The sequence below is a fragment of the Leeuwenhoekiella marinoflava DSM 3653 genome, from assembly GCF_900129005.1.
In the GTDB taxonomy this organism is placed as follows: domain Bacteria; phylum Bacteroidota; class Bacteroidia; order Flavobacteriales; family Flavobacteriaceae; genus Leeuwenhoekiella; species Leeuwenhoekiella marinoflava.
On record NZ_FQUN01000015.1, the window covers coordinates 1 to 57671 of the forward strand.

General features: G+C 36.1%; 52 protein-coding genes and 1 pseudogene (1 of these 53 running past the window's edge). 17 read left to right on the forward strand and 36 right to left on the reverse strand.

Going from position 1 to position 57671, the window contains the following annotated elements; genetic code table 11:
• Positions 1-254: pseudogene (locus BUB91_RS21570) on the reverse strand (IS5/IS1182 family transposase); the annotation flags it as partial.
• Between the two features lie 380 nt (positions 255-634).
• Here BUB91_RS21570 and BUB91_RS13835 point away from each other — a divergent pair.
• Positions 635-2110 carry an SLC13 family permease gene (locus BUB91_RS13835; RefSeq protein ID WP_073099887.1) on the forward strand — a complete coding sequence of 492 codons (1476 nt, stop codon included), beginning with the start codon at positions 635-637 and terminating at the stop codon, positions 2108-2110.
• Between the two features lie 251 nt (positions 2111-2361).
• On the opposite strand, the gene rpe is transcribed toward BUB91_RS13835, so the two are convergent.
• From rpe to tamL, 12 genes are all read right to left on the reverse strand, one after another.
• Positions 2362-3021 carry a ribulose-phosphate 3-epimerase gene (gene rpe / locus BUB91_RS13840; protein ID WP_073099888.1) on the reverse strand — a complete coding sequence of 220 codons (660 nt, stop codon included), beginning with the start codon at positions 3019-3021 and terminating at the stop codon, positions 2362-2364.
• 42 nt (positions 3022-3063) lie between these two features.
• Complete coding sequence (locus tag BUB91_RS13845) at positions 3064-3471, reverse strand: BLUF domain-containing protein (RefSeq protein ID WP_164917865.1); 408 nt, start codon at positions 3469-3471, stop codon at positions 3064-3066.
• Positions 3472-3663: 192 nt separating this feature from the next.
• Complete coding sequence (locus BUB91_RS13850; protein WP_073099890.1) at positions 3664-4527, reverse strand: sigma-70 family RNA polymerase sigma factor; 864 nt, start codon at positions 4525-4527, stop codon at positions 3664-3666.
• Positions 4528-4760: 233 nt separating this feature from the next.
• Positions 4761-7484, reverse strand: coding sequence for a response regulator (locus BUB91_RS13855; protein WP_073099891.1), 2724 nt, complete (start codon positions 7482-7484; stop codon positions 4761-4763).
• A 224-nt stretch (positions 7485-7708) separates the two neighbouring features.
• Positions 7709-8908: a glutamate-5-semialdehyde dehydrogenase gene (locus BUB91_RS13860; protein WP_073099892.1), complete on the reverse strand. Its 1200-nt coding sequence runs from the start codon at positions 8906-8908 to the stop codon at positions 7709-7711.
• Positions 8909-8984: 76 nt separating this feature from the next.
• Positions 8985-9755, reverse strand: coding sequence for a glutamate 5-kinase (gene proB / locus BUB91_RS13865; protein WP_073100002.1), 771 nt, complete (start codon positions 9753-9755; stop codon positions 8985-8987).
• Between the two features lie 4 nt (positions 9756-9759).
• Positions 9760-10566, reverse strand: a complete 807-nt coding sequence (gene proC, locus BUB91_RS13870) for a pyrroline-5-carboxylate reductase (protein ID WP_073099893.1) — start codon at positions 10564-10566, stop codon at positions 9760-9762.
• Between the two features lie 372 nt (positions 10567-10938).
• Entirely contained in the window at positions 10939-13161 is a 2223-nt protein-coding gene (locus BUB91_RS13875; RefSeq protein WP_073100003.1) for a polyribonucleotide nucleotidyltransferase, read from the reverse strand.
• Positions 13162-13415: 254 nt separating this feature from the next.
• Entirely contained in the window at positions 13416-13685 is a 270-nt protein-coding gene (gene rpsO / locus BUB91_RS13880) for a 30S ribosomal protein S15 (RefSeq protein WP_073099894.1), read from the reverse strand.
• A gap of 96 nt (positions 13686-13781) precedes the next feature.
• A complete protein-coding gene (gene accD, locus BUB91_RS13885) occupies positions 13782-14639 on the reverse strand; it encodes an acetyl-CoA carboxylase, carboxyltransferase subunit beta (RefSeq protein ID WP_073099895.1) in 858 nt (285 codons plus the stop codon).
• 182 nt (positions 14640-14821) lie between these two features.
• Positions 14822-15889, reverse strand: coding sequence for a class II fructose-bisphosphate aldolase (gene fbaA / locus BUB91_RS13890; RefSeq protein WP_073099896.1), 1068 nt, complete (start codon positions 15887-15889; stop codon positions 14822-14824).
• 69 nt (positions 15890-15958) lie between these two features.
• Complete coding sequence (tamL, locus tag BUB91_RS13895) at positions 15959-18553, reverse strand: translocation and assembly module lipoprotein TamL (RefSeq protein WP_073099897.1); 2595 nt, start codon at positions 18551-18553, stop codon at positions 15959-15961.
• Between the two features lie 5 nt (positions 18554-18558).
• On the opposite strand from tamL, the gene BUB91_RS13900 reads away from it, so the two are divergent.
• Positions 18559-19272, forward strand: coding sequence for a TrmH family RNA methyltransferase (locus BUB91_RS13900; RefSeq protein ID WP_073099898.1), 714 nt, complete (start codon positions 18559-18561; stop codon positions 19270-19272).
• A 98-nt stretch (positions 19273-19370) separates the two neighbouring features.
• Here BUB91_RS13900 and BUB91_RS13905 read toward each other — a convergent pair whose 3' ends face one another.
• From BUB91_RS13905 to ubiE, 3 genes are read right to left on the reverse strand one after another with little or no spacing between them, the layout of a single operon-like run.
• Positions 19371-20120: a class I SAM-dependent methyltransferase gene (locus tag BUB91_RS13905; RefSeq protein ID WP_073099899.1), complete on the reverse strand. Its 750-nt coding sequence runs from the start codon at positions 20118-20120 to the stop codon at positions 19371-19373.
• Complete coding sequence (gene porT, locus BUB91_RS13910; RefSeq protein ID WP_073099900.1) at positions 20120-20821, reverse strand: type IX secretion/gliding motility protein PorT/SprT; 702 nt, start codon at positions 20819-20821, stop codon at positions 20120-20122. The genes BUB91_RS13905 and porT overlap by 1 nt, the downstream gene beginning before the upstream one ends.
• Before the next feature lie 4 nt (positions 20822-20825).
• A complete protein-coding gene (gene ubiE, locus BUB91_RS13915) occupies positions 20826-21554 on the reverse strand; it encodes a bifunctional demethylmenaquinone methyltransferase/2-methoxy-6-polyprenyl-1,4-benzoquinol methylase UbiE (protein WP_073099901.1) in 729 nt (242 codons plus the stop codon).
• Between the two features lie 219 nt (positions 21555-21773).
• Here ubiE and trkA point away from each other — a divergent pair, with 219 nt between their 5' ends.
• The 4 genes from trkA (at position 21774) to BUB91_RS13935 (ending at position 26347) form a co-directional block, all read left to right on the forward strand.
• Positions 21774-23123 carry a Trk system potassium transporter TrkA gene (trkA, locus tag BUB91_RS13920; protein ID WP_073099902.1) on the forward strand — a complete coding sequence of 450 codons (1350 nt, stop codon included), beginning with the start codon at positions 21774-21776 and terminating at the stop codon, positions 23121-23123.
• A gap of 4 nt (positions 23124-23127) precedes the next feature.
• Entirely contained in the window at positions 23128-24636 is a 1509-nt protein-coding gene (locus tag BUB91_RS13925) for a TrkH family potassium uptake protein (protein WP_073099903.1), read from the forward strand.
• An 81-nt stretch (positions 24637-24717) separates the two neighbouring features.
• The gene (locus tag BUB91_RS13930) at positions 24718-25695 is read left to right on the forward strand and encodes a YpdA family putative bacillithiol disulfide reductase (RefSeq protein ID WP_073099904.1); all 978 of its coding nucleotides are present in this window, start codon (positions 24718-24720) and stop codon (positions 25693-25695) included.
• A gap of 91 nt (positions 25696-25786) precedes the next feature.
• Entirely contained in the window at positions 25787-26347 is a 561-nt protein-coding gene (locus tag BUB91_RS13935; protein ID WP_073099905.1) for a fasciclin domain-containing protein, read from the forward strand.
• Between the two features lie 52 nt (positions 26348-26399).
• Here BUB91_RS13935 and BUB91_RS13940 read toward each other — a convergent pair whose 3' ends face one another.
• The 4 genes from BUB91_RS13940 to BUB91_RS13955 form a co-directional block, all read right to left on the reverse strand.
• Positions 26400-27614 (reverse strand): DUF5018 domain-containing protein, encoded by a 1215-nt coding sequence (locus tag BUB91_RS13940; RefSeq protein WP_073099906.1) that lies wholly within the window; start codon positions 27612-27614, stop codon positions 26400-26402.
• A gap of 13 nt (positions 27615-27627) precedes the next feature.
• Entirely contained in the window at positions 27628-29001 is a 1374-nt protein-coding gene (locus BUB91_RS13945) for an outer membrane protein assembly factor BamB family protein (protein WP_164917864.1), read from the reverse strand.
• 134 nt (positions 29002-29135) lie between these two features.
• Entirely contained in the window at positions 29136-30332 is a 1197-nt protein-coding gene (locus BUB91_RS13950; RefSeq protein ID WP_073099908.1) for a pyridoxal phosphate-dependent aminotransferase, read from the reverse strand.
• A 15-nt stretch (positions 30333-30347) separates the two neighbouring features.
• Positions 30348-31454 (reverse strand): fatty acid desaturase family protein, encoded by a 1107-nt coding sequence (locus BUB91_RS13955; protein WP_073099909.1) that lies wholly within the window; start codon positions 31452-31454, stop codon positions 30348-30350.
• 140 nt (positions 31455-31594) lie between these two features.
• Here BUB91_RS13955 and rsmG point away from each other — a divergent pair, with 140 nt between their 5' ends.
• On the forward strand, positions 31595-32224 hold the full coding sequence (gene rsmG, locus BUB91_RS13960) for a 16S rRNA (guanine(527)-N(7))-methyltransferase RsmG (protein WP_073099910.1): 630 nt from the start codon (positions 31595-31597) through the stop codon (positions 32222-32224).
• A gap of 54 nt (positions 32225-32278) precedes the next feature.
• Here the strand turns inward: rsmG and BUB91_RS13965 are convergent, their stop codons facing one another.
• From BUB91_RS13965 to BUB91_RS13985, 5 genes are all read right to left on the reverse strand, one after another.
• Positions 32279-32554, reverse strand: a complete 276-nt coding sequence (locus tag BUB91_RS13965; protein WP_073099911.1) for a hypothetical protein — start codon at positions 32552-32554, stop codon at positions 32279-32281.
• 152 nt (positions 32555-32706) lie between these two features.
• Complete coding sequence (pruA, locus tag BUB91_RS13970; RefSeq protein WP_073099912.1) at positions 32707-34332, reverse strand: L-glutamate gamma-semialdehyde dehydrogenase; 1626 nt, start codon at positions 34330-34332, stop codon at positions 32707-32709.
• A 129-nt stretch (positions 34333-34461) separates the two neighbouring features.
• On the reverse strand, positions 34462-34848 hold the full coding sequence (gene apaG / locus BUB91_RS13975) for a Co2+/Mg2+ efflux protein ApaG (protein ID WP_073099913.1): 387 nt from the start codon (positions 34846-34848) through the stop codon (positions 34462-34464).
• 3 nt (positions 34849-34851) lie between these two features.
• Positions 34852-36090, reverse strand: coding sequence for a DUF3667 domain-containing protein (locus BUB91_RS13980; RefSeq protein WP_164917863.1), 1239 nt, complete (start codon positions 36088-36090; stop codon positions 34852-34854).
• A 78-nt stretch (positions 36091-36168) separates the two neighbouring features.
• The gene (locus BUB91_RS13985; protein ID WP_073099915.1) at positions 36169-37428 is read right to left on the reverse strand and encodes a type IX secretion system plug protein; all 1260 of its coding nucleotides are present in this window, start codon (positions 37426-37428) and stop codon (positions 36169-36171) included.
• Between the two features lie 243 nt (positions 37429-37671).
• On the opposite strand from BUB91_RS13985, the gene BUB91_RS13990 reads away from it, so the two are divergent.
• From BUB91_RS13990 to BUB91_RS14025, 8 genes are all read left to right on the forward strand, one after another.
• The gene (locus BUB91_RS13990; protein ID WP_073099916.1) at positions 37672-39024 is read left to right on the forward strand and encodes a Na(+)-translocating NADH-quinone reductase subunit A; all 1353 of its coding nucleotides are present in this window, start codon (positions 37672-37674) and stop codon (positions 39022-39024) included.
• A gap of 5 nt (positions 39025-39029) precedes the next feature.
• Positions 39030-40241 carry an NADH:ubiquinone reductase (Na(+)-transporting) subunit B gene (locus tag BUB91_RS13995; RefSeq protein WP_073099917.1) on the forward strand — a complete coding sequence of 404 codons (1212 nt, stop codon included), beginning with the start codon at positions 39030-39032 and terminating at the stop codon, positions 40239-40241.
• 2 nt (positions 40242-40243) lie between these two features.
• On the forward strand, positions 40244-40978 hold the full coding sequence (locus BUB91_RS14000; protein WP_073099918.1) for a Na(+)-translocating NADH-quinone reductase subunit C: 735 nt from the start codon (positions 40244-40246) through the stop codon (positions 40976-40978).
• A 2-nt stretch (positions 40979-40980) separates the two neighbouring features.
• Complete coding sequence (locus BUB91_RS14005) at positions 40981-41628, forward strand: NADH:ubiquinone reductase (Na(+)-transporting) subunit D (RefSeq protein ID WP_073099919.1); 648 nt, start codon at positions 40981-40983, stop codon at positions 41626-41628.
• A gap of 52 nt (positions 41629-41680) precedes the next feature.
• Positions 41681-42412: an NADH:ubiquinone reductase (Na(+)-transporting) subunit E gene (gene nqrE / locus BUB91_RS14010; protein WP_073099920.1), complete on the forward strand. Its 732-nt coding sequence runs from the start codon at positions 41681-41683 to the stop codon at positions 42410-42412.
• Position 42413: 1 nt separating this feature from the next.
• Complete coding sequence (nqrF, locus tag BUB91_RS14015; protein WP_073099921.1) at positions 42414-43721, forward strand: NADH:ubiquinone reductase (Na(+)-transporting) subunit F; 1308 nt, start codon at positions 42414-42416, stop codon at positions 43719-43721.
• An 85-nt stretch (positions 43722-43806) separates the two neighbouring features.
• The gene (locus BUB91_RS14020) at positions 43807-44166 is read left to right on the forward strand and encodes a Na(+)-translocating NADH-quinone reductase subunit F (protein WP_073099922.1); all 360 of its coding nucleotides are present in this window, start codon (positions 43807-43809) and stop codon (positions 44164-44166) included.
• Between the two features lie 3 nt (positions 44167-44169).
• The gene (locus BUB91_RS14025; RefSeq protein ID WP_073099923.1) at positions 44170-45183 is read left to right on the forward strand and encodes an FAD:protein FMN transferase; all 1014 of its coding nucleotides are present in this window, start codon (positions 44170-44172) and stop codon (positions 45181-45183) included.
• Here BUB91_RS14025 and BUB91_RS14030 read toward each other — a convergent pair.
• From BUB91_RS14030 to BUB91_RS14075, 10 genes are all read right to left on the reverse strand, one after another.
• Positions 45176-45985 carry a T9SS type B sorting domain-containing protein gene (locus BUB91_RS14030; RefSeq protein ID WP_073099924.1) on the reverse strand — a complete coding sequence of 270 codons (810 nt, stop codon included), beginning with the start codon at positions 45983-45985 and terminating at the stop codon, positions 45176-45178. The genes BUB91_RS14025 and BUB91_RS14030 overlap by 8 nt on opposite strands.
• Positions 45963-47261, reverse strand: a complete 1299-nt coding sequence (locus tag BUB91_RS14035) for a hypothetical protein (RefSeq protein WP_073099925.1) — start codon at positions 47259-47261, stop codon at positions 45963-45965. The genes BUB91_RS14030 and BUB91_RS14035 overlap by 23 nt, the downstream gene beginning before the upstream one ends.
• A gap of 5 nt (positions 47262-47266) precedes the next feature.
• Entirely contained in the window at positions 47267-48031 is a 765-nt protein-coding gene (locus tag BUB91_RS14040; RefSeq protein ID WP_128759367.1) for a class I SAM-dependent methyltransferase, read from the reverse strand.
• Positions 48031-48570 (reverse strand): HNH endonuclease, encoded by a 540-nt coding sequence (locus BUB91_RS14045; RefSeq protein WP_073099927.1) that lies wholly within the window; start codon positions 48568-48570, stop codon positions 48031-48033. The genes BUB91_RS14040 and BUB91_RS14045 overlap by 1 nt, the downstream gene beginning before the upstream one ends.
• A gap of 21 nt (positions 48571-48591) precedes the next feature.
• Complete coding sequence (gene map / locus BUB91_RS14050) at positions 48592-49410, reverse strand: type I methionyl aminopeptidase (protein WP_073099928.1); 819 nt, start codon at positions 49408-49410, stop codon at positions 48592-48594.
• A gap of 86 nt (positions 49411-49496) precedes the next feature.
• Positions 49497-50903: a TolC family protein gene (locus tag BUB91_RS14055; protein ID WP_073099929.1), complete on the reverse strand. Its 1407-nt coding sequence runs from the start codon at positions 50901-50903 to the stop codon at positions 49497-49499.
• The gene (locus BUB91_RS14060) at positions 50900-52249 is read right to left on the reverse strand and encodes an HlyD family secretion protein (protein WP_073099930.1); all 1350 of its coding nucleotides are present in this window, start codon (positions 52247-52249) and stop codon (positions 50900-50902) included. The genes BUB91_RS14055 and BUB91_RS14060 overlap by 4 nt, the downstream gene beginning before the upstream one ends.
• 6 nt (positions 52250-52255) lie before the next feature.
• A complete protein-coding gene (locus BUB91_RS14065) occupies positions 52256-53923 on the reverse strand; it encodes a peptidase domain-containing ABC transporter (protein ID WP_073099931.1) in 1668 nt (555 codons plus the stop codon).
• A gap of 6 nt (positions 53924-53929) precedes the next feature.
• Positions 53930-54604, reverse strand: coding sequence for a TetR/AcrR family transcriptional regulator (locus tag BUB91_RS14070; RefSeq protein ID WP_073099932.1), 675 nt, complete (start codon positions 54602-54604; stop codon positions 53930-53932).
• Between the two features lie 138 nt (positions 54605-54742).
• Positions 54743-55603: a ChaN family lipoprotein gene (locus BUB91_RS14075; protein ID WP_073099933.1), complete on the reverse strand. Its 861-nt coding sequence runs from the start codon at positions 55601-55603 to the stop codon at positions 54743-54745.
• Between the two features lie 214 nt (positions 55604-55817).
• On the opposite strand from BUB91_RS14075, the gene BUB91_RS14080 reads away from it, so the two are divergent.
• Positions 55818-56936, forward strand: coding sequence for a DEAD/DEAH box helicase (locus BUB91_RS14080; RefSeq protein ID WP_073099934.1), 1119 nt, complete (start codon positions 55818-55820; stop codon positions 56934-56936).
• 5 nt (positions 56937-56941) lie between these two features.
• On the opposite strand, the gene trxA is transcribed toward BUB91_RS14080, so the two are convergent.
• Positions 56942-57238: a thioredoxin gene (gene trxA, locus BUB91_RS14085; RefSeq protein ID WP_073099935.1), complete on the reverse strand. Its 297-nt coding sequence runs from the start codon at positions 57236-57238 to the stop codon at positions 56942-56944.
• A 172-nt stretch (positions 57239-57410) separates the two neighbouring features.
• On the opposite strand from trxA, the gene BUB91_RS14090 reads away from it, so the two are divergent.
• Positions 57411-57671, forward strand: the 5' portion of a protein-coding gene (locus BUB91_RS14090) for an SDR family oxidoreductase (protein ID WP_073099936.1). The gene runs 390 nt beyond the window's last position; the window shows 261 of its 651 coding nt (coding positions 1-261); its start codon is at positions 57411-57413; its stop codon lies beyond the right edge, outside the window.

The window sequence follows — 57671 nt, forward strand, 5'->3', positions numbered from 1 at the left end:
GAGGAATACAGGTTGCGAAGGTAAGCATAGATCAGTATCTTAAGCAGTGCACGGGGATGATAGCTTGATGTACCACCGCCTTTATAAGTGACCTCAATGGAACTTATATCGATCCGGTTGACAATCGCATTTACTATACGTACAGGATGGTTCTGCGGTACAAAATCATCATAACTAGGCGGAAGCAGGCTCAACTGAGACTGATGGTCGGTCTTCCAAACAGGTTTTGCTTTCATACCATGAAAGTAAAACATATTCAGAATAAATCCATAAAAAAAAGAGGCTGTCTTGACTTTTTAGACAGCCTCTTAGTTTTTATAAACTGTTGCTTTTATTAATAGGTTAGGGATATACTTGTTTTTTTGTTAAAAACATGCTTCAGGAAACATGAGTTAGTATCTTTAATAATAATTTATAAGCAGACTTATCTATACTTGTGTGCACCAGCTGTAGGGGGCTGATGCTTGTTTTAAAGTAAGATGGTCTGCTTTTTGTTCAATTCTATTGCTGTTCTTATCTAAAAAGCAAACTAAAATTACTTCTCGTTCTATCAGCGATACATTTAAATAAATGCTGTATTTTGATGCAAAATAGAGTCCTATTCAATCTCAAAATATTTAGTAAACTTTAATTAATGAAGGTAAATAAGATTGTCTTTCTAATAATAGCTCCATTACTATTTGTTATTTTTCAACAGTTTGACCCGCCGGCCGGGATGTCAGATTCTGCATATGATATTTTAACAGCTACCTTATGGATTGCTATCTGGTGGGTTACCGAAGCAGTACCAATAGCTGTAACGGCATTGCTTCCTATTGTTTTATTTCCGTTAACTGGAGCACTTGATATTTCAACAACTACCGCTTCTTACGGTCATAAATATGTTTTTCTCTATATGGGTGGTTTTATATTGGCAATTGCGATAGAAAAATGGGGATTGCATAAGAGGATAGCCTTACATATTATAAAATTTATAGGTACTAATGTTAAGCGCATAATCTTAGGTTTTATGGTAGCCACTGCCTTCTTATCAATGTGGATATCTAATACAGCGACTTCAGTAATGATGCTTCCTATTGGGATGTCTATAGTAGCGCAATTAAGAGACAATCCCAATACACTTGAAAATGAAAATAAGCTTTTTGGTAAAGCTCTGATGCTGGGTATAGCATACAGTGCATCAATAGGAGGAATGGCAACTCTGATAGGTACGCCTCCTAATTTAGTATTTGCAGGATATATTCAAGAGGTATATAATATAGATATTAGTTTTTTTCAGTGGTTTAAATTCGGTTTACCTATATCTATTTTACTATTGGGGATTTGTTGGTTTTATTTAACAAATATTGCATTTCAATTTAAGCAGAAAGAATTTCCTGGCGGAAAGCAAGAAATCAATAGATTAATAAAAGAACTAGGACCTGTAAAAAAGGAGGAAAAAATTGTTACGGCAGTATTTATAGGTACAGCTATATGCTGGATCACCCGTTCTTTTTTATTAGAAAAAATATTCCCGGGAATAGACGATACCATAATAGCTATAGCCGCAGGGATTTTATTATTTACACTAACACTGGGCAGTTCAGAAAAGAGAATTCTCAATTGGGAAGAAGCCGTTAAGATGCCATGGGGAATTATTCTACTTTTTGGTGGTGGAATGGCTTTAGCTTCTGGTTTTGAAGAGACTGGCTTAGCAAAATGGTTTGGTTTACAAATGACACTTTTAGAAAGTCTGCCTTTATTTTTGTTAGTCTTAATCGTAATATTCAGTGTTAACTTTATTACTGAATTGACCTCTAACTTGGCAACAACAGCGATGCTATTGCCCATTTTAGCTCCTATTGCATTAGAACTTAATTTGAACCCTTATATGCTTTTAGTAGCGACAACTGTTGCGGCTTCTTGTGCATTTATGCTTCCGGTAGCAACGCCACCTAATGCAGTGGTATTTGGTTCTGGTTATTTACGCATCCCGGATATGGTAAAAGCCGGGGTTTGGATGAATATATTTTCGATACTAATCCTTACCATTTTGGTTTATTTTATGCTGCCTTTTGTATGGGATTTTGATCCTTTTGGTTTTAGCTTAAAATTTCAAATAACATCATAATTTTGGTAACTTAAAAAAGAAAAAATCTTTCAGTTTTTAAAAAAACGTATTTTAAATGTTAAATATTAGGGGCAGTAAGGAATTCCGTAAAGTATTACAAAACCTATTTAGTTTCTTTGAAGAGAATTTAAAAATGCAGTTTTGCATTCTTAAAAACAAGCAGATTTGGTGACTAGATAGAAACAAGATTCGTATGCTGTAGGGGGCGTAGCGAATATGGTTAGATTTAGAATCCGGTCTGCTTTTTTTTATTAAGATATAATCGCTTTCAGATTAGAAATAGTCTCAGTAGGATCTTCAGATTTAAAAATATAACTGCCAGCAACTAATATATCTGCTCCACAATCTATTAATTCTTTAGCGTTTTTATTAGTGACACCACCATCTATTTCAATAAGCGTGTTTGCATTGTGTGTCATAATAATTTCTTTAAGCTCTCTGATTTTTTTGTAAGTATTATCTATAAAAGACTGTCCGCCAAAACCGGGGTTTACACTCATAATAAGAACCTGATCAATATCATTTATTACGTCTTTTAATAAACTAACTGGTGTGTGCGGATTGAGAGCAACTCCTGCTTTTATGCCGGCAGCTTTTATAGCCTGAAGCGTGCGATGTAAATGGGTGCAAGCTTCGTAATGTACGGTAAGGTGATTACTGCCAAGCTTTGCAAAAGTATCTATATAGCGATCTGGATCTACAATCATTAAGTGAACATCTATGGTCTTTTTTGCATGCTTAGTTATCGCTTCTAGAACTGGCATTCCAAAAGAAATATTAGGAACAAAAAGTCCATCCATTATATCTATATGAAACCAGTCTGCCTTACTGTTGTTAACCATTTTAATATCGCGTTCTAGATTTGCAAAATCTGCAGCAAGAACTGAAGGGGCTATGTAGGTAGGTTTCATAAATATGTTTTTCTTCGATTTTTTAATACGTTAAAAATACCATTACATTTTAGAAATGACAGATCCAAGTATAGAAATTGTACAATCAATTTCGTTATTTTCTAACAGTTTTAAGTAATTGAGGTAATTGTTTAGCTTTTGATATTGGTTTTTATCCTTCGGCACCAAAAAACCAGACTCATAATCGTTAAAAATAGCATGGTCTATTTTATTTTCTAGAAGCACTGTCACATTTTTATGTCTAGGGTCTTTGACAATTTTATAAAATAGAGCATTAACTTTTTCAAATTCGCCTTCAAGCAGTTGTAAATAGGTACCGTCTTTATAAAATAAAAACCCAGATATATCTTGTTTTTTATTTCTTTCAGCAATTTTATTAATAACACCATTAAGTATTTCAGCATCCGCAGGATTATTTGCGGTGCCAACATAAACTAATAAGTAAGTCATGTACATAAGATATAAAATCTTATAAAATAAAAATCCCCGGTAATCAGCCGGGGATTCATTCATCAATCAAAAAACGAACAGTTATGATGAACTGTTGTTACGTTAAATACTTTTATTTGGGGTTTAATTCTAGTGCAATTTATAAAAAAACAACCTTAAACCCCCATTTTTAACGAATTCTTGTAAAAAAAACTAACCTAAATAGGTTTTTAAAATTTTACTGCGAGACGTATGTTTTAATCTTCTAATTGCTTTTTCCTTAATTTGTCTAACACGCTCACGGGTAAGATCAAAGGTTTCACCTATTTCTTCTAAGGTCATAGGATGCTGATTGCCTAAGCCAAAATATAATCTAATAACATCTGCTTCACGAGGAGTAAGCGTGTCAAGAGCGCGCTCTATTTCAGTACTTAAGGACTCATTAAGAAGCTCACGGTCAGGGTTAGGAGACTCTCCAAAACGCAATACATCATAAAGATTAGAATCTTCACCTTGAATAAGAGGCGCATCCATACTTACGTGGCGTCCGGCATTTTTTAGAGATTCCTTCACATCATTAACAGTCATGTCTAGCTCTTTTGCTATTTCATCTGGACTGGGTGGACGCTCGTTTGCTTGCTCTAAAAATGCAAAAGCTTTATTAATTTTATTGATGCTACCTATCTTATTAAGCGGAAGACGTACAATACGTGATTGTTCAGCAAGTGCCTGAAGTATAGATTGTCTAATCCACCACACGGCATAAGAAATAAATTTAAAACCACGGGTTTCATCAAAGCGTTGTGCCGCTTTTATAAGTCCTAGGTTTCCTTCATTAATAAGATCAGGAAGTGTTAAACCTTGATTTTGGTATTGTTTAGCAACAGACACCACAAACCTTAAGTTAGCCTTAGTTAGTTTTTCTAAAGCAATCTGGTCACCGGCTTTTATGCGCTGAGCCAGTTCTACTTCTTCATCTGCTGTTATAAGATCTACTTTACCTATCTCTTGAAGATATTTGTCAAGAGAAGCGGTTTCTCTGTTAGTAACCTGTTTTGTGATTTTAAGCTGTCTCATAAACTTTACGTATTAAAAAAAATTAGTAAGAGGACTTTAATACTCGTGGTTCAAACCACATTAAATCAATTTTAAAGCATCGCTCTATAAGAAATTTGAGTGGCGGTATATTAGTTATACGTAATTACAAATGGAAAAGTTACAAAAGAACGTGTAAGTTTTTAGAAAAATTTAACACTTTTCGGACAGGTAATTTTTTAGGGATTTAACTGTTTAATTTGTAAGGAGTTAATTTAATTATTCTTTAGATTTATTAATTGAAGATTAACATCAAGAAGTACTTTGTTGTATAAGTTTTCAAAAGATTTTAGGCTTTTTTTAGCTTCTTCAACCTTGTCAGGAGTATTTATATTGGCTTCTATTTGTTGTAAATATTGACCAGGTTTTGTGAGGCCCAAGTTCATAAAACTTGATTTCATTTTATGAGCTAAGGTGCTTGCTCTGGGGTAATATTCTCGAGTAACACAATTGCGTAAGCTATTGAGATCTTCGGGAGTTTCCTGAATGAAAACTTCTAATAATGAAATTATAAACTCTTTGTCTCCATCAAAAATTTCAAAGAGATTTTTAATATCTACCGCAACAGATTCATCTGTAGTTTCTTCAGTTTTGGTATTGCCAATTACGGGTTTGGTTTTCATTCCTTCATCGGCGACTAACCAATACAATACTTCTTTAAGAGCTTCTTCTTTTAAAGGTTTAGTCAGGTAAAAATCAATACCAGCTTTGATTGCGTTTTTACGTGCTTCCGGGAAAACATCAGCAGAACAAGCAACAATAGGTATCTTTTTAAGACTGTCTTTGTTAGATTGACGTATCTGGGAAATAGCTTCTAGACCGTTCATAACCGGCATGTGCATATCCATCAGAATCAGGTCATAATCGGTTTTAGCATTTTGGTAAATAGCGACGGCTTCTTCACCGTTTTCTGCGATATCAGCCTGTACATCTAGGCCTTGTAATAATTGCCTGATGTAGAATTGATTCATTTTATTATCTTCTGCAACAAGAACGCGCAGACCTTTAATAGTGAGATTTTGATCTTTAAAGTCCTGCTCAATGTCTTTCATTTTTTTTAGCTGACTGATTTTAAAATCTAGAGTAAATTCAAAAGTGGAACCTTCCCCAAGCTTGCTAGTTGCTTCGAGTTTTCCTTTCTGTAAATTAATAAGCTCTTTAGTAATGGTTAACCCTAGTCCAGAACCATTTATTTTAGCGAGCTCGGGTTCATCAACTTGATAGAAACTATTAAATATGCTTTCTAATTTATCTTCAGCGATACCTATGCCTGTGTCGTTAACACTAAACTTGATCTTTACATTTTCGGTATTTTTAGCAATAAGTTTTAGGTTTAGGCTGATGCTTCCACGTTTTGTGAACTTTATGGCATTACCTACTAAATTGGTGATTATTTGATTCAATCTGTATTGATCTCCAATTACAATATCAGGGATCTGCTCATCTATTTCTGAAATAAATTGAACACCTTTTTCACGAGCTTTTATTTCAAAACCGGTGGCTAGGTTATATATGACTTCTCTTAAATTGAAATCTAAAGATTGAAAGGTTAGTTTCCCGGCTTCAATCTTTGAGAAATCTAAAATATCATTTACGATAGAAAGCAGATTCTTTGCAGAGAAAGATATTCCATCTAAATTTTTTTTGACCGCTTTTTTATCTTCCAGATTTCCGTTAGATAAAATTTCAGATAGGCCGAGAATAACATTTAATGGAGTCCTGATTTCATGACTCATGTTAGATAAAAACGTAGATTTTGCTTCCGCTGTACGTTCTGCATTGATTTTAGCTTTTAAGGAATCTTTACGATGTGAAATATCTTTTATTAGAAGCGTAAACGTATCAGCCGGTTTAGAAAAATTATTGCTGAAAGAAAGTTCACAAGGCAACGTATAATTTGGTTCGGTAGATAAATCAAGTTCTATACAGGAGCCTATTATTTCACTTTCTAAACCTTTATAAAGATTAGAAATATCATACCTAATATCCCGACTTACGGCCGAAGGCAATAATGTAAAAATCGATTTATTAATCAGTTCTTTTCCTTTCAAGTCAAACATAACAGAAGCGCGACTGTTGCAATCTTTAATAATTCCGTCAGAATCAAAAAGGAGATAGGCATCTAGAATATTTTCTAAAATATCAATTTTAGAAGTGTCAATATTTATGGTCTCTTTTATAATTTTCCCCTGCTCTTTGTCAACTGAGGGTTCTTTAGGTTTGTCAAAAAATAGGGTAGTATGGGATTCATGCAATAAAGATGTAAATAACTGTGGTATAATGTCAGAAATGCTTGTTACTGTAGGGATAAGCCTGTAATAATTAAAGAATTCTTCTTTTGTAGCAGAGAAGACAGAGTCTACAAAGTCTTGACCAAAAATTTCACCAAACTCTTGATTAATTTTTAAAGAATCGTCTTTTGTTTTTCTAAATGCATTAATTTGCTTAACCAAGTCTGAGCTAACCGGTTCTTTACATTGACTTTCTATGGTTTTAATCCAAGAAATTGTATTGCTGAGCTCCAAATCTTCATCTTTAAATTTTTTAAGAATTATGAGTAAAAAAAGTCTTGAAATGACGATTTCCTGATTTTTCCCTGAATGGTATAGCGGCAAAAATGCTTCAGATTTAACTACATCCGGGAAACTCATTTTTATTTCTGAACGAAGGTTTACTTCTGTATTTATATATCTGGAATCGTGATGAATGAGGTAGTTTTCTAATTCAAGATAAAATTGAGCGATTTGTAGTTCTCTGATGTACGTATCTTCAGCGAACTCATATTTTTTAATTTTAGATTTTATTAATGTAAGCCGAGCACCAGAAGTACCTAAATCATACAAGTATTCAAAAAAATCCGTGATAGGATTTTCTCTTACTGGTACAGGTTTAATTTTACTTGCCCTGTGATTAAGAAGGCGTTCTATAAATGAGCTCATTGGTTTTCAGAAACTTATAGTCGATCACAAAGTGTCCGACCAAATGCTAAAATAATCATTTATAGCGAATAACGTTTAATTTTACGTTTAGGAAAGTATCTGATTTAACAGTTGAATAACAATCAGTTGAAATTTGATGATTTTCCTAAATTTAGTTACTATAACGAAAAAATGGGCTCAAATATTTGAGCCCATTTAAATTTAGTGTTGAGGTATAAAATTAATTATACTCTTATGTGACCATCACCATATACATAGTACTTATTTGTCACAAGCTGTTTAAGACCTAATGGACCCCTATGGTGTAATTTATCAGTACTTATTGCAAGTTCTGCACCTACACCCATTTGACCGCCATCTGTAAAACGGGTCGAAGCATTATGATAAACCGCAGCCGTATCTATGTTTTCCATAAATATTGTTGCTGCTTCTTTATCTGTAGTCATAATTGCACTGGAGTGACCACCACTATACGTATTAATTTTACGCATAGCTTCGTCCATATTCTCAACTGCTCCTAAAACAATTTTCATCGCTAAAAATTCTTCATACCAAGTATCTTCGTTTGGTATTACTGCATTATCAGCAAGAGCAGCTTTAGACGTTTCATCTGCGAGAACTTCAACACCTTTTGCTTTTAAAATCTCATTTAATTCTTTGATACGAAATTCATATTCCGGCAGATTTTTATCTACTAAAACTTTATCTAAAGCATTACACCCTGAAATTTTATCAGTCTTAGCATTGATGATAACTTCAATAGTTTTTGCCCAGTCCGCTTTAGGATGTACATAGAGGAAGTTGTTACCTCTACCACTTACGAGAACAGCGCATTTTGCGTGTTCTTTTACAAAGCCTATAAGACGTTCTCCACCACGTGGTACGATTAAATCTAAAGGTTGATCTGGATTTCTAAGAAATTCCTGAGTTTCCTCACGATTCATTTGTAACATAGTAATCCATGACTCATCAAGGTCATTTTCTTTTAAGGCCTGTTTCCAGCAATCAACAAGAACTACATTACTATGAAAAGCTTCTTTACCACCTTTAAGTAAAATTTTATTATTTGCTTTAAAAGCTAGAACGGCAGCTTCAATAGTTACATCTGGTCTAGATTCATAAATAATCATTATGGTGCCAAAAGGTGCTGTTTTGTTGATTATTTTCAACCCGCTATCAAGAGTGTCATTAGAAATTTCTTGACTTACTGGATCATCCTGATTACGTACTTCGCGAATAGCCTGAACCATCCCTTTTATCTTAGCATCATTTACAACTAACCTGTCGTAAAGTGCTTGGTCATCTCTATTAAAGGCTTCTAGATCTTTTTTATTCGCCTCTAGTATTTCATCTTTTCTTGCTTCTATAATTTGCATCATAGAATCAAGAACTTTATTTTTTATATCTGAATTTAGTAATTGCATATTACTCTTACTTTTTTAGTTAATAATTACTCGAAAATTGAGGTTGACTCATTTATGGAGTAGACCTCATAGCGATTTAGGATGAAAATTTTGTTCCAATTTCCTTACCTTCTAAAAGGTCTACAATCACATTGTGTTTTTTCCCATTTGCTATGTAGCATGTGATATTTTTTCGAGCTGCATCTTTAGCGATTTTAAGCTTAGATTTCATTCCGCCACGACCTTCTCCTTCAGCTTTATTGTTTTCTTGAACATATTGTTCAACTCTTTGTTCTGGGTGAACTTCAGTCAATTTCTCTGAATTATCATCATCAGGGTGACCGGTGTACAATCCGTCAGTATCAGTTAATAGAATCAAAGCATCAGCATTAATGAGCTCTGCAACTAAACTTGCTAACTCATCATTATCTGTAAACATCGACATGGTCAAGGATACAGCATCGTCTTCGTTTGCAATAGGAACAATTCCTTCTGCTAATAATCCTTCATAACAGTTGATCATATTCTCGCGATGCTTACCTGGTGCAAAATCACGCTTGGTTGCTAATAACTGTGCGCAATGCATTCCGAAGCTATTAAACATCGTATAATAATGACGCATCATACGAGGTTGGCCTACCGAAGAAAAAATTTGCCTTCTAGTTGATGGATCTTTAAAATTACAATCACCCAAAACTTCTTTACCAGCAATCGCAGAACCTGAAGAAACTAATACAGGCTGGTAACCTTTCTCATAGAGTTCGGCAATTTGTCTGACTAACTCTTGAAGAACAGGGCCTACAATGCGGTTATTCCTGTTAGTCATTACGTTTGTTCCTACTTTTATAACTACACGTTTTGTGCTCATAAATTTATTTTTCTTTACCAAGTTCCGTTGCTCGGTCAAAAGCCGCATAAGCAGCCTCTTTAATTAATTCTTTTACATTATTATCTTCCATTGAATCTAACGCTGCACGCGTAGTACCTCCTTTAGAAGCAACGCGATCCATCCATTTTTCCGGAGTTAAATCGGATTCATTGAAGAGTTTTACAGCTCCTTCAAATGTTTGGGAAACCAACACTTTAGAATCATTACCAGAGAATCCCATTTTAAGTGCAGCTTCTAACATAGACTGCATAAAGTAAAATACATAAGCGGGACCACTACCAGAAATACCGGTAGAAGCGTCAATAAATTTTTCAGTTTCAACATGAATTGAAGCTCCGGTGGTATCTAATAAACTTCTTACTGTAAGTAGTTCAATTCTGCTTACTTCTTTAGATTCTGTAAAAGAAGTAACACCCTTACCTACTTTAGCAGGTAGGTTAGGCATTGTTCTAATCACTTTTTTTATTCCCAATCCTTCTTGAATAGTATTAATTGTAACACCAGCCATAAGAGAAACAAATAATTGTTCTTGGTTTATATAGGGCTTGATATTTTCAAACAAAGATTGGCTATGGTAGGGCTTTACCGCGATAAAAATAACATCTGCTTTTGGCACGCATTCTTCAACGCTATCATAAGCATCAAATTGAGCCATGGTTGATAAAGCTTCTGTTTTTTGAGGTGAGACATCAAAGATCATAAGCTTATGCTTATTTAAGAATGGAGAGCTTGCCATACCTTCTGCGTAGGTAAGTCCCATATTGCCAGCACCTAATACTAATACTTTCATTAAATAGTTTTTAATTAATTAGTTCGCTTTAGTAGTTGCAAGTACCATACGAGACTTCATAAAATAGAGAGTATATCGTTTTTTAGAAAAAAAAAAGCTTCTTAAGCTACTGTAGATAGTAGCTGCCGAGCGAATATTAAGTAAATGTTAAAAAAGAACATAAAAGTTTGCATCTCAAAATTGACAGAAAAACTGACAAATACTGTATATGTGTCAGTTTTATGGCAGTAATACCCCAGAATAAGTCATAATTTTTAGTGGCTGAATATAATTTAGAATAGTATTTTGATTTGTGGAGAATCAAACTCAAAATATTATTGCATAAAAAAAGGAGCCAAAATGGCTCCTCTTTCTGAATTGTAAATCAAGAAATTAATCTCTTTTACGATCTCTATTTCTGTTGTCACGATCACGATTATCTCGTGAACCGCGATCTTTATGATCAGTTCTAGGAGCGCGTTCTTTGTAACCTTCAGGTTTTTCAAGTAATGCTTTACGCGATACTTTTTCCTTACGGGTGCGTGAATCAATACCGAAATATTTTACTTCAAAAACATCTCCCATGTTGACAACGTCACTTACGTTTTCAGTACGTTCCCAAGCTAGTTCAGATACGTGCAATAAAACTTCGTTACCCGGAGCTTCAAGGTATTCTACAACAGCACCAAAATCTAACATTTTTATCACTTTTACTTCGTAGCTGTTTCCAACCACAGGCTTAAAGGTGATAGAATCAATTTTAGCAAGAACTGCGTTGATACCTTCTTGACCAGTTCCTAAGATTTCTACAACACCTTCTTCGGTTACAGGATCTTCGTTTATAACGATAGTCGTACCTGTTTCTTTCTGAAGTTCTTGTATCACTTTTCCTCCTGGTCCTATGAGTGCACCAATGTACTCATTAGGAATGCGTACAGAAACCATTTTAGGAGCATACTCTTTCACGTCTTCACGTGCAGTAGCGATAGTATCAGTGATCTTTTCTAAGATATGTAAACGACCATCACGAGCTTGTTTTAAAGCATTAACAAGAATTTCATATGAAAGTCCTTTTACTTTAATATCCATTTGGCAAGCCGTGATGCCATCTGCTGTACCGGTAACTTTAAAGTCCATATCTCCTAAGTGATCTTCATCACCTAAAATATCAGAAAGAACTGCGTATTTACCAGACTCACCATCAGAAATTAATCCCATAGCGATACCAGAAACCGGTTTCTTAAGCTGAACACCAGCATCCATCATTGCCATAGTACCCGCACAAACTGTTGCCATTGAAGAAGAACCGTTAGATTCTAAAATTTCTGAAACAACACGCACAGTGTATGGGCAATCTGCAGGAACCATTCCTTTTAAAGCACGTTGTGCTAAGTTACCGTGACCTACCTCACGACGAGAAGTACCTCTAATTGGGCGCGCCTCACCAGTTGAGAAAGGAGGGAAATTGTAATGTAAATAGAATTTTTCTTCACCTTCGTAAGATGGCATGTCTATTTGATTTGCTTCTCTAGAAGTACCTAAAGTAACTGTAGCTAGAGCCTGAGTTTCCCCACGAGTAAAGATTGAAGAACCATGCACAGATGGTAAATAATCTGTCTCACACCAGATTGGGCGAATCTCTGTAGTCTTACGACCATCTAGACGTAAACCTTCGTTTAACGTAAGATCACGTACAGCCGCTTTTTCCGCTTTGCTGTAATATTTTGAAACTAAATCACCAAAATCTTCTAACTCTTCTTCAGAGAAAGTAGCTTTTACTTCTTCTTTAATAGTATCAAAAGCTGTGCTACGCTCGTGTTTAGAAGATCCAGCTTTGGCTACTTCATAAACTTTATCATAACTAAGATCGTAAACCTTTTTCTCAAGATCTGCGTCTTCGCGTTCTCCTGCGTACTCCCGTGTTTCTTTTTTGCCAAAAGCCTCAGCTAGTTTTATCTGAGCAGCACACTGAACTTTGATAGCCTCGTGAGCAGCTTTAATAGCTTCGGTCATTTCTTCTTCAGAAATCTCATCCATCTCGCCTTCTACCATCATTACTGAATCTGCAGAAGCACCAATTACCATGTCGATATCAGATTCTGCAAGTTGAGTTCTTGATGGGTTGATGATAAACTCACCGTTTATACGACCAACACGAACTTCAGAAATAGCGCACTCAAATGGGAAATCTGAAAGTTGAATTGCTGCAGAAGCGGCAAGACCAGCCATTGCATCAGGCATAACATCATCATCATGAGACATCAACTGAATCATAACCTGAGTTTCTGCGTGGTAATCTTTAGGGAAAAGTGGGCGTAGTACGCGGTCTACAAGACGCATAGTAAGTACTTCGCCATCACTAGGGCGTGCTTCTCTTTTGAAGAAACCACCCGGGTAGCGACCTGCTGCCGCAAATTTTTCGCGATAATCTACCGTTAGCGGAAGAAAATCAACATCACTCTGCTTGTAGTTAGAAACTACTGTACAAAGCAACATACATTTACCGGATTGAACAACAACAGAACCGTGTGCCTGTTTTGCTAATTTTCCGGTTTCGATAGAGATTTCTCTACCATCACCAAGGTCTATGACCTCTTTGAAAGTTTGTGGAATCATATTTTGATTTTTCATCTGTATCTATAAAAGATACTGTTAAACATTAGCTGCAAACCATTAAGGTTAGCGGCAGGGTCGTTGTGTTGTTGTGTGTAGTGTTTGACCAATGAAAAACCTAAGGATAGCTTTCTTTGCCCTTGCGGGACTTTAACCAAAAGTATGGTTTTTATTTTATTGAATGCTCAAAAATTAAGTTGAGACAATCAGTTTTAAAAATAAACGGGGCTGAAACTCAGCCCCGTTTAAAATAAGAATTATTTTCTTAAACCTAATTCTTTAACAATAGCACGATATCTGTTGATATCTTTCTTAGTTAAATAGTCAAGTAAAGCTCTACGCTTACCTACTAATTTTACTAGAGAACGCTCTGTGTTAAAATCCTTACGGTTCTTTTTTAAGTGTCCTGTTAAATGGTTGATGCGGTGTGTGAACAACGCAATTTGCCCTTCTGCAGATCCAGTATCGTTTTTGTCTTTACCGAACTGACTGAAAATTTCATCTTTCTTTTCTTGAGTAAGATACATGCCAATATTGTTTAAAATAGTTTTTATGTATTCAACGAGGCTATCCCGTTGAGCCGGCAAAGATACAATTAATTCTCAAAAGAGGGCTAAACTTTTTTAATTACGAATTGCCTGATTAAGAATCAAGTCAATATAAAGATTGATGTTTTTCTTAAGTTCTTTACGATGTGTGATGAAATCTAAGAAGCCGTGCTCCTTTAAAAACTCTGCAGTTTGAAAATCTTCTGGTAATTCTTGACCGGTTGTATCTCTTACAACACGAGGACCAGCAAAACCAATTAGTGCGCCAGGTTCAGAAATATTGATATCTCCTAGCATTGCAAAAGAAGCAGTAGTACCACCTGTAGTAGGGTCTGTACAAAGTGAAATATATGGTATTTTGGCTTCTGCTAATTGAGCCAATTTAGCTGATGTCTTTGCTAGCTGCATTAAAGATAGTGCAGCTTCCATCATACGAGCACCTCCAGATTTTGATATAATTACTAAAGGCACGTTGTTTTTTAAGGAATAGTCTGCAGCACGTGCAATTTTTTCACCTACAACAGAACCCATAGAACCACCGATGAATTTAAAATCCATAGCAGCGACAACAAGATCTTTACCACAACTTTTTCCTACAGCCGTTCGCACAGCATCTTTAAGTCCGGTTTTTGCTTCAGCATCTTTAAGGCGATCAACATATTTTTTAGTGTCCTCAAATCCTAATGGATCTTTAGAACTAAGATTCTTGTCTAGTTCTTTGTATTTACCTTCATCAAAAAGGATCGAAAAATACTCATTACTACCTATTCTTACGTGGTAATCATCTTCTGGACTTACATAAAAGTTTTTTGCAAGCTCGTCTGCATCAATGATTTTACCGGTAGGGGATTTGTACCAAAGTCCTTTGGGTACATCTTTTTTGTTTTCGGTAGCAGTTTGTATTCCTTTTTCTTTCCGTTTAAACCAAGCCATAATTTGTGCTTTTTAATTTGTAAGCTACTCACAACCGTGAGATTTAATTGCTGTTAGGGGACACCCTCAAATTACTAAATGACCAAAACCAACATTATAAAATGAGCCAGTTAAATGTATAGGTCGAAAAAACCTCAGAAAATTAATTCTGAGGTTTCAATATTATTTTCGCGAAAGCGAAATTACAAAGTATTTACGTTATTTAAATCTTCAAATGCTTTTTCTAATCGAGCTGTAAAAGACTCTTCTCCTTTACGCAACCAAACGCGAGGGTCGTAATATTTTTTGTTAGGGCTGTCTGCACCTGAAGGATTACCTATCTGAGCTTGCAGGTAATCTGCATTTGCATCAAAATATTTACGAATACCTTCAGTAAATGCCCATTGTAAATCTGTGTCAATGTTCATTTTGATCACACCGTAGCTAATACCCTCTCGTATCTCTTCTACAGTAGAACCACTTCCTCCGTGAAATACAAAGTCAATATGGTTTTCTTCTACACCATATTTCTCAGTGATATATTCCTGAGAATTCTTAAGTATTTTTGGAGTTAATTTTACGTTACCAGGCTTATAAACCCCGTGAACGTTACCAAAAGCAGCAGCGATAGTAAATTGATCACTTACTTTGCTTAACTCTTCATAAGCATAAGCAACTTCTTCTGGCTGTGTGTATAACTTAGAAATATCAACATCAGAGTTGTCTACACCATCTTCTTCACCACCAGTGATTCCTAGTTCAATTTCAAGAGTCATTTCCATTTTGCTCATACGCTCTAGGTATTTTTTGCAAAGCTCAATGTTCTCTTCAATTGGCTCTTCACTCAAGTCGATCATATGCGAGCTAAAAAGGGAATGGCCATGTTCTTTATAATATTCTTCTGAAGCATCAAGAAGTCCATCAATCCAAGGCAATAATTTTTTAGCACAGTGGTCTGTATGTAAAATTACAGTTGCACCATAACGTTTTGCAAGTTCATGAACGTGTTTTGCTCCTGCGATACCACCTGCGATTGCCGCTTGTTGGTTTTCGTTAGAGTAACCTTTACCAGCGTTGAACTGAGCACCACCGTTAGAAAACTGAAGAATAACCGGAGCGTTAAGTTTTGCAGCAGTTTCTAAAACACCATTGATAGTGTTAGAGCCTATTACATTTACAGCTGGCAATGCATAACCGTTTTCTTTAGCGTGTTTAAAAATTGCTTGAACTTCTTTTCCGGTCGCAACTCCCGGTTTGATACTATGACTCATTATTTGTTTGTTTACTTAGTTAGAGGGCATAAAATTAATAAATAATTAGGGTTTGACCTCTTAATTCTATTAGAAAGGATAGTTAATCCCCACATTGTAGACGGCGTTTGCAAAGTTTGTGTTCTTAAACCAGCGTTCGCCTTCTGCTAGAGCGGGGTCGTATGTTTTAAAACCTACATCAAAGCGCAATACAAAAAAGCTAAAATCATAGCGCAAACCAAAACCCGTACCTACAGCTATATCTTCAAGACTGCTTAAGCCGTTAAAGGTTTCTTGAGGATTATTAACATTATCTAGAGCATTCCAAATATTACCTACGTCTGTGAAAATAGCTCCTTTTAAATCTCCTAAAAACGTAAAGCGTTGCTCCAGATTAAAAGCAAGTTTCATATTTGCTTCGTTAAAGTCGTTAGGGCTATTTGTGCTCCCGGGTCCCAAACGATACGCTTGCCAAGCTCTGTTATCGTTAGAGCCTCCACCAAAAAAACTTCGTATAAAAGGAATACTGTTTGAATTCCCGTATGGTATAGCAATACCGCCATAGGCTCTAAAAGCTAAGATATTATCATTACCAAAATCCCAGTGCTTGATAAAATCAAGTTCGGTTTTGATATACTGAGAGAATTTAACACCTAGAATTCTAGACGAACCATCATCATTTTTTTCAAGACCAACCAAATTGCTTATTGCACTCAGCGTGTTACCTGCAAGCTCTAGTTTAGCTCTAAAGCTGGTAAATTCATCATCAAATAGATTTTTTCGAGTGTTTTTAAAATAGGTAAAACTGGTTGCTAATATTAGGTTGTCTTCGGTTAAACGCTGGCGACGTTCTTCAATATTCACCACATCACTAAACTCTGAATTTGTAAGAGTGATCGCATTATTTTGTACTGCGTTTATGAATGCTAAAGATCCATCTGGTATAGAAAGATTTCCATTCTCGTTAAGGAAACCGGTAACTTGGTTTGGGTAATTCAGAGCAATGTCGTTAAGCTCTTCATAAGAGTTTTCATATACATTGAAATAGTTTAACACGTTTAGATTTCGCACATATTGAATATCAAAAAGGTCAAAACGATAATTCAAATTTTCAGAAGGAGTCCATTTATAATTTATCCCACCCGTAATGTTTTGCTTGTCTAAACCTATATTTTGCTGAATGCCTATACCGGTTGTAAAACTGGTAGACGGAGACATTTCTGGAGCGATAAAATTGGTGCGAATAGGGAAGAAGATTCTCGGGATGGTAAGGCTCACATCTGCGCCAATTTCAGTAATGTCAAAAAGCTCTGGACTGTTACTTCCTGCTGCTGTTCTAGAGTCACCAATACTTGCTCTACCCGAAATCTGTAACGTTTCCATTCCGCCAAAAACATTCCGTATTCTTAAGGAACCACCACCGGCTATACCAAAACGCTGAATGTTTGAGGTAGAAACATCAAAATCTGCTCTAAGATTAAATTTAGGCAAAGGGGTGAGCATAATATTTGCAATCAGATCAGTGCCTTCCGGATCATCTGGATCTTCAGAAAACCGCAGATCAGGATATCTGAAAGTTCCTAATTGACTCAGGCGTATTAAGGTTTGATTACGCGATTCATCACTATACGTATCACCGGGTTCTATAAAGACAGCATCCGTAAGGTATTTAGGTTTGTAGCGTATTTTATCATAAGCATACAAGTGATGATCATTAAGCTCAACACTATCTGAATATTTAGTGTCTCTTAAGGCGTAACCATAATCTGTAGTTATATTAACCTTACTTATTTTATGCACTTTTAGCGGAAGTTCATAAACTGAATCCCGAGCACGAATTTCACGGTTTCTAATATTCAATTCCAGATTTACTTTATGATCTGTATTTACAGAATCTCCCACAAAACTGATGAATTCCTGATCAAAATGAAAGAGACCATTATTCCGCATTAAATCTGTTATCCGGTTGGTTTCGGCATTAATATCTAACAATTCATATTGCGTATCCTGCTTGATGTAAGAAGCATTTTTATGCTTTTCATAAATAGAATCTGCAGCCGGTGATTTTATAAAAGTTTTTAAAGAATCAATAATATAGGGTTGACCTGTAGCAACTTCATAAATAACCTGACCGTGTTTCTCTAAACTATCTTTTTGGATTGAGTAGGTGGTTTTAGCATTAAACCAGCCTTTACTGTTGTAGTATTCAGTGAGACGATCAGCAGTTCGCCTAGTGTAATTGTCTGAAATAATCGCGGGTTCTTCTCCAAAATTTTTCAGGACATCGTTAACATCTAATTTAAATTCAATGTATTTATCCAGCTGTTTACGAGAAAGAACAGCAGACCAGAAATTTAGAGTTCGCTGATTATTATCATTCAGCTTTGCTTGTAGAATAGAATCCAGATTGGGTCTTGCCCAATTGTAGATGTACAAGCGCACAGGAGAACCTAATAACGGTAACTTAGCATTAGGTTGCTGATAGGGGATGTTATCGATGTTGTAAGCCTCGTTCTCTTTACCATTAATGAGAATGGTATTTTTAGTTAGCAATAATTTTCCGTCAGGAACGCGCTTAACGGCATCACAGCCTGCCAGTATGAGTAGCAGTAAGATAATAAATCCTATTTTTGCGGAAAGGTGTTGCAAGAGCTTCTTTATAAAAATAACTTCAAAAATACACATTAGACGTGGTTAGCAAAAGCCAAATAAAATTAATAACGAGTCTGTCTCAAAAAAAGTACCGCCAACAGCATGGTCTATTTGTGGTGGAAGGTTTAAAAGGCATTTCTGAATTTTTAGAATCTAACTTTGCCTTGCACAGTCTTTTTGCGCTTGAAGGTTTTTTTACTGAAGAGCAACCGACTGAAGTTACTCTTGCAGAGTTGAAAAAAATAAGCTTTCTCAAGACGCCTCAAAAGGCTCTGGCGCTATTTGAAATTCCTGAAGATTTGAATAGGACAGAGGCCGGTTTTCAATTGATTTTAGATGATGTGAGAGATCCTGGCAATCTGGGAACGCTAATCCGTTTGTGTGACTGGTACGGTATTAAAAACCTTGTTTGTTCTAAAGAGACGGTAGACTGTTTCAATCCTAAAGTTATTCAGGCAACTATGGGGTCACTTACTAGAGTGAATCTGATTTATACCGATTTGCCAAAGTATTTAGTAGAACAAGAATTACCTATTTATGCAGCGTTTATGGATGGAGAATCTGTTTATAAAGAAGAACTTCCGCAAGATGCAATCTTAATTCTAGGCAACGAAGCCAACGGAATTTCTGATGCAGTAGCCGAAAAAATTCAGCATAAAATAAGCATACCTCAATTTGGGCAAAGTACCACCGAAAGTCTTAATGTAGCAATCGCAGGCGCAATACTTGTAAGTGAGTTTAAGCGTTGTTGATATTTACTCGATAATCAAGATTTGAATGCTCCAAGGCTTGCCGCCTAGAAGTCAAAATCTATTTCCTTTAACGCCTTGTGCGCTTGCCCTAAGCTTGTTTACTTCAAAGCACAAATACGTAAGCGCTTATAATCTGCGTAATAAAATCCGTCTTTATATAAACTGTCATGAACACGTTGTTGTGTTATTTTTCGAATTTCAGCAGCATCGTTTTCCGGGATATCTGTAAAATATTTTCCGGCAAACATCTCTAGCCAGTCTATGATTCCGGTTTCAGGATCTTTTAGTTTAGTTGGCCGTTCGTATAAATGCGCAAAAGTGACTTGAAAACCACGTTGTTCCAGAAAGTGACAATAGGTTCCTAATTTTGGGAAATACCAGTTAATCGTTCTCGATTGTTTGAGATAGCCTTTCTCTTTAAGAACAGAGCTTAAGGCAAAGATAATGGTTTCAATATTACCATTTCCACCCATTTCAAGGAGCAGTCTTCCGTCTGGCTTTAGATTGCTGTACATAGCAGAAATCGCAGCTTCCGGATTTAGAATCCAGTGTAGCGTAGCATTACTAAAAATAGCGTCATACTGCTCAGAATCTATAAAGCTTTCGCCACGTGCTTGAACAAAATTGATGTTACTGAATTTGTCTTGAGCAGCTTTGATCATTTCTACCGAAGCATCAATACCTACTAAATCAGCACCACTTTCAGCAATTTCTGCGGTAAGCTCGCCGGTACCACAACCCAGATCCAGAATGCGTTCCCCGCTTTTAGGGTTCAACATACTGATGAGGTCTTTTCCGTAATCAAATACAAAACCGTGCTTTTCTCTATATAAATCTGCTTCCCACATTATTGAAAGGTAAAGTTTAAAAATATTCCGCGTGATTGCATGACTTCTATATTTGAGGTGTACAAACTGTTAGGATCTTCATCTCTAACAAGTTCGTCAGTAAGTGCAAAAACACCGCGTATACTCGGTGAAAATTTAAAATAAGGTAAATAAAAATCGACGCCAAATCCCACCTCATAATAAAAGGTGTTATTTTTCATTCTAAATTGTCCTGCACTGTTGTCATCAGGATTCTTCTCATTACTAGATAAGTTGTAGGACCAGCTGAAACCGCCTTCTACAAACGGCCTGAAATTGTTAAGCCTTTTAGTCGAAAACTTCAGCAGTAATGGAATATGAATGTAAGTGGAATTTAGTTCGCGCATGCGGTCATTATCTTCTCCCGGAATGTCTAAATAAAACAAGGTGCGGGCATTGTATACAAGGCCAGGCATCAAGCGCAAATCAAGATAGTCGTTAATGCGTTTATTGCCCAATAATCCTACATTGAAACCGAAATTTTGTTCCACAAAAATATCAGGACGATCTTCTTTATAATCAAAATTAAAATCAAATCTGTTTATCCCAAAGTAATATCCCCAGCTCCACGGCTTCTTGTCAAAGTTCTCATCATTGAGAATTCGCTCACCAGTTAAAAATTGAGCTTCAGAAGTAGAAATAAGCCCAATATTAAAGAATAAAAAGATAAACAGTTTACGCATAGAATTACTTTGATGCCGAATAAATGGTAGCAACCCCCATTGTTTGCGGATGGTCTTTAACATGAGTAAACCCAGTTTTGCGTAAAATATTGTTGAGTTCTTCGCCATAAGGAAAAACAGATGCACTTTCGCTCAAATAGGCATAAGCATCACGATCTTTTGAAAAAACATGACCTATAAGGGGTAGTAAGGTTTTAGTATATATACCATAACCTTGTTTAAAAGGTGTCTTTGTAGGAACTGAAGTTTCTAGAATCGCAAAAATCCCTCCAGGTTTTAGAACTCTTAGAATTTCGGCAAGACCTTTTTCTAAAGTTTCAAAATTACGAATACCAAAAGCTACGGTTATCGCATCAAAGTAGTTATCTTCAAAGGGTAAATTTTCAGAATCTCCCTGAACCATCTCAATGGTTTGGTCAAGGTCTTTAGCTATAATTTTTTCTTTTCCTACTTTAAGCATTCCGGCAGAAATGTCAAGTCCTATGATTTTTTCAGCCTTAGTTTCAGCAAGGTTAATGGCCAGATCACCAGTACCTGTAGCCACATCAAGAATGCGGTGCGGTTGGGTGGCGGCTACCATTTTTACCACTTTTTTTCGCCACTTAATGTCTATGCCAAAAGAGATTACCCGGTTAAGACCATCATACTCGCCAGAAATGGTATCAAACATTTGTTCTACCTGTTCCCGTTTTGATCTTTCTGAATTTTTATAGGGATTCACGCTGCCGCTCATAACTTATTTTTAATGGCAAATATAGTATTTGTAAATCTGATAACGCTTTAATTTTAGAAGGCTGTTATATTTAAAGTTATCTCTATTAAATCTACTATCTTTGCAAGGTTTTACTCACCAAGTGGGGTGGAGAATTTGAGGAGAAACCTCTTAGATAAATTGTTTTCATATTAACTACTTAGCGGACTTGCCTCTGGGTAGATTACTTCAAACTCAACTATGAAGATTGTTATTGCAGGTGCCGGTGAGGTGGGTTTTCATTTGGCTAAATTACTGTCTTTTGAATCTCAAGATATTACTCTTATCGATGTAGATAAAGATAGGATTGCTTATGCAGATACGCATCTTGATATACGTACTATTCGAGGAGACTCTACTTCAATAGCTATTCTCAAAGAAGCGCGTATAGATGGTACAGATTTGATAATTGCTGTTACTGCCAGTGAGACTACAAACATTACCGTTTGTGTACTCGCGAAACAAATGGGAGCAAAGCGAACTATTGCCCGTATTTCTAATACCGAGTTTATAGCGAATCAAGAAGTAGCCGGATTTAAGAAATTTGGTATAGATGAGTTGATTTCTCCAGAAAGCTTAGCCGCTTCAGAAATAGAATTGTTACTCAATCAATCTGCTTTTAACGACAGTTATGAGTTTGAGAACGGAGCGCTAACAATGGTGGGTACTTCATTAAGTCGTACTGCTTCTTTTGTGGGTAAAAGTGTAAAAGAAGCCGCGCGTATATTTCCAAGTTTGCATTTTATGCCTATTGCGATTCAGCGAGAGGGAACACAATATACATTGATCCCTCGTGGAGATACGATCTTTAAAGAAGGGGATCAGGTTTACTTTATGACGGTCAAAGGTGGAGTAGAAGAGCTTTATAAATTGACCGGTAAGGCGAAGCAGCAGATTAAAAATGTAATGATTTTAGGCGGAAGTAAAATAGGTTATAAAACCGCCCGTGATTTATGTTCGCACAACTTTAATGTAAAGCTGGTCGAGAAAGACAGTGATAAAGCATTTGATCTCGCTGAAAAATTGCCCAAAACCTTAGTAATTAACGGTGATGGAAGAAACGTAGAATTGCTTGAAGAGGAGAATATTTATGATATGGACGCTTTTATTGCCGTAACTGGTAATAGTGAAACCAACATTATGTCTTGTCTAGTGGCAAAGTCTAAGAGTGTAAAAAAAACAATCGCACTAGTTGAGAATATGGATTATTTTCAGCTGTCACACAGTATAGGTATAGATACGCTGATTAATAAGAAGCTGTTAGCAGCGAATAATATCTTCAGGTATATTAGAAAAGGAGATGTTGTAGCGATGACCAAACTCAACAATATGAATGCAGAGCTTCTAGAATTTATTGCGAAGCCCAATTCTAAAGTTATAGGTAAGCGTATAAAGGATCTTGACTTTCCGAGATCTGCAACTATAGGTGGTATTGTGCGTGATGGAGAAGGGATAATAGCTTTGGGAGAAAATAAAATAAAAGTTGGTGATCGTATTGTTGTATGTTGCCTGCTACGCTCCATAAATAAAGTAGAACGTATGTTTATATAACTACATGCCTAACAGAGTCAGACTTAATTATAAAATCATTTTTCATCTAATGGGTGTATTGCTGCTGTTCAATGGTGGTTTTATGCTTATATCTGCTTTAGTAGGTTATTTCTACGATGATGTTTCGGTAGCGTTGGGGATTATTTCTTCAGGATTGATCACGTTATTTTTAGGAATGCTTTTTATGTTCTTTACACGGGATCATAAAAAGGAAATTCAAAAACGAGAAGGATATATTGTCGTAACCTTTGGATGGATTTTTATGTCGTTGAGCGGTTGCCTTCCGTATTTAATTACCGGGGCAATCCCTTCTTTTACAAATGCTTTTTTTGAAACGATGAGTGGTTATACGACCACAGGAGCATCTATTCTAAATGACATAGAAGCAATACCTAACGGAATTTTATTCTGGAGAAGTACTACGCACTGGATAGGAGGTATGGGTATTATAGTGCTTGCGATTGCGATTCTTCCTTTGTTGGGAATTGGTGGGATGCAGCTTTTTGCTGCGGAAGCTCCCGGGCCTAACGCCGATAAATTACATCCCAGAATCACCGATACCGCAAAACGACTTTGGCTTATTTATTTTGGATATACAGTTGCTGAAACTATACTGCTTCAAATTGCAGGTATGTCGTTTTTTGATGCGATTAATCATGCGATGAGTACTTTGTCAACCGGTGGTTTTAGTACGAAAAATGCCAGTGTTGCCTATTGGAATGATAGTCCTGAAATACAATGGATTATCATCGTATTTATGTTTCTAGCAGGTACAAACTTCGTACTCAGTTATTTCGCTTTTAAAGGGAAATTACGTTCCGTTTGGAAGGATGAAGAGTTTAAATTGTACACGGCTTTTACGGTAGGTTTTACAATATTGGTCGTTCTGATCATTATATTACGGGCAGATGTTTCGGTGTCTTCAATAGATCATCCCATGGTTTGGGGAGAGTATGAGAGCGCAATAAGACATGGGTTGTTTCAGGTAATTTCGGTTATTACCACGACGGGATTTGTTTCTGCAGATTTTACAATGTGGGCACCTTTTGCGACTGTAATCTTTTTTGGTTTGATGTTTTTGGGTGGTTCTGCCGGCTCAACTTCCGGGGGAATTAAGGTTGTACGACACTTAATGATTGTTAGAAACGGAGTACTCGAATTTAAACGCACGCTTCATCCCAATGCTGTTCTACCGGTTCGTCATAATGGCAAGGCAGTTTCTAAAGAGATTGTATTCAATATTTTAGGTTTTTTTATCTTATACTTACTTGCGTGGATTATAGGGGCCTGTGGTCTTGCGGCTTTAGGTCTTGATTTTGCGACTGCTCTGGGAGGTTCTGCTTCTTCGCTGGGTAACGTAGGTCCTGCTTTTGGGATTTTGAGTCCGGTTAATAATTTTGATGCATTGCCTATGGTAGGTAAGTGGTGGTGTGCATTTTTGATGATGATAGGTCGTCTAGAATTATTCACTGTTTTGATACTGTTAACGCCGTTCTTTTGGCGTAATCGCTAGTAACGTTTAACTTTACAGCTTATTAGAAGTGCTGTTTGAAAACTCTTTTTTGAGCATCAATTCTACCCAAAAAATAGTATCTTGAAAAATTACGATCTTATTATAGTAGGTGGTGGTCCTATAGGTTTAGCCTGTGGTATTGCAGCAACAAAAGCGAAGCTCAATTATATCATTTTAGAAAAAGGAGTTCTGGTAAATTCGCTTTATAATTTCCCGGAGCAAATGACTTTTTTCTCGACTTCAAATTTGCTTGAGATCGGCGATGTCCCTTTTGTTGCGCATAATGATAAGCCTACGCGTAAAGAAGCCTTAGAATATTATCGCAGAGTTTATGAGAGCTGGAAGTTAAATATACAACTCTACACACCTGTATCTGGAATGCAGCAAACTGAAGATGGTTATATTTTAGATACACCTAAAGGGCAGTTTAAAACTAAAGCGGTAATTGTATCAACAGGCTTTTATGATACCGCTCGTAAATTAAATATTCCGGGAGAAGACCTTCCTAAGGTTAAGCATTTCTACGACAGTCCGCACCCGTATGTAAATCAAAAGCTTTTAGTTATTGGAGCTGCAAATTCGGCGTGTGATGTAGCACTTGAGACTTATTATAAAGGAGCTGAGGTTACGATGGCAATCCGCAGCAATGAGATTTACCCCAAAACTAAATATTGGATCAAGCCAAATATCGAAAACCGAATCAAAGAAGGTTCGATCAAGGCATATTTTGAAACCTCGGTTACCGAAATCAAATCCCATTCAGTTGTATTGAATACTCCGGAAGGTGAGGTTGAAATAGAAAATGACTTTGTATTAGCTATGATAGGTTATATGCCAGATTATTCCTTATTTGAAAATTTAGGGATTCCGGTAGATGAGGAAAATCATAAAAAACCTATTCATAATCCTGAAACTTTAGAAACTCCGTTGCCTAATGTATATGTTGCTGGTGTTATCAATAGCGGACTCAAAACAAGTAAATTGTTTATTGAGAATACACGAGTTCACGCAGATATGATTTTAGAACATCTCAAAGCTAAAATTGGGCAGATGGCTTAATATAGTTAATATTTTCCCAAAGAAATATATTGTGAAAACCTTTGAATGAACTTGTCTCGTATGTGTAACTGTAACTAAAAAAACTTACACTATGAAAAAGAGAAATTCACTATCAACACTTTTTATCGCATTATTTATCGCTGCAACAACTGTTGCAACTGCACAAGAAACTAAAATGGTAGGAGGTGCAGCAATGTATCCTACTAAAAACATCGTTGAGAATGCAGTAAACTCAAAAGATCATACAACTTTAGTAGCTGCTGTAAAAGCTGCAGACTTAGTTGAGACTTTGCAAAGTGAAGGTCCTTTTACCGTTTTAGCTCCTGTAAATGCAGCTTTTGATGAATTGCCGGAAGGAACTGTAGCTACCCTTCTTAAGCCAGAAAACAGACCAGCTTTACAAGGAGTGCTTACGTATCACGTAATTGCAGGAAAGCATTCTGCAGCAGATATTATGAAAGATATCAAAGAAGCAGGAGGAACCGCTGAGTGGACGACTGTTAACGGTCAGAAATTATGGGGAATGATTGATGGAAATATGGTTAAAATTAAAGATCAGGCTGGTAATGTTGCGACAGTAACTATCGCTGATGTAAACCAATCAAACGGAGTGATTCACGTAATTGATACAGTTTTGCTTCCTGAAATGTAAAATTAAGACCTTTTAAAAAATAAAAAAGCGACCTGTTTGGGTCGCTTTTTGTTTAGTAGAACTCGAGTTCGAAAGACTCTCCTACTCGGCTATTTGGCCCAAAAAGGGTTATGGCTTTTGTTTGAACTCCTTGACCATAATATCTAGGAAATAAATTGTAATAATCCAGAGTCAATTCTAAAAGAGTTTTTTCATCATTAACTCGTATATCATAGTAGTATTCGGTTATAAGAAAGATATTTCCATTAGAAGGTATTGCTATCTGAGGGTAAAGATTTTCTCCTGTAATTTCAATCACATCCAAATAAGAGTATTGGTTTTGATTTGAGCTGGTGAATTTAGGAGCATTTTCCATCATAATATCCAATTGACTTTCGCTAATAAAGGTCCCTTTATCATTTTTATATATGAATTGATAATTAGTATTATATGGTAAGTTCCAAGGTATTTGAAAGTTAAAACTGGTGTAATTTATGTTTTCATAAAACGAAGAATAAATCTCTTTTGCTTCAACCGGATAGGTGTTAACACCGTCAGAAAGATAGATTTCAGATCCTTCAATTTCGGGATTTATATATTTCCCATATACATATACGGTTGCGCCTACATAAAATTTGCTGAAACCTCCCAAACCTTGAACATCTTCTATAACAGGCTTATTTGCAATGACGCTATAAGTACTCATAACTCCTGACTCAGAAGTTACTTGGTAATCAACAATATTATTAAAATTCTGCTCGATGCCTGGATTTGGACTTATTGTTGCTCTTTCTGATATCTCAATCTCTGGGCTGATGTTAGAAATATCATATTCTCCTGAATTAAAGCTTATAATTTTAGAGCTTTCATCAATAACCCCTTCAGTAAGTTCCTCACCTAGCTTTAATTGGAAGCTTAATATTTTATTTTCGGTACTAAGCTCTCTATTATTTACAATTATTCTGTAGATATTGGTCTCTCCATTTTCAGCGTAGACTGTATATGAAATATCATTAGAAAAATTTTGTGGACTATTTATATCAGGCTTAATAGTAGCACTTTTTGAAAATTCTACTTCTGGAATTAAGCTATTTAGATTAGCACCAGCAGTATTAAATATTATTGACTTATCGCTGTCGTTAATATCTCCATTTTCTAATACGCCATTCAACATCAGTTGAAATGAGGTTATTTTATTTTCAGAACTCAAAATAATTTCTTCACTATCCTCGTCTTTTGAACAAGCAATAATTAGAAAGATAAATAATAAGTGGCTAAATCTTTTCATGTGAAATGTGATATTAGTTTTTTAATGCAGAAACGCTAGGGTAATAAATTTTTCCGCCTAAACCTTCAACAACTGTTGCTGAACCTGATACATAGGATTCAGTGTTTAATTCAAAATTGACAGTGCCTGTAATTGTGTTTAAAGAATACATCTTATTGTCCCAATCTCCAAAAAAGACTTGATCTTCAAATACCACGGGTGAACTTGGATTCTGCCCACAAGCGAAAGACCATATTTGATTGCCACTTCTGGCATCTAAACAGTTAAATTTACCAGAACCATTGCCAGTTAAAGGTGTAAAAATTTTATCACCATCTACGATAGGAGATGTTTGAAAATTATAGCCAGAAGGTACTTGTTTTGACCACTCTATAATACCTCTTTTATTTATGCAGTATATACTTTGATTTGTTGCAACAATAATGCGATCGTTGTAAGTGGTTGGAGATGCATATATTGAAGTGTCAAGTCTTATTTGCCATTTTAATGAGCCCGTATGTTTATCAAAAGCTTTTAAGTAGTAATAATTGTCACATACATAAAGAACATCGTCTACGATTAATGGATTTGACTCAATCTCATAACTGTAAGGGCGATCGAAAGATTCATAAGTCCATAGTGATTCACCGGTTTCTTTATCAATAGCAAAGAGGTCATAATTATTTCTATTTGCTATATAAACTTTAGATTCATCAATGCCCATAGGTCCTTCATAATCTATGAATGAACGCCACCATACTTTATCACCGGTCAACACATCTATACAATAAAGATCATCATCTATAGTAAAGGCGTAAATGAATTTTTGGTCAGCTATAATATCTCTGTAGCGATCATAATAGTTTAAAGACATAGAGGTCCATTTACTCTCGCCAGTTAATAAATCTAATCCTTGAATTTTGTCACTTCCTGTATATATCTTATCGTCAACAATACAAAAGGAGGATAGAAGTCCGCCTTCAGCTTCCCACAATTTTTTGTTTTCTATGAGATCATAAGCATGTATGATGTGATTTCCGGTTTGATAAAATAGAATTTTACTGTTAGGACTATTAAAGTTGAATGTGGTCTCTTGAACGCCACCGTTCCTATCTGTAGCAATAAGTTTACATATATAGAGTTTATTATACTCGACTCTTAGTGTACTTTCAGATATTTCTCCTTCATAAGTTTTTATGTCATTGAGGTATAGGCTGTAATAAACAATATCCTCATCTGGGTCAGTTGAATCACTCCAATCTATAAATACGTCAAGACCATCAAATTGTATATCGTCTATTTGAAAAACACCAGGAGCTTTATTTTCTGGTAGTTTTTCTTCAGGTGAGCAAGAGATCTGTATAACTATGGAAATTAGTAAAATACAGTTAAGGTAAAAATTTTTCAAATGAATCAATTTAAAATTGAAATGCATATTAATAAAATATTATTAATAATAGATCAGGTTTTACGGAATCGCCTTTAAAAAATAAAAAAAGCGACCTATTTAGATCGCTTTTTTTTGTTATATAACTACTGAAATTAAGAAACTGCTTTCTTAATTCGAGCTATAGCTTGTTTGATTTGATCCTGACTTGCAGCGTAAGAAATACGTATGCAGTTAGCATTACCAAACGCTTCACCGGTAACGGTAGCAACATTAGCTTGCTCTAAAATATATAAAGCAAATTCTGAAGCGTTGTTGATTGTAGTTCCATTTAAAGTTTTTCCAAAGTAGTGCGAGATATTTGGGAATACATAAAAAGCACCTTCCGGCTCATTGCATTCAAAACCTTCAATATCTTTTAAAAGCCCTAGAATTAATTTTCTGCGCTCTTTAAATTCATCAACCATATATTGAATCTTGCTCACAGGAGCTTCAAGAGCAGTGATTACTGCTCGCTGAGCGATACAGTTTGCACCACTGGTAACCTGACCTTGTATCTTGTTACAAGCACGAGCGATATAAGCAGGTGCGCCGATATAACCTATTCTCCAGCCAGTCATTGCAAATGCTTTTGCAACACCATTTACAGTAACTACGCGATCGTACATATCTTCAAACTGAGCCATACTCGCGTGACCACCTACGTAGTTGATGTGCTCATAAATCTCATCACTAACCACAACGATTTGAGGATGTTTTTGAAGTACATCTGCAAGAGCACGTAATTCAGCTTCGCTATAAATAGATCCGCTTGGATTACAAGGAGAGCTATACCAAAGCATTTTTGTCTTAGGAGTAATAGCAGCTTCCAGTTGCTCTGGAGTCATTTTAAAATCGGTATCCAAAGAAGTTTCAACCTCAACCGGCACACCTTCTGCAAGCTTTACAATATCTGAATAACTCACCCAGTACGGGCAGGGTAAAAGTACCTCGTCACCTGGATTCAGGCAAACCTGAGCTACATTGTATAAAGATTGTTTTGCTCCTGTAGAAACCACAATCTGAGAGCGGTCGTATGTTAATTTATTATCACGCTTAAATTTAGTAATAATCGCATCTTTCAATTCTACATATCCGTCTACCGGAGTATATGAGTTGTAATTATCATTTACAGCTTGTATAGCAGCGTCTTTGATAAAATCTGGCGTGTTGAAGTCTGGTTCGCCAAGGCTAAGACCTATGATGTCTTTACCTTCAGCACGTAGTTCACGAGCCTTTGCAGCCATAGCAAGTGTAGCAGATGCTGCCAAATTATTAATTCGGTCAGATAGTTGATTGGTAAGTGTTTCCATTTAAAAATGTAAAAATTAAGCTGATTGAAGAGTGGGTTGCATCCCCATCTCTTTTAAATATTTAAAATGAGCAATAATCGCTTTGCGCGTGGTCTTATACTCGTTGTATGGCAAATTGAATTCATTAGCTGTCTCGCGTACAATTTTAGAAATCTTAGTGTAGTGAATGTGACTAATGTGTGGAAAAATATGATGCTCCACCTGATGGTTAAGTCCACCGGTAAACCAGTTTACAACTTTATTTTTAGTTGAAAAATTTACGGTGGTAAATAACTGGTGAATTGCCCAGGTATTTTTCATCGTTCCCGATTGATCCGGTAACGGCATATCTGCTTCGTCAATAACGTGAGCCAATTGAAAAACAACACTTAGGATTACTCCGGCAGTATAATGCATTAAAAAAAAGCCGATTAATATTTTCCACCAGGCAACATCTAATACAACGATAGGCAGAACAATCCAGATGCTTACATAAATAAGTTTTGTGATAACGAGTTTTGTCCATTCTAATTTTGGATTCGGAAATTCTCCATAGGAAAGTTTACGTTTTAGATAGCGTTTCATCTGAAGGAAATCTGTAGTAATTGCCCAGTTAAAGGTCAAAAGACCATAAAGAAAAATTGAATAATAGTGTTGAAAACGATGATGCTTATACCAAGGAGCATGTTTAGAGAATCTCAAGATTCTACCTGCTTCTAAATCTTCATCGTGACCGTGGATATTGGTGTAGGTGTGATGCAGCACGTTATGTTGAACTTGCCAGTTATAAACATTTCCGGCAAGAATATAAATACTGCTACCCATTATTTTGTTAACCCATTTTTTCTTTGAAAAAGAGCCGTGATTACCATCGTGCATAACATTCATACCTACGCCGGCCATACCTACTCCCATAACAATGGTTAGTAAAAGTTGAGCCCAGCCCGGAAGATCTAATGTTAAGAGTATGAAGTAAGGTGCAAGAAATAAGGAGAACATCACGGCAGTTTTGAAATACAGTTTCCAGTTGCCGGTGCGTTCTACATTATTTTCTTTAAAATACGTGTTGACACGCTTGTTAAGTGTTCGGAAAAACTTAGCCGAATCTACTCTTGAAAATTTTATTGTTTTAATATTTTCCATAAACTTTTTGCTTTATGTAAGCAACATTTTAGACGATGTTTACAATGCAACCTCAAAAATAAGATTTATATCTTTTTAAGGTCTGTAAATACCTTAATTTAACGCCTTAAATCCTAATTTTGTTGCTATAAAAGTTGAATATGAAACTTATTAAGTATTATTTCTCAGATTTAGATGATAATCAGGTACTTCAGTTTGAAAAACTGAATGAATTATATCAAGATTGGAACCTTAAAATCAATGTCGTATCTAGAAAAGATATTGATGAAATTTATTTAAGACACGTTTTACATTCATTAGGGATAGCCAAGGTTCAGACTTTTAAGCCTGGGGCTTCAATACTAGACGTTGGTACTGGTGGTGGTTTTCCGGGTATTCCGCTTGCTATTCTTTTTCCGGAAACTCAGTTTCATTTAGTTGATAGTATCGGTAAAAAGATAAAAGTTGTTGAAGAAGTTTCTGAAGGATTAGGACTTAAAAATGTAAAAGTTACGAATGACCGCGTCGAGAATATTGATGGTCAATATGATTTTATCGTGAGTAGAGCGGTAGCTCAAATGGAAACTTTTGTGAGATGGGTTAAAGGTAAAATTGCTAAAAAAAGTGATCACGAACTTAAAAATGGTATTCTATATTTAAAGGGTGGTGACCTTACAGAAGAATTAACATTATATAAGACTGCTAAAATATATGATCTAAAAGATTATTTCAAGGAAGAATTTTATGATACTAAGAAGGTTGTACATCTTCCTTTGAAATATAAGGGGTAAGATAACTTCACTTCAAGGCAATAAAAAAAGCGACTTTCAAAGTCGCCTTTTTTATTATGTTCTAAGCATGTTTAAATAGGTTCTGTTGCATCTCATTCCAAAACTTCTCAAGAATTCTTGAGCTCTATTCAAGAACGTGGTGCGTTCTTCCTGATCGATTTCTAATAAAGAATCTTCTAATTCTTTAAGTTTTTCATCAATACTTTCAGGATCACGAACTAAATATAATTTCTCTTTTTTACGTGTTATCTTTCTGTTACTCTTTTTTTTAGAAACATCTATAACTGAATATTTTACTTTCAGTACGTACATTTTTTTATCCGTCGTCATAGTCATATGTTTTTATATGAAGTAAAGTTAATAAAATAGATTTAATTAACCTTAAAAACATATTTACGTAACATTAAGTTAACATTGTTATTTGCAGAATAAAAAAAAGCTACCGTAAAACTGGTAGCTTTTTGAAGTGTATAAAAGGTATCTTATTCTCCTAAGAATGGGTATCTGTAATCTACTGGAGTTACAAATGTTTCTTTTATTAATCGCGGAGAAACCCATCTTAGCAAGTTGAGAATACTACCTGCTTTATCATTTGTACCAGAAGCTCTTGCTCCACCAAATGGTTGTTGACCAACTACAGCTCCCGTAGGTTTGTCATTGATGTAGAAGTTACCGGCAGCATTTTGTAAAGCTTGTGTAGCTTCAGTAATTGCATAACGGTCTTTTGCTAAAACTGCACCAGTTAACGCATATTCACAGTCATCAACTAGTTTTAAAGTTTCGCTCCAGTTTTGATCTTCATATACATAAATAGTAACAACCGGGCCAAAAAGCTCAGTGGTCATTGTAGTATATTTAGGATTTGTAGTTAAGATGACGGTTGGCTCTACAAAATAGCCTGTAGATTTATCATAGTTACCACCAGCAATAATTTCTGCTTCAGCATCATTCTTGGCTTGGTCAATGTATTTAGCTAATTTGTCAAAAGAACCTTCATGAATAACAGCAGTTATGAAGTTGCTCATATCTTCTGGTGATCCCATTTTGAATGATTTAATATCTTCTAAAAGGAAATCTTTTACTTCGTGCCAAATTGATTTTGCTACATAAACACGACTCGCAGCACTACATTTTTGACCTTGGAATTCAAAAGCTCCACGAGAAATAGCAGTCGCAACTTGTTTAGCGTTTGCAGTGGGGTGCGCTAGTATAAAATCTTTACCTCCTGTCTCACCTACAATACGTGGATATGTTTTGTAGGTGTGAATATTCCCGCCTATTTTCGCCCAAATATCTTTAAATACGTGAGTAGAACCTGTAAAATGAATTCCAGCAAAATCAGGACTTGCTAATACCGTGTCAGTAATCATAACAGGATCTCCCATTACCATATTAATCACCCCTTCAGGAACTCCTGCTTCTTCAAAAACTTCCATAATAACTTGTGCAGAATACACTTGGCTATCACTAGGTTTCCATACAACAGTATTCCCCATCAGAGCGGGAGCTGCTGGTAAGTTTCCTGCAATTGCAGTAAAGTTAAACGGTGTTATTGCATAAATAAAACCTTCTAAAGGACGGTGTTCTACACGGTTCCAAGCTGCAGAAGAAGACTCTGGCTGCTCTGTGTAGATCTCACTCATATATTGTACGTTAAAACGCAAAAAGTCTATAAGCTCACAAGCCGAATCAATTTCAGCTTGATAAATATTTTTAGACTGTGCAAGCATTGTTGCTGCATTGATTTTAGCGCGGTAAGGCCCTTGAATCAATTCTGCAGCTTTTAAAAAGATAGCTGCACGATGTTCCCAAGGCATTTGTGACCACTTCTTACGAGCTTCAAGTGCTCCGGAAATTGCATCTTCTATATTAGACTTTTCAGCTAATTGATACGTTCCTAATGCATGTCTATGATCGTGAGGAGGAGACATTGTACGGGTGTTTCCTGTTTCTACTTTCTCACCATTAATATATAAAGGCACGTCTATTGTACTGTTGTATAGCTCTTTGTACGTTTTTAGTACTTCTTCGCGCTCTGGAGTTCCGGGAGCATAGCTTTTTACAGGCTCATTTATAGCAACCGGTACTTCAAAAAATCCTTTTGACATATTTGATTATTTTTTTTGTTTTTATTGAATTCTAAGCTGTGAAAGTTACAAAATAATAAAGGCAACACCTGAGTGCTAAAGGGGTGTATTTTCTGTAAAATGTATGTTGAATTTAGTTTTATGCCTGTTTTAATTCAGAACGTGTGTAGCACTCAATTTAAACGTGGGAATCATGACTTGAAACTGACCAGAATTTGAGAAGTTGATCATTGTATAATGACCATTCATAGCTCCAAAAGGAGATTTTAATAAACAGCCTGAATTGTAGGTATGTGTATCACCGGGTTTTAAAACCGGTTTTTTGCCTATAACGCCTTCACCTACCACTTGCTCTCTAACATTAAGCGCATCGTATATAAACCAAGATCTGCTTAGTAACTGAACGGTATCCTGACTGTTATTTGTAATACTTACACGGTATCCGAAAGCATAAAACATCTCATTGTTCTTTGTGAAAGAACCTTCAAAATACGTATCTACAGATACGCGTATGCCTTTAGTAACTTGTTCTACCATATTTTAATACAATGCTGCAGTGAGTACAAAAAACAGTGCTCCTGCAAATGTTCCTAACATTAAAAATACAATATTTAAAATGAAAAACTTAGTGATAGTGCGTAATCTACTTTCTTGATAAAAGTTACGCAAGGCTTTGTAAAAGTATAATGGAGCTATACATATTATAAAAATACCTGATAGGTATTCTCCTCCCAGTAAATATTCCGGAAGTAATAAAAGTAGCAAAACCAAGAACAAAAATGTAAAAATATGGAAGATGAAAATCACGTGTTCCATATAATTGTAATTGCGTTTTACAATAAATAGCTTTTTGAAACCGGCAATTAGATAAAGTAAAATTCTGCCGATAAAGGAGATTGTAAAAATGCGTCGAAGCTTAGGGTTTGAACTGTTCCTAAGCTTGTATAGAATATAATGAAATGGATATCTTTTAAAGTAAATTAATAAAAAGAAGCAGGCAAAAACAGGTGCTAGAAAGAATAAAAATAAAGGTATTTTTTTACTCAGATATTTACCAAATTCAATAGGGTTATCCAGTATTCGCTCAAAGCTTTTCTCTCTTTCATAAATCCATAAATTGAGCCTGGTCTTTGAATAGTCAAGACTGTCCATAGCTTGTGCAGGACTCTTGATTTTAGTTTTGATAGAGAAATCTTGAAATAATTTAAATTTTCTCGTGGTTCGCTTAAAAAAATTAATAGTGTCTAAGCTACTTTCTCTTGCGTATGCAAAAGGTAATTTTTTTAAGCTGTCTTTATCTCTGATTTTTAATCCCAACTCTTTATAGTAGTAAATAGAGTCTAATGGTATGTCTGGACTCTCTGAGTTGGAGTTTAGGTTAAAAATGTTCTGTAGCGATGGATTGTCATTCGTATCTGTCTCATTGATTTTCATAAAGTCTAAAAAACCACTTAAGAGAAAGTAGATAATGCTTACACTTAGAAAAAACCGAAAAGGATTTGCGTATCGCATACGCTGTCCTAGGGTAAAATTGCGTGTGATTACTCCCGGTTTGAAGAGTAAGTCTTTTATGGTGTATCTAAATCTGGAGTCATAGTTAACAACACTGATTATAAACTCACCAAAATAATCGCTTAGCGAAATCTTCTTGGTAGAATTCAATTGACCGCAATAGGGACAATAACGGTCGCTTAGTTCTAACGGGTGACTACAATTGAGACATTCGTTGCCGCGATAGTTGAGTGATTTTCGGGAAGATTGCTGTAGTTTTTCTTTCACAATCTAAATATAAAACGATTATTCGAAATTGAAATTAACAATGCTTTTTTAATTGATACCTCAAGGTGTCTTTAAAAATTAATTTCGACGCACATTAGAAATTGAAGTAGATAAAGCGTTGCCTACTCCTATAAGTTCATCAAAACGGCCGCCAGGTGGTTTGTAGTAGATAAGCACATCATAATTATTTTCTGTTTGCCAGAAGTCTCCGTCAACGGGATTATAAGGTAGCTTCTCACCATTTTTAGTGACAGTGTACTTGTAATTATAATAGCCTTGTTTGAGTAATAACACTAGTTCATAGCGATTGCTCTCAGGATTGTAACGCATTCTAGTCGCTTCTTCAAGGGTGTAATTATTGAAGTTTCCATAGATGTGAATTTCTTCATCTTCAGGGCGTATCGGGTGGTCTAAGCTAAAGTGAATCCACGCATATTCTGAATTTACTTTAGGTTCATTTCCTTGAATGGTATTGATTGCAAAATTTCCGTTTAGATCAGGATTGTAAGTGTAGACCTTGTCAGCACGGGTAGCATTTCCATATAAATGATTATGATAGAGATCGATGAGTTCTATGTATTGAACTCGGTTTGTTGCTGCGCGAATATCTTTGTTATCAAAATCAAAAAATTCATTGCCGGCATAAAATGAAGTTTCTTCATCATAACGGTACTGAAGCTGGTTGCCTATACTGTATTGTGGAGGAAGATTTGAAATTGTATTGTTAAGGTTGTTATTCTGAATTATAAGCGGTTTTATAGATTTATCTGGATTGATCAAAACAGATTCGCCAGAGTCAACATTAAAGTTCACAACTTGCTTCTGTTCAATAAATTCAAGATTTCGCGTGCGTAATATTTCTACACCCACAGTAACCTGGGGATCGTAAATCATGAATTTCCTAGAAAAAATAAGTTCATCATCTGTATTAAAAACTTGCAGTAAATAATTACCGGATTTTAAAATTCCTGTGGTGTACTGGTTGGGTATTTGTACCTCATAATGCGTGTAAAGTTGAAGTGTACTCACGGAATTTGTATAATTCATGATACGCACATCATCAATACCTTTTAAATATTCAGTTTTTGCCAGAACAGAAGGCGTCCAGTCATAATTATGGTGAGTGATGGTGTAATAATAATCTGCTTCATCACCTATTATATCATCAAAACTTAGGTTTATAGGGTCGCCTAATCTTAATAAAGGCAACTGACTTTGAGCTGTATTTCCATAAAATTGAACTGTTTTAATGTAAGCAGGAGCAGGAGTTTCTGTTGCTACTTGAGCAAACCCTGAAAGGAAGAAAAACAAAGTATAAATTACCGAAAACGTTTTCATTTTGATGTTTCAATTGTAATAGAGCAAATTTACTGCTGTCAAACATTATTTGGAAACAGTCTCAATAAGGGTTGAAACTAGTTGTTATAAGCGGTTTGAGCGCCTTCAAATGTAATAAAAATTATCCTGCCAGATTTTTATATTATAGTTTGTGTTATAAGCTTCTAAAATTTGTAAATTCGCACACCTCAATTCAAGCATATAAGGGGTTGAGGATAACAAGAACTTTAACATATACTTCCTATGTCAAAAGACATTAAGATCAAAAAGGGTCTTGATATTCAGTTAGTGGGTGAAGCCGAGCAGACTGTTGCCGATGCACCCCAATCAAGAACCTATGTGATCAAGCCTTCAGATTTTCATCTTGTAACTCCAAAGATGCTATTAAAAGAAGGAGCTAGCTTCAAAGCAGGAGAGCCACTTTTCTATGCTAAGAAAGATGAAAGCATCAAATTTGTTTCACCTGTAAGCGGAACACTCACTGAAATCAAACGAGGCGCCAAGCGTGTTATTACACATTTAATTATTGAAGCAGACGGTACAGGTGCTACTGTAGAGCATTCAAAAATTGATGTGAATTCTGCAAGTGCAGATGCCATTAAAGAGCGTATGCTAGAATCTGGCTTATGGCCATTTATCAAGCAGAGACCTTATGATATCATCGCTAGTACTAAAACTACTCCTGATGCTATCTTTATTTCTGGTCATAACAGTGCTCCTTTAGCTCCTGATTACAACTTCAGTTTAAAAGGAAAAGAAGCACAATTGCAAGCTGCAATTACTGCATTGAGTAAATTGACATCAGGTAAAGTTTATCTGGGTGTTGCTAAAGCCTCAAATTCAGTATTTAATAAGCTTAGTGAGGTTGAGATGCATACTGTTTCAGGACCACATCCAAGTGGAAATGTAGGTACGCAAATAAACAAAATTGCTCCAGTAAATAAAGGGGAGACCGTATGGACGATTACTCCAGAAAATCTTGTTATTATTGGAGAGCTCTTCTTAACTGGTAAATTCAATCCAGAGCGCATTATTTCTGTTTCTGGTTCTGAAGTAAAAGCACCAAAGTATTATAAAACAAAAATAGGAGCAGAGGTTTCTACTTTTGCTTATTCTGCAGGTATTAAAGGTGATAATGTAAGAATGATCTCTGGTAATGTTTTAACTGGAAATCAAGTGTCAGCAGATGGTCATTTAGGGTACTATCACAATGAATTTGTAGTTGTCCCTGAAGGTGACGATTATGAGCTTTTTGGCTGGAATAAACCTGTTTTTAATAAAATTTCTTCTTCAAGAGCATTAACCTTCTCTTGGTTATTCCCAAATAAGAAATACGATTTAGATACGAATACAAACGGTGAGCACAGAGCTTTTGTGGTAACCGGTAATTATGAAGAGGTTTTTCCACTTGATATTTATCCGCTTCAATTGCTTAAAGCTTGTATGGTACAAGATCTTGACGCTATGGAAGCTTTAGGTATGTATGAAGTAGCTCCTGAAGATTTTGCACTTACCGAATTTGTATGTGTGTCAAAACAACCACACCAGGCAATCATTCGTAAAGGACTTGATTTAATGCACGAAGAAATAGGATAATAGCTATGGGATTAAAAGAAAAACTACACGGAATTAAAGAGGATTTCAAGGGTAAGAAAATGGCGCCTGCTTTTAATGCGCTTCATACGTTTCTTTATACACCTAATGAAACTACTCATAACGGTTCTCATATTAGAGCCGTAGATGATTTAAAGCGTACCATGAACACGGTGATTATGGCGCTTGTCCCTGTTTTGATATGGGGTATTTTTAATGCAGGTTATCAGCACTATGCTGCTGTAGATGCTGCAAACGGAATTATAAGAGAGGCAAGTCTTTTTGGTAATTTCTTCACTTGGGATAATTTTACAATGGGAGCGATTACTGTACTTCCGCTTGTGATTGTTTCTTATTTAGTAGGTCTTGGAGTAGAATTTGTTTTTGCTGTTATAAAAGGTCACGAGGTTGAAGAGGGTTACTTAGTTACCGGTATGCTAGTGCCATTAATTGTTCCTGTTGATATTCCATTATGGATGTTAGCAGTAGCGGTTGTTTTTGGTGTTGTAATAGGTAAAGAAGTTTTTGGAGGAACAGGGATGAATATCCTTAATCCGGCACTTACGATTAGAGCCTTTTTATTCTTTGCTTATCCTACTTGGATGAGTGGTGATAAAGTATGGGTTCACGGTGCTAATGCTGTTGTAGGTACTCCGGATGCTATTTCTGGTGAAACTATTTTGGGTGCTTATGCTCAGAACTCTTCAGTGGTATATGATTTTGCAGATAAGTTCTTTGGTTTTATACCGGGTTCTGTAGGTGAAACTTCAACCTTCTTAATTATTTTGGGAGGTCTGTTTTTAATGTTTACTAAGATTGCAAGCTGGAGAATTATTTTTAGCGCAATCGTAGGTGCAGCTGTAATGGGACTTATTTTCAACGGTGTTGTTGATCAAGGATGGATTGCAGAAGGAAGTAAATTTTACGGACTTATGAGTACTCCATTCTGGGAGCACTTAATCATAGGGGGTATAGCATTTGGTATTGTATACATGGCTACAGATCCTGTATCTGGTGCGCAAACTAATAAAGGTAAATACTGGTACGGTTTCTTAATTGGATTTTTATCAATTATGATACGTGTCTTTAACCCGGCTTACCCTGAAGGAGTTTTCTTAGCAATTCTTCTAATGAATGTTTTTGCTCCTACAATTGATCACTATGTGGTACAAGCGAATGTTAAAAAGCGTATGAAACGTCTAAAACTTAAAACTGCTTAATAATGGCAAATACAGATAAAAATAGTTACACGTTAATCTTTGCTGTAGTTATGGTGCTTGTTGTTGGGGCATTGTTAGCCTTTACCGCATCTAGCTTAAAGCCTAGGATTACTGAAAATGAACGTTTTGAAAAACAGCAAAATATTCTTTACGCAATGGGCGTTAATGAAAATGTAGAGGGAGCTGTAAACTTCATTCCTACTAATAAGGTTGAAGCTGAATTTTCAAAATACATTAAAGAGCAATTAGTAATCCAGAACGGTGAAGTTAAAAAAGACAGTTCTGCATATCTTATAAATCTTAAAGGAGAGCTTTCAAAAGATATTTCTGAACGCAAATTACCTTTGTTTGTTGGAGAAAAAGAAAGGAAAGATTATTACATCATACCTTTATATGGTAAAGGACTTTGGGACGCTATCTGGGGCTTTGTAGCTTTGGATTCAGAATATGTAGTTCAAGGTGTTTACTTTGATCATAAAGGGGAAACTCCTGGTCTTGGTGCAAACATAAAAGAGCGTTACTTTATGGATGATTTTACCGGTGAAGAAATTATGAACGGTACCGAATATGGAGGAATTACCGTAGCAAAAGGAAACAACGATCCGCTTAACGAACGTAAAAATGACGGAAAAGTTGACGCTATTGCAGGAGCTACCATTACCGGAAACGGTGTGACAGCTATGATCAATAGCACTGTTAAGCTTTACATTCCTTATTTAAAAGATATAAAACTATAATTATGGCATTATTATCTAAAAAAGACACCGGTTTATTACTAGATCCGTTAGCAGATAACAATCCTATTACAATTCAAGTATTAGGGATCTGTTCAGCACTTGCGATTACAGCTCAGCTTAAAGCATCAATTGTGATGGCTGTTTCAGTGATGTTTGTATTAGCTGTAGGTAATGTAGTGATTTCGCTAATGCGAAATATCATTCCATCAAAAATTAGAATTATTGTACAGCTTGTAGTAGTTGCAGCTTTGGTAATTATAGTGGATCAGGTTCTTAAGGCTTTTGCTTATGAACTGAGTAAAACGCTTTCTGTATTCGTTGGTCTTATTATTACAAACTGTATTATTATGGGACGTTTTGAAGCTTTTGCTTTAGGTAATGGTCCATACAGATCGTTTCTTGATGGTATTGGTAACGCTGCAGGATATGGCTTGATACTCATTATAGTAGGATTCTTTAGAGAGCTTTTAGGTTCTGGAACCTTATTAGGCTTTAAAGTTTTAGGAGATCCTATCGCTAAAACGGGATTGTACGCAATAGGTTATGAGAATAATGGTTTTATGTTGCTTTCTCCAATGGCACTTATCGTCGTGGGAATCATTATCTGGGTTCAGCGTTCTAGAAACAGTGCATTAATCGAAGAAAACTAAAGATTACGAATGGAGCTTTAAAACTCCTTTCTAACTTCTTATTATAAAAAAAATGGAACACGTAGAGTTATTTTTTAAATCAATTTTTATTGACAATATGGTTTTTGCCACGTTCTTAGGAATGTGTTCTTACCTTGCTGTTTCTAAAAAGGTTTCTACCGCTGTAGGTCTTGGTGCTGCCGTAATATTTGTATTAGCAGTTACTGTACCTATGAACTGGTTATTAGATCAATATGTATTGCGTCCGGGTGCTCTTAAATGGTTAGGAGCAGAGTATGCAGACTATGATTTGAGTTTTCTTTCATTCATTCTCTTTATAGCTACCATTGCAACAATGGTGCAACTTGTGGAGATTGTAGTTGAGAAATTTGCACCGGCATTATATACTTCACTTGGTATTTTCTTACCACTTATCGCCGTAAATTGTGCGATACTTGGTGGATCACTTTTTATGCAATCAAGAGATATTCAAACTTTAGGCTTAGCATTTAATTATGGTTTAGCATCGGGAATTGGTTGGTTTCTCGCAATTCTTGCAATTGCAGCAATCCGTGAGAAAATTAGATATTCTAATGTACCTGCACCTTTAAGAGGTTTAGGAATCACCTTTATCATTACCGGTCTTATGGCAATTGGTTTTATGAGTTTTGGAGGAATGCTTACTGGTGGTGAAGAGAAAACTGAAACTACTGATGAAGTAGCTAAAGTAGAAGTACAGAAACAAGATACAGCAACAGAAGATGAGTCTTTAGCTGAAGTATCTCAAGAAATAAACAACAAGTAATATGTTTTTAGCAGAAAGTACAGGAGGAGTTATAGCAGCAACTGTAGTAGCGTTTTTAGTACTAACACTTGTGTTAGTAGGATTGCTACTTTTTGCAAAAGAAAAATTATCTCCGTCAGGTCCGGTAAAAATTACCATAAATGGCGAAAAAGAAATCGAGGTTGATTCTGGTAGCTCGCTACTTTCAACCTTAGGTGGAAAAAAAGTATTCTTACCATCTGCTTGTGGTGGTGGTGGTACTTGTATTCAGTGTGAGTGTCACGTTATGTCTGGTGGAGGCGAAGCGCTTCCTACCGAAACGCCGCACTTTACACGAAAAGAATTAGCAGCTGGAGCTCGTTTAGCTTGTCAGGTTAAAGTAAAGCAGGACATGAATATTCAGATTCCTGAAGAGGTTTTTGGTATTAAAAAGTGGGAAGCAACTGTTGTACGTAACTATAACGTAGCATCTTTTATTAAAGAATTCGTAGTTGAGATTCCTGAAGATATGGATTACAAAGCGGGTGGTTATATTCAGATAGAAATACCTGAAACTACCGTTAAGTTTTCTGATATGGATATTACTGCGCATCCTGAGGAGCATGACGATCCTGATAAATTTCAAGAAGAGTGGGAGAAGTTTAAACTTTGGCCACTTGTAATGAAAAATACTGAAACAGTAGAGCGTGCATATTCAATGGCTTCTTATCCTGCAGAAGGAAGAGAGATTATGTTGAATGTACGTATTGCAACTCCACCTTTTGACCGTGCTAAAGGCGGTTGGATGGATGTAAATCCTGGTATTGCTTCTTCTTATATTTTTAGTAGAAAGAAAGGTGATAAAGTTACAATATCTGGACCTTATGGTGAATTCTTCATCAACGAGTCTGAGGCAGAAATGCTTTATGTAGGTGGTGGAGCCGGTATGGCGCCAATGCGTTCGCATTTGTATCACCTATTTAAAACCTTAAAGACAGGTCGTAAAGTTACTTATTGGTATGGTGGTCGTTCTAAGCGTGAATTGTTTTACTTGAAGCACTTCCGTGATTTGGAAGAAGAATTTGATAATTTCAAATTTTACTTAGTTCTTTCTGAACCTTTAGAAGAAGATAACTGGAAAGTAAAAGAAGATATACACAGTCCTGGTGATGGTTTTACAGGGTTTGTTCACAATGCTGTAATTGAGCAGTATTTAGAAAAACACGATGAACCCGAAGAAATCGAATTGTATTTCTGTGGCCCTCCATTGATGAACAAAGCTGTTCAGAAAATGGGAGAAGATTTTGGAATTCCTGATGAGAACATCCGTTTTGATGACTTTGGGGGATAATCTAATTCAAATAAATTTTAAAAAAGCTGTTACGAAAGTAGTAGCTTTTTTTCTGCCCTAATATTAGGCATAGTATCTTTGCAAAATGGCAGAGTTATTAAACGAACAAGAACTTCATAATCTTGCGATGAATATCGTAGGTAAAGATCTTGAAGAACAAGGATTTGAATTTTTAGGTGTCAATTCAGAGTTGAAACGAAATCCACAATTTGTGGCTTTAAGAGATAAGAAACTTCATTTTGTAATTGTACGGGTAAAGCAATACCCTGAAAATGTTTCTGAATACAATCCCGTTTTTATGCGTGAAATGAAAGAGCACGCAACTAAATTCAATGCCAAAACATTTTATGCGGGAGTAGGTTTGGGTAGTGCTTTAGATTACGGTAAGCCGGTTGAAAAAGGAGATGAGTACACAGTGATTTATAACGGAATTCAAGAGATTTAGTATATGCGATTTATTTATAGTTTTATTCTTTTTACGCTATTAGTTGGTTGTAAGCCAGAACCCAAATTAGTTGTTCTTTCTGGTCAGGCATTAGGAACGGGATATCAAGTTCAGTTTTATAGCACAGAGCGTTTTGAAGTTGCCAAACAGTTTGATTCAACAATTGCTGTTATCAATAAATCAATGAGTACGTATCAGGCAGATTCTGATATTTCTCGTATTAATGCCGGTGATACTTCTGTGGTTGTAGATGTGATGTTTAAAGAGGTTCTAGAGTTATCTAAAATGGTTTATAAAGCTACTGATGGTGTTTATGACCCCACGGTGGGAATTTTAGTGAACGCGTATGGTTTTGGTCCAGAAAAGCGTTTAAACCAGTTAGATTCGGCAACCTTAGACTCGCTGAAGCAATATGTTGGTTTGAATAAAATCAAGATATCTTCCGAAGGAAAAATTCAAAAAGATAATAAAGCAGTTTATTTAGATTTCAACAGTATTGCTAAAGGCTACTGTATAGACCGTATTGGTAAAATGCTTGAAGCAAATGGCGTTGAAAATTATTTGATTGAATTAGGAGGTGAGCTATTGGCAAGAGGGCTAAACTTAGACAAAAAGCAAGAATGGCGTGTAGGCATCGAAAATATAAATGCACCCGTTACAAATCGTGATTATACTGAAGCCGTTTCACTACTCAATAAAGGAATGGCGGGTTCTGGTAATTATCGAAAATTCAGAATAGATTCTGTTACTGGTCAGCGATTTGTACACACAGTAAATCCTATTACCGGTCTTGCGGAAAAAAGCGATGTACTTAGCGCAACAGTGATTGCTAACTCTTGTGCAGAAGCAGATGCTTTTGCTACAGCTTTTATGGCTTTGGGTTTTGAGAAATCAAAAGCAGTTTTAAAGAAAACAAGTGGTGTAGATGCGTATCTGATGTATACGCGCACAGCAGAAGATAGTGTTCAAATTTACATGTCAGATTCTTTTAAAGACTATTTAGTACCTACTAATTAATCAGGCTAAAATGCCCCGTAACACGTTCGCCTTCGGGTAAAATAAGTTCAAACCAATAGTCATCTGGTTTTAAAAGCTTCTCTAAATAGGTGCCATCCCATCCGTTAGTAGTAGCACCTAATTCTTTCAATAATTTACCATAGCGGTTGTAAACTCTTATGATCGACCCTGGGTATTCATCCAGACCTATTAACTGCCACGTATCGTGATAGCCATCGCCATTAGGTGTAAAATACCTGGGATAATCTAGAATTAAGAAAGGCTCTGAAATGGTAGTGGCACAGCCTTGTGTGTCTCTCACGGCAATGCTGTGATACCCCCGGGATAAACCGGTAAAACTTGTATTCGTAATGTAGGGACCTCCGTCTATCGCAAACTCATAAGCGCCAGTTCCGGTAACTGTAATAGTAGCTTCATTTCTGGGGTAATTGAGTCCGGTAATTTCAATACCGGTAATCGTTGCTGCTTCAGAAGAGCGAACTTCTGTAGTTTTTGTGGTAGAACAACCAAAACTGTTGTAGGCCGTTACGCTATACGTTCCTGTTTGTGTAATTTCAATCTCATTTAATGTAGCGCCACGTTCTCCGGTACTCCATTCATAAAAGTCAAAGCCGCTATCAATGCTTAATACTTTTGGGTTGGGGTTATCTATACATAAATATTGAATTTCTTCAAATGCATAATCTGGAGATTCTACAACCTGAACACCTAAGGATTCATCAGCATAACAACCGGTAGTACTATTGATGCTTCTGAAAAATACTGTTTTAGAACTTGCGTCAGTATCCCAAAGTAAAGGCAAGCGTGGTTCGGTCAGAATTTGTCTCGTAGAAGTAGGTGTCAAAATCATCAGGATCTAATCCATCTAAAGCCTCTGTCTCAATATTCGTAAAATCGAAGGTCAGATTAGTATGATCATCTCGGCAATAGATTAGTGGTGTGGGTTGTGTCAAAGCCGGGCTATTTTGATAGGTGATATCAAATTCGTCGAAAATAATACAATTTGTAGCAGTATTCCTTACAACAAAATAAATTGTAACTCCACTCATAGGGACATTAATATCTTGTATTGCATTTAGATTCATAGTTGCTTCTATAGCAGACCTGTGATAGGAGATGACTAAATTATTAGGGGACGTTCCAATAATACGCTCATGAAGTGCTGCTAAATCATAATTTGCAATTGCGGTAGCATCACAGATGTACAATTCATCCGGATTAGTGTAAGTGGGAAGTGGATTTACAATTAAATCAAATGATGTGATTTCGGTACAAGGGCCTGAAATACTAGAAATCCGGGTATAAATTGTTTGGTTATTTACGGTCGTGTTTGTGTAGGTTGTTGTAGCGGATATAGGATTTTGATTTAAGTTGGCGTCATTTAAAGTTTCGTGAAAAGTCACGCGTGAGTCAGGAAAGCCTGTTGTGATTGCTGAAGCCTGACTCACCAAATTAAAACGAGTAAAACCATCTTCAATACCGTCGTCATCGCAAGTTTCTAAATCTTGTGGAGTATTAAAATCTGGGCTTTGTGGTAAAATTGCGGTTCCGTTTAAGTTTATTTGAAAGCCTGAAGATCCACTAGCTTGCCCTAAAAGAATGTAATAAGTCTCTCCATTTTTTGTATCTAATTCTTTGAGGTATCCGTTTCCATTAGGTCCGGGGCCTTCTGATAAATCAGTTTCTGTAGCATTTAAACCGGTATTGGCGCTAACTCCTGCCGCTTGCGGATTAGTACTGCTACAGCGAATAGCTGTGCCTAAATTAGAACAATTACTAACAGGGCCAAATACGGCAAAATCATAATCATCGGTTCCGTTCTCTGGTATTACATCAAAACCTAAAGTTCCTCCTTGAGCAATTTCGACTTTAAACCAAGTTGTAGGTCCACTAAAGTTATAACAAGAAGGGACAATGTTAGCAGGTAGACTAAATTCATCAAAACCAGCTGTAGTGGGAGTAACTCCTACAGGTGTATTGCCGCAAAGTAAAATGGCATTTGTGCAGTCGTTTGCTTGGCTAAAAACCCAATTAGTGAAGCATAAAAATGCAATAAGGATTAAGTAGCTTTTTTTCATAAAGATTATTTAAAACATACTGGAAGAATTTCACCTTGCGCAAGTCTGTATTTATCAATTTCTGATGGCGAAAGTTTTTTGGTGTAATCAACTTCGTCAACTTTAAAACCTATGGAGCGTAATTTATCAAAATAATCTCTTCCGTAAACGCGTACGTGATCGTATTGACCAAAAATAACTGCACGCTCTTTTGGTTCTGTAATAGTGTCGTCAGCAAATGTAGTCGCTCGTGACAAATCTTGCGGAATTTGCAAAATAGCCATTCCGCCAGGTTTTAAAACCCGATACAGTTCTTGCATTGCAGTTGTATCGTCTGGAATATGTTCTAAAACGTGATTGCAAAAAATAACATCATAAGTGTCAGTTTCAAAAGGAAGATCACATATATCTGCTTTAACATCTGCAAGGGGAGAATACAGGTCTGTTGTTGTATAATCTAAATGGTTTAGATTTCTGAAACGTTTATAGAATGCTTGTTCAGGAGCAAAGTGTAACACTTTTGCAGGAGCAAAAAAAAAGTCGGTTTCCTTTGTTAGAAATAACCATAGCAAACGATGGCGTTCTAAAGATAGGGTAGAAGGGGAAAGTATATTTTCACGTGGACTCCCATAGCCATACGGCAAAAATTTACGAAAAGTTTTACCGTCTATAGGATCTTCGTAACGATTACCTTTTAGACTCAATGCCAGAAAAGGACGCGCCACATAACTTAAACGGATTAATAGAGGTCTGGGAACGAGGTTGAGGATTTGTTTAAAAAGGCTTGCAATCATACTTTTAGATCACCCCAATTTTCACCGGTTTTTATACGGTGTAATTGCATTTCTGAAACACCAAATTGTTTAGCCAATACCTTTAGACGAGTACGTCTATTAGGGTCAAGTAGTTTTTTCTTGAGAACTTTTGCTTCAGCATAAGAAAGCTTGGTATAATGACGCTCCCCAGAAGTACGCCTCTTAATATCTAACGGACTCGTTTTTTGATGGGCATAACGCTCTTTGTGCGTGGCCCATTTCAGATTAGCTATTCTATTGTCTGTTTTATCATGATTGAGGTGTAAAACAGCTTTTTCATTTTCACCCGGCTCTAAAAATGCTTTTGCTAAAAGTTTATGCAGATAAAAATTACGGCGTTTTCCATTGGCTAGTTTTACGTTTACAGTTAGGTAGCCATTGATGTGGCCGCCCTTGATCAAATTTCCCTTGGGATTTTTGCTGTAGCTGCGCACTCTTCCGTAGTTTGAAAGGCCTATTTTATAATCTTCCTCCCAGTTTTCTTCACTGTAGTCTATCCAAGTTTCTAGCTGCATGGCACTTGGTGGTATTTTTGGTTAGTTGGTAATAGGTTGTGCTCTAAAAGCATCTTCTTCATCGCTGCTGATGCCAAGAGCATCATAAATATACTTAAAAGTTGAAAGAAGTTCAGGTTTTCCGTCAACTAAAGCAACGTCATGTTCAAAATGAGCACTAGGTTCATTATCACGAGTTGTGATTGTCCACCCATCACGATGTTGTTTGATGCGGTGTGTACCACGATTAACCATAGGCTCTATAGCAACTACCATCCCTTCAATAAATTTCTTACCGCGACCGCGTCTTCCGTAATTAGGCATTTCAGGATCTTCGTGCATTGTAGCACCTACTCCGTGACCTACCAACTCGCGTACGATTCCATAGCCGTGGTCTTCGCAATATTTTTGTATAGCATAACCCACGTCACCTACACGATTACCAAATTTAAATTCAGCAATACCTTTATAGAGCGATTCTTTAGTAACCTGAAGTAATTTTTTAGTTTCCGGTTCTACTTCTCCTACCTCAAAAGTATAAGCGTGATCCCCATAAAAACCGTTTTTCAAAGCTCCACAATCTATAGAAATAATATCGCCATTTTCTAAAGGTTTATCATTAGGAATCCCGTGAACAACTTGCTCATTAGGACTCATGCAAAGTGTGTTTGGGAAATCGTATAAGCCTAAAAACCCCGGTATTGCACCGTGATCACGTATACAGGTTTCTGCGATTTTATCTAGTTCTAGTGTGGTTACACCCGGCTTAACTTCTGCTGCCAGTGCACCAAGGGTTTTAGAAACGATAAGGGCACTTTCGCGCATCAGTTCTATCTCTTCCCTTGTTTTAACTATAATCATGTCTCTTTTTTAGGAGGCACAAAGGTACAAAGTTTAGCTTATTTGATGACTTTTAAATAGAAACTAAAACAGCATCAATAGCGCTTTTAAAGATTATCAGGATTGTTTGCTATAGTTTTAAAGAGTTTAGCCTTGGCTTTGTAGAATTTATTAGTGATTTCAATCTGTTTCAATTGTGAATCTATGAGTTTCAATTCTCGAGAATTTATGAGGAAGATAGAACTTTCACCTACCTGATATTTACGCTCTTCAGCAGTTAACATGGCATCATAATTAACAACCAATTCTGAAGCTAAATCATTTTGTTCTTCAAGCGTATTAAGCTCTGTGTTTACAGCTAAAATCTTATTTTTGAGTTGTAGGCGGGTATTGGTTAACTCATATTCTGTGTCTCTCAATTTCAATTGAGCTAGTTTCAAGTCCCCGCGTTCTTTCCGAAGAAATAAGGGCATTTTAAACTGTAAACCCGCTTTATAATTTTGCGTATAAAAGGTGTTGAGATCATCGGGTTCTGAAGTTATAAAATTATAATTCACATCAATTACAGGTAAAAGCTTATTACCTTTAAACTGTCTGTCAAGCTCGAGACCTTGCAGTTTATAAGCAAGCGAACGCATTTTAGGATGCTCTTCTACTTCAAAATTTGCCAGATCAAAACCTGTGATATTTAAGGTTTCATCAATTATAAATTCTAAATCTCTCTGCGGAAAAATTCCCGGTTGCAATTCAACAGGAATATTATTTCCCATCCATAAAAAGTTAGACAGTTCAAGCTTTTTTTGAATGAATTCAAGCTGAACCTCTTTTAAGCTCAATTCTCTGCTTTGCACACTAATTTTAGCTTCAGTAGTATCAATTAGAGGAATGTCTCCGGCAAGTGCGCTGGTTTTAATTCCTTTAAATCGAATTATAGTATTCTCAAGAAAACGCTCATAAAGTCTCACTTTTTTATAAGCCTGCAGCCACTCAAAATATGCTACTGAGGCATCATAGAGAATGGTGTTTACTGCAATATCTAGATCTGCTTTGGTTTGTTCTCGGTACAGCTTAGCTTGTTTAAGTGTAGCCATACGTTCATTAATCCATAAACCTTGCCCTAAAGAAGCAGAGATTCCGGCAGTATAAAGTCCATTTTCTGGGACTGTTTTTTGTGGGTTTAAATAGTAGCCATCATTTTGCTCAAACTGCGCTTTAAGATCAATACCATACCAAGTAGGGATTTTGAAAGTAGCATTAAGCAAATTGTAATATTCAGTTTCTTTAAAAACTTTTTGATCAAAATCAACTTCAACTTTAGGATCAAAACCACCACGAGCCTTTAATAATTTTGCCTCACCTGTTTCACCTATAAGTTGTGCCTGTTTTGCAACCGGATGGTTCTGCTTTACCAGGCTTATGTATTCTTTAAAGCTTAATATTTGCAGTTCATCTTCCTGAGCAAAAAGGCTAAAGCATCCTGTCAAAAATAAAAGTAAAACTACCGTGTTTTTCATTTCTTTTCAGTTTCAGGTGATCTTGAAGGCGTATAATAATTAGGAGGGAACCCGTTGAGTTTTCGCCATAATTCATACCAGATAGGCACATCTTCAAGCAGCGCCAGTGTGTTTGCTCCGGCTCCTATGCGCAATGCTTCGGGCCAGGGTTGCTCTTCATCATCAGGAGCAAGTAGTACGCGGTATTTTCCGTTAGGACTTATAAAACGCTCAATAGCTACTACTTTACCTCCAAAGGTTCCGAAGGAATTGTAAGGCCATCCGCTAAACACAATAGAAGGCCATCCATCAAATTGAATACGTACTTTTTCACCAGGATGAATCAACGGTAAATCTATAGGCTTCACATAAGTTTCGACTGCAATGTCAAAGTTAGAAGGCATGATGCTTACCAGTTGCTGCCCTTCTTTAAAGGTCTCTCCCAAACCGCCTATAATTGCTTTGTTTATATAGCCATCTTGTGGTGCACGCACATAATACAGGGCGTTGCGTATCTCATAATTTGTGCGACTATTCTCTAGTTTGCTTACCGCAGCTTCTGTGTCATATTGCGTAGAAAGCGCCGTTGCCTGATCGCTTTGTGCTTTTGAAATTTTATCTGCATAAGTAGCTTCGAGACGGTTGAGTTCTATTTTTGCATTTAAAAGTTCATTTCTACTGGCAAGTAGTTTATTCTCTTGAGAAACTATTTTAGCCTGACTTTCTTGAAGTTTCAGTCGTTTTTCTTCAACGTCTGTGACTGCTTTTAAACCTTCTTGCTGTAAGCCTAGTGTTCGCTCATACTGGCGTTCTGCAATGCGTAAGTTTGTTTTTGTAGCTTCATAATCTATGCTGTCACTTTTAATTTTTAAAACAGCCTGAATACGTTTGTTTTCGGCTTGTTGCAATTTTAAAGTTCGTTCATTTCTTAAAGCTCCTATTTGGTTACCCAAGGCATTTACTTTGTTTTTGTACGAGGCTACAGAGCTTATTTTTGCACGTACCTGCTGATCTGTACGCTCTATCAGATTGGGATCAAAATATTCGTTTTTGATTTCGGTAATAAATAAAATTGTATCTCCTTTTTTTACAAAATCACCTTCGCGTACATACCATTTTTCAACACGTCCCGGTATAGGAGATTGAATGGTTTGTGGTCTTTGTGCAGGAGTCAAGGTAGTCACGTAACCAATTCCAGAAATGGTCTGTGTCCACGGTAAAAAGAGAATGACAATCAGGATTACTGTAAAAACTTTTAAAAAGCGATTGAAATAGGTATAGTGCTTTTTGTTTAGAACTTTCTTTGAAGCCTTATAGCCCGAAATATCAACCTTTTCGTTCAGTTTATCGTGTGATATATTAAGCATAGCTTTTTAGTTTAAGTTTGAAATTTTACCACCGTCTAGCCATAGCGTACGCTCGCAACAGTTTTGCCACGCCCGGTCTTTACTGGCTACAATTACTGCCCAATTATTAGACTTGTCAAAAATGAAATTGACAATGCGCTCTTTTTCTTCGGTAGAAAATTTAGTTAGGGGTTCTTTTAAGATCAAGACTTTAGGTTTGCGAACAATACTGCGTGCCATCACAATTTTATCTGCTATGGTACGTGATAGACGTTGTCCTTCAGGCTTAATCATGGTGTGAAGCCCTTTTGGCTGCTCTTTAATAAAATCTGAAAGCCCCATATTTTTAATTGCCCAGTCCACGTCTTTTTCAGGTACCGTGGGATCGCCAAAAGTGATATTGTCTAAAATAGTCCCCTCAAATGGAGATTCTTCAGGAAAAGACTGTCCTAAGAGAGAACGGTAATGGTTAGGATTAATACCTTTTAACGATTTGTTATTGATGTAGAAATCACCAGAAGTTGGCTCAAGTATTCCTGCAATAATCTTTAATAAGGTGCTTTTTCCGCTTCCATTAGGACCGTTTATTAGAAGATGCTCTCCCGGATTTATAGTAAGCGAAATGTCTTTTAAAATAGTTTTGTTGTCTGATGTGTCAGTATAGCTGATTTCTTTCAGTTCAAGTGTTAGGTTATCAGCATCAGTAAAGGGCTTGTCAAGATCCTGAGGTTCTATTTGTTTATCTACAACCTGACCAACTTTTTCTAAAGCAGTAAGCAGATCGTAAAAGTTCTCAAGTCCTAAAATCAGTTTTTCAACGGAATTTATAATAAGCAGGATAATGATTTCTGCAGCAACAAATTGACCAATATTCATCTGCTGATTAAGAACCAAAATACCACCTATTAGCAAGAGGCCAGCAGTTACAAGTACTTTGAAGCCTATCATCTGTATAAACTGAATACGTAAAATTCTAAAGTGACTTTCACGAGAATCAATATAATCACTCACTAAAGAATCGTTTTTATCAATAGCAAGACTAGAGCGGCCAGAGAGTTTAAAGCTTACTAACGTACGTGCGATTTCCTGAATCCAATGTGCAATTTTGTATTTGTATTTAGATTCTTTAAGACTGGTTTGCAAACCTGTGTTTCCCGTGAATTTAAATACGAGATAAATGAGTAAGACAAGCAGCAACCCATAAAAAATAAAAAAGGGATGATAAAAAGATAGCAGAATTAATCCGAAAATAATTTGAACTAAAGCTGCCGGAAAATCAAGCACCAGCTTATAAAGTCCTTTTTGAATAGTAAGAATATCAAAAAAACGGTTAGCCAATTCGGGCGGATAATAATCGTTGAGTTCACTCATTTTGATCTTTGGAAAGCGATAGGTGAACTCAAAAGACGCACGCGTAAATATTTTTTGCTGAATGTTTTCAACAATGCGTATTTGCATCAACTGAAGTGCACCAACAAAGGCGACACCCAGAGTTACCAGTATAACAAGAATAATCCAAGAAGTGGTAATTTGCGCTCCTTGAATCAAGTTTACGATAGCCTGAATACCTAAGGGAAGTGATAAACTCACAATACCTGCAAATATGGCGTAGTAAAGAATCTGAAGAAAATCTTGCTTTTCTAATTGCAACAGGCGCACAAAACGTTGCCAAGGCGTTAATGATTTTTTATCCATAAAAATTTAGGAGTTTAATAAATTTGATGTCAAGTGTATGAAATACTGTGATGGAGAGGTCTCAGCTCCACAATCTGTTAAAGATGTAAAATGATCCTTTAGAAAATGTTGATGTAGAGAACCTGCTAGGATGGTGCTCGCAAGGCTAGCCGGATAAGGATAACCTTCGTTTACATCTGCGATCATTTCCTTTAAGCGATTAGAGAGTCTTTTGTAAATCACAAAATATCCTTCTTTGTTTTCGTCATCAACTTCTTTTGTAAGATACGATTTAGAATATTCATTAATCACGATCTTATTTAATGCGACCTCGTTGATATGATTAAATGATTGATCTTCTTCAACCTCACGCGTAAGAATCTCTATAGCTTGATTGAGTTTATGTTTAGGGTCATTAATATTAATTGTAGCAAATGCAAGCTGGTACTCTTTCCAACCCCAATACCAACTAGTGAGGTATATTAAAAATTTATGTTTATTCTCAAAATATCGGTAAATCGAACTCTCATTTGACTCAATGCGCTCACCTAATTTTTTGAAGGTAAAATTGTCAAAACCTAATTCATTGATTAAAAGAATGCCGTGCTCTACAATACGTTTACCTAAATCTGAAGATTCAGGATCTTTTAGGTAGATACTTTCATTTATCGAAATCTTTAAATTCCGAAGTAAATCATTCATAAGAAAATATTTATTCGCAAAACTAATAGTAAGACTATCAATTTTGAAAACTTTACAATTTATTTAAGCTATATCGTTATAGTTTGACAAGTATAGTTTTATTATGAAACGATTAGATCATGAATAATGAGTTTCTTATCAATATGTTCTGGTCATATCTTCATCAATCACAATAATAAAATCGGCTTGATTTAAGTATTCCTTTTCTAGATTTTCGAGGTTCTTTTGAGAAACGCTTGTGATTGTAGCGTAGTTGAGGTTGGGTTCACTTTGTTGCAAATACCATAAAATACCCTCATGAAAATCACTATGAAATGAACCGTTGTAGTGTATAAATAGGCGGTCTGCTTCTCTATTTTTAAGAATAAAATGAGCCATTGTAGCATCTTTTATAGCTTGAGCCATTACTAATTTTGGAGTACCGTGTTCGCCCATCATGTTTAATATTTCGCTATAGCGTGGTAATTGAGGATCAAAAAGTATAGGCAAAGGAGCTATCCATTGTTTTTCTTGAGCAGGAAGACTGTCTAAGACTTCAAAGCCTTGTTTGTAAACCATACTCGCATAGCGTCGCGGAATATTTGTGGCGATAAATTTTAAATTTTCCGCTTTAGCAAAATCAACAAGCGGTTGATAATCTGTTCTATGATTTGCCCAAAGTCGTGCGGTTGAATCTAATAGCTTGAGGTCTATGCTGTCTTTCAAATAAGCATTAAGTTGAGTTTGGTTATCTGCTTCGATCATTTCTGCGCCTAAAGTGACTTTTTGAGTTGCAGCCATATCTTTAGTGATTTCTAATTCTAACCAATGAGCGATAGGGTTATCATGCATTTCTCCAAAAAGAATGACATCTTTTTTATGCTGAAGGGAATCGAGCATCGTTTTATATGTGATCGAATTACCTGAAGCATCAAACAATTTGTAAGCCGGTTTATCCTGAGCAAAAAGAGTAGCAGGAAGGATTATAGATAATGCAACAAGCAGAAAATATTTTGGCATGGTTCAGATTTTAAATCTAAAAGTACAATAATATGCGAAGTAAAAGTTGAGGTAAAATGTATTGAGGTAAGCCGATAGGTCACTAGAAAAAACAACTTTTTAACTTAAAAAAAAGCTTATCGCATTTTAATCTTGATCATCACGTAAATCTTAATTTCTTTATTAATCTAAATCGCGGCAGGGTTGACTATCTTTGCAGCTCTAAATAGAAATAATGGCACAGAATTTTAAAGAGCTTGGTTTAAATAACGGATTGATCAAAGGATTAAATGAGTTGGGTATTGTAGCTCCAACAGCAATACAGGCTGAGGTGATCCCGCTACTTCTTGAAGGCAAAACACATTTGGTGGGGCAGGCACAAACCGGTACAGGTAAAACTGCTGCATACGGTTTGCCTATTTTAGAGCAGGTGAACCCTAAACAAAAAAGTATTCAAGCTTTAATACTGTGTCCTACCCGTGAGTTAAGTCAGCAGGTAGCAAAACAGTTATTTCGATTTACAAAATACACAGATAAGATTTTTACTGAAGCTGTCTATGGTGGAGAAAAAATAGACATCCAAATCAAAAATCTCACTCGTCCTACACACATTATTGTTGCAACTCCCGGAAGACTTATAGATTTACTTAATCGTAAGGCTATAGACTTATCTCAGGTAGAAACGGTTGTTTTAGATGAAGCTGATGAGATGCTGAGTATGGGCTTTAAACAACAACTTGATGAAATTTTAGGTTTTGTACGTGATGTAGGGAATAAATGGTTATTTTCGGCAACAATGCCTCATGGAATTAAGCAAATTGTGAACGAGCATATGAATGCTGATGCACATCGTATTCAAATAAGTAGAGATGTTGTTAATAAGAATATCGATCACAAGTTTTTACAATGTGATGAAACTGATAAATTACCTATTCTTCTGGATTTCTTGAAAAGCAAAGGCGGGGAACGCGGTATTATCTTTTGTAAAACAAAAGCTGCCACTGCAAAATTAGCTAAACAATTAGCTGCAAAAAATATTGCTGCGGAAGCCTTACAAGGAGATATGCTTCAGAAAGAGCGTGATAAAGTAATGCGTGCTTTTAAGAATGAAAGTCTTCGTTTATTAGTGGCTACAGACATAGCTGCGCGAGGTCTTGATGTGCAAGATCTTACTTTTGTGATTCATTATCAGATGCCAGATCAAGAGGAATATTATACGCATCGTAGCGGTCGTACTGCACGAGCAGGAAAAGAAGGACTTTCGCTGGCCCTTGTAACGTCAAAAGAACTGCGTATTCTTAGAAATTATGAGAAAGCTTTGGGAATAGGTTTTGGTGAAATTAAAAGCCGTTAATTCAATTAATAACTTTCAATAACACTTTTTAAGTCAGCGCGGGTTAGCACTCCGCTCTGGCGCCATACTTGTTTTCCATCTTTAAACAACATTAAAGTAGGAACACCACGCACTTGGAATTTTTGAGCAAGCGTTTGGTTCTTATCAACATCTATTTTGATAATTTTGACTTTTTCGCCCATATCCTTTTTTACATCCTCAAGAATAGGAGCAAGTGTTTGACATGGGCCACACCATGTAGCAAAGAAATCTATTAAAACCGGGATTTCTGAATCTGTAAGATTGCCAAAGCTTGTTTTCATACCTGCAAAATTAGAAGTATTATACCGATTAAGAAAATGCTTTAACTACATCTTAATACTATGCTAAGATGTCTCCCTGCGTGCGTTAAAGGGCGTTAATGATTTACGTGAAGCATAACCTACTTTGTAATTTGCAAATGAACACATTAACTGACCGTTTAAAAATATAAATATGGAAAAGAGTAAAGAAAATGTACTGGTAGCAGGAGCAAACGGTACAACAGGAAAACAAGTTGTGAGTTATTTAAAAGAGTCTCAATATTTCAATCCAATAGCAATGGTGCGTAAAGAAGAGCAACAAGAGCAATTTAAAATTCAAGATATTGATACCGTTCTGGGAGCTCTGGAAAAAGAATTGTCTCACGTGGTTAAAGGAGTAGATAAAGTAATATTTGCTGCAGGTTCTGGTGGACATACCGGTCCTGAAAAAACT

Excerpts from the sequence above, each read along its gene's own strand:
- BUB91_RS13835 (WP_073099887.1), top strand. The coding sequence starts at position 635 with ATGAAGGTAAATAAGATTGTCTTTCTAATAATAGCTCCATTACTATTT.
- rpe (WP_073099888.1), bottom strand. The coding sequence starts at position 3,021 with ATGAAACCTACCTACATAGCCCCTTCAGTTCTTGCTGCAGATTTTGCA.
- BUB91_RS13845 (WP_164917865.1), bottom strand. The coding sequence starts at position 3,471 with ATGACTTACTTATTAGTTTATGTTGGCACCGCAAATAATCCTGCGGAT.
- BUB91_RS13850 (WP_073099890.1), bottom strand. The coding sequence starts at position 4,527 with ATGAGACAGCTTAAAATCACAAAACAGGTTACTAACAGAGAAACCGCT.
- BUB91_RS13855 (WP_073099891.1), bottom strand. The coding sequence starts at position 7,484 with ATGAGCTCATTTATAGAACGCCTTCTTAATCACAGGGCAAGTAAAATT.
- BUB91_RS13860 (WP_073099892.1), bottom strand. The coding sequence starts at position 8,908 with ATGCAATTACTAAATTCAGATATAAAAAATAAAGTTCTTGATTCTATG.
- proB (WP_073100002.1), bottom strand. The coding sequence starts at position 9,755 with ATGAGCACAAAACGTGTAGTTATAAAAGTAGGAACAAACGTAATGACT.
- proC (WP_073099893.1), bottom strand. The coding sequence starts at position 10,566 with ATGAAAGTATTAGTATTAGGTGCTGGCAATATGGGACTTACCTACGCA.
- BUB91_RS13875 (WP_073100003.1), bottom strand. The coding sequence starts at position 13,161 with ATGATTCCACAAACTTTCAAAGAGGTCATAGACCTTGGTGATGGTAGA.
- rpsO (WP_073099894.1), bottom strand. The coding sequence starts at position 13,685 with ATGTATCTTACTCAAGAAAAGAAAGATGAAATTTTCAGTCAGTTCGGT.
- accD (WP_073099895.1), bottom strand. The coding sequence starts at position 14,639 with ATGGCTTGGTTTAAACGGAAAGAAAAAGGAATACAAACTGCTACCGAA.
- fbaA (WP_073099896.1), bottom strand. The coding sequence starts at position 15,889 with ATGAGTCATAGTATCAAACCGGGAGTTGCGACCGGAAAAGAAGTTCAA.
- tamL (WP_073099897.1), bottom strand. The coding sequence starts at position 18,553 with ATGTGTATTTTTGAAGTTATTTTTATAAAGAAGCTCTTGCAACACCTT.
- BUB91_RS13905 (WP_073099899.1), bottom strand. The coding sequence starts at position 20,120 with ATGTGGGAAGCAGATTTATATAGAGAAAAGCACGGTTTTGTATTTGAT.
- porT (WP_073099900.1), bottom strand. The coding sequence starts at position 20,821 with ATGCGTAAACTGTTTATCTTTTTATTCTTTAATATTGGGCTTATTTCT.
- ubiE (WP_073099901.1), bottom strand. The coding sequence starts at position 21,554 with ATGAGCGGCAGCGTGAATCCCTATAAAAATTCAGAAAGATCAAAACGG.
- trkA (WP_073099902.1), top strand. The coding sequence starts at position 21,774 with ATGAAGATTGTTATTGCAGGTGCCGGTGAGGTGGGTTTTCATTTGGCT.
- BUB91_RS13925 (WP_073099903.1), top strand. The coding sequence starts at position 23,128 with ATGCCTAACAGAGTCAGACTTAATTATAAAATCATTTTTCATCTAATG.
- BUB91_RS13935 (WP_073099905.1), top strand. The coding sequence starts at position 25,787 with ATGAAAAAGAGAAATTCACTATCAACACTTTTTATCGCATTATTTATC.
- BUB91_RS13940 (WP_073099906.1), bottom strand. The coding sequence starts at position 27,614 with ATGAAAAGATTTAGCCACTTATTATTTATCTTTCTAATTATTGCTTGT.
- BUB91_RS13950 (WP_073099908.1), bottom strand. The coding sequence starts at position 30,332 with ATGGAAACACTTACCAATCAACTATCTGACCGAATTAATAATTTGGCA.
- BUB91_RS13955 (WP_073099909.1), bottom strand. The coding sequence starts at position 31,454 with ATGGAAAATATTAAAACAATAAAATTTTCAAGAGTAGATTCGGCTAAG.
- rsmG (WP_073099910.1), top strand. The coding sequence starts at position 31,595 with ATGAAACTTATTAAGTATTATTTCTCAGATTTAGATGATAATCAGGTA.
- BUB91_RS13965 (WP_073099911.1), bottom strand. The coding sequence starts at position 32,554 with ATGACGACGGATAAAAAAATGTACGTACTGAAAGTAAAATATTCAGTT.
- pruA (WP_073099912.1), bottom strand. The coding sequence starts at position 34,332 with ATGTCAAAAGGATTTTTTGAAGTACCGGTTGCTATAAATGAGCCTGTA.
- apaG (WP_073099913.1), bottom strand. The coding sequence starts at position 34,848 with ATGGTAGAACAAGTTACTAAAGGCATACGCGTATCTGTAGATACGTAT.
- BUB91_RS13985 (WP_073099915.1), bottom strand. The coding sequence starts at position 37,428 with ATGAAAACGTTTTCGGTAATTTATACTTTGTTTTTCTTCCTTTCAGGG.
- BUB91_RS13990 (WP_073099916.1), top strand. The coding sequence starts at position 37,672 with ATGTCAAAAGACATTAAGATCAAAAAGGGTCTTGATATTCAGTTAGTG.
- BUB91_RS13995 (WP_073099917.1), top strand. The coding sequence starts at position 39,030 with ATGGGATTAAAAGAAAAACTACACGGAATTAAAGAGGATTTCAAGGGT.
- BUB91_RS14000 (WP_073099918.1), top strand. The coding sequence starts at position 40,244 with ATGGCAAATACAGATAAAAATAGTTACACGTTAATCTTTGCTGTAGTT.
- BUB91_RS14005 (WP_073099919.1), top strand. The coding sequence starts at position 40,981 with ATGGCATTATTATCTAAAAAAGACACCGGTTTATTACTAGATCCGTTA.
- nqrE (WP_073099920.1), top strand. The coding sequence starts at position 41,681 with ATGGAACACGTAGAGTTATTTTTTAAATCAATTTTTATTGACAATATG.
- nqrF (WP_073099921.1), top strand. The coding sequence starts at position 42,414 with ATGTTTTTAGCAGAAAGTACAGGAGGAGTTATAGCAGCAACTGTAGTA.
- BUB91_RS14020 (WP_073099922.1), top strand. The coding sequence starts at position 43,807 with ATGGCAGAGTTATTAAACGAACAAGAACTTCATAATCTTGCGATGAAT.
- BUB91_RS14025 (WP_073099923.1), top strand. The coding sequence starts at position 44,170 with ATGCGATTTATTTATAGTTTTATTCTTTTTACGCTATTAGTTGGTTGT.
- BUB91_RS14035 (WP_073099925.1), bottom strand. The coding sequence starts at position 47,261 with ATGAAAAAAAGCTACTTAATCCTTATTGCATTTTTATGCTTCACTAAT.
- BUB91_RS14045 (WP_073099927.1), bottom strand. The coding sequence starts at position 48,570 with ATGCAGCTAGAAACTTGGATAGACTACAGTGAAGAAAACTGGGAGGAA.
- map (WP_073099928.1), bottom strand. The coding sequence starts at position 49,410 with ATGATTATAGTTAAAACAAGGGAAGAGATAGAACTGATGCGCGAAAGT.
- BUB91_RS14055 (WP_073099929.1), bottom strand. The coding sequence starts at position 50,903 with ATGAAAAACACGGTAGTTTTACTTTTATTTTTGACAGGATGCTTTAGC.
- BUB91_RS14060 (WP_073099930.1), bottom strand. The coding sequence starts at position 52,249 with ATGCTTAATATATCACACGATAAACTGAACGAAAAGGTTGATATTTCG.
- BUB91_RS14065 (WP_073099931.1), bottom strand. The coding sequence starts at position 53,923 with ATGGATAAAAAATCATTAACGCCTTGGCAACGTTTTGTGCGCCTGTTG.
- BUB91_RS14070 (WP_073099932.1), bottom strand. The coding sequence starts at position 54,604 with ATGAATGATTTACTTCGGAATTTAAAGATTTCGATAAATGAAAGTATC.
- BUB91_RS14075 (WP_073099933.1), bottom strand. The coding sequence starts at position 55,603 with ATGCCAAAATATTTTCTGCTTGTTGCATTATCTATAATCCTTCCTGCT.
- BUB91_RS14080 (WP_073099934.1), top strand. The coding sequence starts at position 55,818 with ATGGCACAGAATTTTAAAGAGCTTGGTTTAAATAACGGATTGATCAAA.
- trxA (WP_073099935.1), bottom strand. The coding sequence starts at position 57,238 with ATGAAAACAAGCTTTGGCAATCTTACAGATTCAGAAATCCCGGTTTTA.